A 57,671-nucleotide genomic window follows, 5' to 3' on the forward strand; every position below is an offset into this window, starting at 1 on the left:
GGCAGATCATTCTTTCAGTTTTACAGGATTGCAGAATGCACCACCTGAAGCAGTCGCGCTTCTGTTTCTAGGCTTACTGGTCAAAGCAGGAGTATTCATTTCAGGCTTGTGGCTGCCGATGACACATTCTGAAGCAGAAACGCCTGTATCTGCCTTATTGTCCGGAGTCGTGGTCAAGGCAAGCCTCTTAGCTTTGGTGCGATGTGCGTTGATTTTGGATGATATCGATACGATCGTACGAATTTTTGGAGTCGCAACAACGCTTTTAGGAGTGTTTTATGCGGTCTTTGAGAAAGACACGAAACGGATGTTAGCATTTCACACTGTTTCACAATTGGGATTTATTCTGGCAGCACCGGAGGCAGCAGGCTTTTACACGCTCTCGCACGGCTTAGTGAAATCCTCACTATTCTTGCTTGCCGGGAATTTGCCCAGTCGGAACTTTAAGGAATTGCAGACCAAGACGATTTCGACCCCGGTTTGGATTGCGTTGGTGATTGCCAGTCTTTCGATTTCTGGATCGCCTTTGTGGGCAGGATTTGGAGCCAAGGTTTTTACCCTGAAGAATCTACTGCCTTGGCAAGTGATCGCAATGAATGTTTGTGCCGTCGGCACAGCGACCTCTTTTGCAAAATTTATCTTTTTGCCACATGGCAAGACCGAGGAAAAAGTGCGTCCGGGATTGATTGCCGCGATCGTGCTCCTTCTCGGAGGCTTGTTGTTCGCGAATATTGCCTATATCCAAGCTTATACCGTCGAAAACATTGTGAAAGCCTTCGTCACGATTGGCGGGGGATGGTTGGCATATTGGGTGATCTTTCGACGGGCGACGGTCAAACTGCCGCGAATGCTTGAAGAGTTTGAGCACCTAGTCGGCATGATGGGCTTAACCTTGATTCTGTTGTTCTGGATGGCACTCGCATGATTGGACATGTTCTTGTCAGACTCGTTCTCTGGTTCTTGCTCACTGCCGATTTCAGTGCAGCAAATATTGTGATTGGACTCTGTATTGCCTTTCTCTTACCTCGGAGCTATACGGCTCCAGAGACTTTAAGAGAGTGGCTACGATCGCTGAAAAAAATTCTCATGGTGATTCCGGCAGCGTATCAAGAAGCGTTTGAAATTATGCTGCATCCGCACCGCCATGAAACGATGGTGAAAGAACGAGTTCCCGCTCATCGATCGCCACGGATGATTTTTCTCGATATCTTTCTGATTACCTTCACACCGAAAACGATCGTCACGAAACACGATGATAGAGGTTGGTATGAAGTGCATGAAGTGCGGAGGGATGCTTCATGAATATCCTGCTGATTGCAATGCTGATTGCATTGTTAATTCCGCTCTACGAAGCTTGGAAGAATGAAGATATTTGGCAAACGATGCTTGCATTTGCCAGCGTCTCATCCAAGACCGCCATTATTGCTTTAACGATCGCAGTCTTTCGAGACGATTGGATGATTGGCGTTGTTGCTGTGATCATTTTGAGTGTGGGTAACGCTGGCATGATGCTGCTCGCACATATTCTCAAGAGGATGAATGACGGATGATCAATATTCTCAGTGATATTTTGATTGGAGCGGGCATTGTTCTCTGGTTTTGGGGGACATTAGCCTTACCGACTCAGCGATCGGTACTTTACAAACTTCACAGTTTGTCCGTTGCTGACACGCTCGGTTCGATGACGATTATCTTCGGATTGTTTCTGAGGATTCCGAACCGATGGGCATTGTTACTGCTTGCGCTCTTTTGTCTGATGATTTGGAACACCATGTTGGGCTATGTGCTGGCTCACTGTTCGAGTAGTGAGGAACCGGATTATGACTGAGGTAAATATCATTGCCGTGCTCTTGCCAATTGTGGCAGCTATGTTAGTGTTTCAAACAAATCCCTATCATGCACTGATCATTCGCGGCATTTTAGGGGCTATCGCTGCCTTGTTATATGCCGTGTTAGGAGCGGGAGATGTTGGCTTGACAGAAGCATTGATGGGCAGCTTACTGGCAACGATGCTATACGCAGTAGCAGTACGATCGTCATTCGTCATGCGGCTAGGAATTCTTACAGAAGAGAATTTGGAACCAATGATTGAGAATGTGCGATCGATCATGAACAAGCACTATATGCGAGTGGAATTAGTACCCTTTCGCGATCGCCAAGATTTAGATCAAGCATTGATGACAAAAGAAATTCATGCAACTTGTGTGCGCGATTCGGAGAACTATAACACAGTAGTGCGCATCCCACGCCTCTATGAAATTTTACAAAACGAACTAGCATTTCCTCTCGCTCAACTGACTTACAAAGGAGAGAAATCATGAAATGGCTCTACCTTGCAGCCGGATTAGCGCTGTATGTGAAATTTCTTTTTATGCCGAATCCTGCGCCAGAATTGCCGTTTTCGATCGCAGAGACGGTGGTGAAAGAAAGTGGTGTGATTAATGCAGTCTCGGGAATTATTTTTAGAAATCGGCTTTACGACACGATTTTTGAAGTGATTGTGTTTACAATCTCAATTCTCGGGGCGAAGTATCTCTTATCGAATGAGCCGCCCAGTAAAGTGCACCATTTTACGGATCAAGCTTCCATTGTGTTGGCAAGATTAGGAGCGACCATCTGTGCATTGGTCAGTATTGAATTGGGAATCCGAGGGCATCTGAGTCCTGGGGGCGGATTTGCTGCTGGGGTTGCGGGTGGAACAGCGATCGGGCTGATTGCGATTACTTCTTCGCCAGAATGGTTGGAAGCAGTGTATCACAAGTGGAAAGCTGCGATGTGGGAGAAGATTTCGGTTTTGGTGTTCATTGTGTTGGCAGTGATCACGCTAGCTGGCTATGAGTTGCCGCATGGAGAACCGGGAGCTTTGATCAGTGGTGGAGTTTTGCCATTGCTGAATGTTCTAGTCGCGATTAAAGTTGCGCTAGGGTCTTGGGCAGTGGTTTTGCTCTTCATTCGGTATCGGGGATTGTTGTAAGAGTTTACTTTGACCTTCTGTATGCTAGAGAGTTCACGATTCAGGATTGCTAGGTGCGGATTGTGGCTTAAAGGAGAGTTACTCGCGCGCGAATTTCCGCTTATGTAAAGCGGAATTGAGCGTTAAAACGGTACTGAACACAGCTGGATTTTGATGGACTAACACCGCATATGTTGGAGACTGTAAATTGATCCAGATGACCAGTTCTGAGGTACTGAATGTCAGCACGATCGGAACTTTGGCGACTGACAGTGCCCAAGCGTTCTGATACGCTTGCAATCGATGTGTTAAAGAAAATGTCTTGACAGCACCAAATAGCTCGTTTTGGTAGCGCATCCCGGTTTGAATTCGCCCCTTGTAGAAGAAAGAAAATTGCTGGGTCGAGCCAAGTTTGATGATCGTAGGAAACTCGGTCGGCAGGATAGGCGAGGTTTGAAAGCCCAAAATTTGCAAAATTCGGCGCTTAATTTCAATGAGATTCGCTGAGTGAGCAGGTGCTTTCTCGAATTGCTGATAGAGTTTCAGCAGCAGTTCAAGTTCTACCGTCTCTGAGCCTTCGGAGTTTAGCTGACATGACCAGTTCGACAGGATTTTATCCAGGCTCATTTCGCTGAGACCCGCCGCTCTAGAATTGGGCATGAATAGCTGCGCGAGATTATCGGTACTTTGGCGTAAGAGTTTCCGAATACAATATTGGGCAAGTGGCGATAACGACATGTCAAATCCAAGACACAATAGAGCGATTTCTCTGAAAATAGTTTGAAAATCGTCGTTGAATGCTAACCATCTCTAGATTGCAAGTCAGAGTGAGTTCACTAAAAGGATTCACAAACAAAAAACTAGCGCTCAGTTCGTATAGCACAGACGTGCATCAGTCCTGGTTAAATACCTAAAGCGAGACAGATCGAAGTGAAACAGCTTTTTTATAATCTTTCAAATATCTTTTCAGAGGTTGAACCTAGAATGCCCAATCCAGAAATTGAGACGAATTTTCCCCTTGAAAGGACTTCTCATCAATGATGATGAGTTCTAATCGAGTAAGGAAATATTGATTACTTTCTTAAATCTTTAATTTCGTCTGAGTGATCGAGCGCATAACGGAGTTCAGTAGAGAGGTGGTTTTTCGCAAGGTAAGTATCAATGTGATGTTTAAGCTTTAACTCGCTTCTTGTACAGAGGCTAACTAGAAGTAAATATACTCTGCATCTAAGCAGGATAAGCGCTAAACTTACTGCGATCGCTCTAGCTTTGACGAGAGTTTTGATACGAGTCTCTCTGTGTATGTGTCTAGCTCCAAAAAAATAGAGGGGCTACCTTTATTCTACGGAACTTTAGGTTATCCGGATAGTTAGTTATCCCTTGTAGCCAGTGCATCCGTTCAAGCGCAAAATGCGTGCTTGACTTTACTGATTGAATACGTTTACTTATATAGATGGCTCGGTGTGGCACGGTTGAGATGAAATCATTCAATTAAGATATCGTGTTAAGAAAATGTGAATCTGTGTGAATCTGTACTGCTCGTATTGAAAACGGCAGAAGAGAGAAGTTAGGTAGAGAGACTAGAAAAGCTAGGCACTGAGAATTGAGGACGTTTCGGTTAGGTTTCGAGAAAAAGATTGCCTACGCGGGTAGAAGATTTAAGCGATATTGCTTTTCTAGCACCTGAATGCTTTTAAAAGTTTTTAGCTGATGAGATCAGACTGCATCGAGTCTGCATCAATCATTTGTCTATAGGTGTGTTCCAATGCAAGAACAATTTTCACCTGTGCGATCGACTCGGCACAGCCCATATTCGATTGTGCCTTCATCCGATCAAAAGCCACTCGTTTCATTGATTGCTCCCGCATTTAATGAAGCACTGATTCTGCAAGATAACCTGTCTTTTCTCTGCGACTACATGCGATCGCTAGAGTCGGAGTATGACTGGGAAATTGTGATTGTGAATGATGGCAGTCGCGATGAAACGGGTCGGTTAGCTCAAGAATTTGCCCGCACCCACTCAAATATCCGAGTGCTTCATCATCGCGTCAATCGAGGACTCGGACAAGCATTAAAGACCGGGTTTAGCGGCGCAAAAGGGGACTATGTCGTCGTCGTTGATCTGGATCTGAGCTATTGTCCTGAGCATATCGGCTTGCTGCTGAAAAAGATTCAGGACACTCAAGCTGGGGTTGTCGTTGCTTCACCTTATATGAGTGGAGGACGAGTTTCAAATGTCCCTTGGTTACGGCGTGAGTTAAGTGTGTGGGCAAATCGATTTTTATCGATCGCAGCTAAGCGCAGTTTATCGACGTTGACCGGAATGGTTCGGGTCTATGATGCGGAATTTCTGCGATCGCTGAATCTGCGCTCAAATGGTATGGAAATCAATCCTGAATTGATTCACAAAGCCTTTTTACTTGGAACGAAAGTAGAAGAGATTCCAGCCCATTTGAATTGGAGAATGCAGAAAAGCCAGCCGCAGCAGCCGCAGCGCAAATCGAGCCTGAGTTCTAGCGCAAAGTTGCTTCGGCATACTTGGGAAATCTTTTTCTCGGGCTTTCTACTACGCCCTGTGATATTTTTTATCGTCCCAAGCGTGCTCTTTTTTCTGATGTCGCTCTATGCCAATGCTTGGGTGCTGGTGCATTGCTTCACGCAATATCAGCGCTTAGCACAAGACACTCGGTTTCCAGATGCGACAGAAGCAGTTGCATTAGCATTCGCTCAGGCTCCGCATACCTTCTTTATTGGCGGAACAACTTTGATGCTCGCAATTCAGCTTTTTAGTTTAGGCATCGTATCGGTGCAGAACAAGAGCTATTTTGAAGAGCTGTTCTATCTAGGCACCGCGATTTATAAGCGCAATTCCGAAAAGTAAGTCTTGAAAATATTTGCAGTTCCAAGGCTTGTGTAGAAAGCCTTCTCAGCTTTGTGCTGAGTCCGTGGAATTGCTTGCAGTACAGGAGAAAAACACATGGTACAAGCACCGAAACAACAAACTCGTTTAGTTCTACCCTCTGACCAAGAAGCGAGCGGTCGGACATTAGGCGAAGAAGAAATTGCATTGGTGTCGGAAGCAATTCGCAGCGGAACATTGACAAGCACGAAAGGAACCTTTGTTAAAACGCTAGAAAAGCGGTTTGCAGAGATGCTAGGCGTGAAGTATGCTTATGCCTGCTCTTCCGGTTCAGGCGCAGTCCATACTGCGATCGCAGCAATTGATCCAGAGCCAGGTGATGAGATTATCACGACTTCGATCACGGATATGGGTGCTTTGACCCCCATTCTGTATCAAGGTGCGATTCCGGTCTTTGCAGATGTTGATCCGCAAACTTGGAACGTCACGGCTGAAACGATCGAGAAATGCATCAGCGATCGCACGAAAGCAATTATTGTGACGCACTTGTTCGGGAATCCTTGTGACATGACTGCGATCATGGAATTAGCAGAGTCTCGTGGCATTCCTGTGATCGAAGATTGTGCCCAAGCTTTTCTCGCCACTCATGCTGACAAGCCTGTAGGAACCATTGGTAAGATTGGTTGCTTTAGTTTGCAGCAAGGTAAGCACATCACAACAGGTGAAGGTGGAATTGTCACCACGAACGATGATGCTCTAGCACGTCGAATGTTCTTGTTTATCAATAAAGCATTTGGCTATGGCGATCCGAATCCTGATCACTATTTCATTGCTTTGAATGGGCGGATGTGTGAACTTCAAGGCGCAGTTGCAGTCGCACAGTTGTCGAAGCTTTGGGGCTGTGTGGAACATCGGCGAATTGCAGCGAAGAAGATGACACAAAAGCTGCAAGGCTTGGCAGGAATTGAAACACCCTACTGCGATGAGCGCAATACGCATGTGTTCTGGAAGTACTGCTTGCGGGTCGATAGCAAGGTCGTGCCAGATGGTGCAGTCGGTTTAGCGAAGAAACTCAAAGAGCGTGGAATTTTCTCGGCTCCTCGATACATTCAGAAACCCGCGTTTCAGTGCATGATTTTTGAGCAACAGCGGACGTTTGGGAATTCGAGATTCCCATTTACTTTGGCGCGTCCTGAGGCGGTGGATTATAGCCCTGAGAAGTTTCCGGGAACATTTGCAGGCTTAGAAGCAGTACTGGTACTGCCCTGGAATGAGGCTTATACCGACGAGCATATTGACTACATTGCTAATGCAATTCATGAGTCGTTAGCTTAGGTCATCCGAGAAAAGTACGCGGTAGAGCCATTGGAACCGTGGTGAATCAAATTTGCCACGGATCAATACACATCAGTAGCTGTGAAGAGGAAATGTCATGACTGAGAAGCTGAAGTTTGGATTGATTGGAGCAGGTGGAATTGCACAGGCTTATGCACAGGCGTTTGAAAAATCTACGATCGCGCAATTAGTCGCCGTTGTTGATGTTCGACCCGAGGCAGCACAGGCGCTTGCAGAACGATTGAACTGCCAGAGCTTTGATAGCTATCAGACGATGGCAGAAAGCTTGGAACTTGATGCAGTGATTATCTGTACACCCCCTGTGACGCACCGGGACATTTCCGTCTACTTCTTAGATCGCAAGATTCATGTGCTGTGTGAGAAGCCGCTGAGTGTCGATGTGAACAGTGCGATCGAGATGGTCGATACTGCGGCGCGCAACGGCGTAATTTTGACGATGGCATCGAAGTTCCGCTATGTCGAAGATGTGATCCGGGCAAAGAGCTTAGTCATGTCGGGCGTTTTAGGCGAGATTGTTTTGTTTGAGAATGCGTTTACTTCGCGGGTGGATATGTCCTCGCGTTGGAACTCGAAGCCTGCGATTAGTGGCGGGGGCGTGTTAATTGATAACGGAACCCACTCGATCGATATTATGCGCTACTTCTTGGGCGCTTTAGCTGAAGTCCAGGTGATTGAAGGAAAACGCATTCAGAGCTTGGATGTAGAAGATACCGTGAGAATCTTTGCGAAGAGTGCGAGCGGCGTTGTGGGTAACGTGGATCTGTCCTGGAGTATCAACAAAGAGTTGGATAGCTACATTCGGATCTACGGTTCTCAAGGAACGATTTCGATCGGTTGGAAAGAGTCGAAGTATCGTCAATCTTCTAGTCCTGAGTGGATCAAGTTTGGCAACGGATACGACAAGGTTCAAGCATTTACGAGCCAAATCGAGAACTTCTCGAAAGCGATTTTGGGACAAGAAGCTTTGTTGATCACTCCGCAAGACAGTATTGCGTCTGTAGAAGTGATCGAAGCGGCTTACAAGTCGATGAATCAAACTCAGTGGACAGGTGTATCTTACGACTCGCTGAAGGTGCTAGGCTTCGCGACTGCGCCGACCAATGGCGATAAAGCGTTTGCTAGCGCATCGTAAGGGTTGGGGTTTGGCTGTTCAACCCGCAAAGAGATTGAATTTCAAACCTGCGGGTTGAACAAAGTTTAACCGAGACTATCGAGCCTACTGTGCGTGGATTTAGTTTAAAAATCTAGAACGAGTCTATGAATCTGCAAATCAATTCTAGTAGCCCTTCTGTGCGTATTCATCCAACGGCAATCGTGGAAGCGAATGTTTCGATCGGAGCGCGGAGTTCAGTCTGGGACAATGTTCATATTCGCTTTGACACTGAGATTGGCGAAGAATGCATCATTGGTGAAAAAACCTATATTGCTTATGGTGTGAAGATTGGCGATCGCGTCAAGATCAATGCCTTTGTGTATATCTGCAATGCAGTCACGATCGAAGATGGAGTGATGATTAGTGCAGGAACGGTGTTCACCAATGACCGTTTTCCCAGAGCGACGACCTCTGATCTCAAACACCTGCGTCCCTCTGATCCAGATGAGCATACTTTACCGACCCTTGTGAAAGCAGGAGCCACGATCGGAGCAAATTGCACGATCGGAAATGATTTGTCGATCGGACGGTTCGCAATGGTTGGTATGGGATCGCTAGTCACAAAATCCGTTCCAGATTTCCATTTAGCGATCGGACATCCTGCTCGCTCAGTAGGCGCTGTGTGCCGATGCGGTCAGCTATTGACGCGCTTCCCAGCCGATCTTAAGACGTTTCACGCAGATATTGATTGTCCGACCTGTGGACTTCAGTATGCAATTCGCGAAGGGGTCGTTGAAGAATTGACACCTTAGTTCTCCCCACTCCCCACTCCCCACATTCATTCACCTACCCAAGATACTCATGTCAGTTTCATCACAACGATGGGCGATCGTAGGCGGTGGCATCCTCGGCATGACCCTCGCACTCCGTCTCGCTCAGCAAGGTAAGCAAGTTACTTTATACGAAAGCGCTCATCAATTTGGTGGGCTGGCAAGTGCTTGGCGATTAGGCAACATCCTTTGGGATCGGCACTATCATGTCACATTGCTCTCGGATACTCATGTTCGATCGCTACTGACAGAGCTAGGCTTAGAACAAGACATGCAATGGGTCGAAACCAAAACAGGATTCTTCACCGATGGCAAGCTCTATTCGATGTCGAATACGCTGGAATTTTTGAGCTTTCCAGCATTACGATTCATCGATAAGTTGCGATTAGGCTTCACGATCTGGTATGCCTCAAAGGTCAAAAACTGGAAAAAACTAGAAAAGATTCCCGTCGCAACTTGGTTGAGAAAACTATCGGGCGATCGCACATTTGAAAAAATTTGGTTGCCGCTTCTGCGATCGAAGCTCGGTGAAAATTATCACATTGCTTCTGCTTCATTCATTTGGGCGATCATTGCTCGCATGTATGCCGCGCGACGAACAGGCTTGAAAAAAGAAATGTTCGGCTACTTGCCGGGCGGATATGCACGATTGCTCTCTCGATTCGTTGAAGTGCTTTCAGAACACAATGTTGAGCTGAAAGTTGGACATCGAGTGAGCCAAGTGATTCGCAAACAAGGACAAGTCCAACTTGAATTTACCAACGGACAGACAGAACACTTCGATGAAGTGGTGCTGACGATGGCATCTCCGATCGCGGCTCAAGTCTGCAAAGGGCTTTCTGCGATGGAATACGACTTACTCAGAAACGTTGAGTATCAAGGCATTATCTGTGCGTCCCTGTTGCTGAAAAAGCCCTTAGCATCTTACTACGTCACGAATATTACAGATACCTGGGTTCCGTTTACAGGTGTAATTGAAATGTCCGCTCTCGTTGATCGCTCAGAATTTGATCAGCGATCGCTCGTTTACTTACCGAAGTATGTCTCTAGCAATGATCCCGCATTTGGATTAACCGACGAAGAGATTCAAGAAGAGTTTATTCAAACGCTGGTCTTGATGTATCCAAAGTTCGATCGCAATGATGTGGTAGCTTTCCGAGTCTCGCGTGTGCGGCAGGTCTTTGCGATTTCAACCTTGAACTATTCGGAAAAGTTACCGCCGATGCATACTTCTGTTCCAGGCGTACACATCATTAACTCTGCTCATATTCCGAATGGAACCTTGAATGTGAATGAGACAGTGCTGCTAGCTGAAAAATCTGCCGTGGAATTGCTCACCCGCTCTCGACAGTTCGCAATCGATGCCGTTCGAGCCTAATCCTCACACCGAAAGTTGCAATGAAAACAACGCCTGTGCTTGCAAAGCAATCTCAATCGATGACTCAAATCCATCGCTTGGCGATCGTCGCGATCGCGCTTTTAGTCATGCTGCCGATGCTGTTTTACGGCGTGTACGATGCCCATGACTTACCTGCATTTCATCTGCGTTGGGCAAAACAGTTTTCGGATCAATTCTGGTCTGGAGAACTATATCCCCGTTGGTTGCTCAATTTGAATGGAGGATTAGGCAGTCCAACTTTTTTCTTTTATAGCCCAGTGCCCTACTATTTCACGAGCTTACTGCGTCCATTGGTCTGGATGGCTGATCCGCTAGGGTGGCATCAGTTGAGCTTTGGCGCATTACTGGGACTCGCTGCATCGGGGATCACGGCTTATCTGTGGTTGCAGTGTTTGGTTCCAGCTAGAGCAGCGTTCATTGCAGCAATTTTTTATGTGATTGCACCTTATCATTTAGCAGTCGATCTGTATGTTCGATTTGCTTATGCAGAATTTTGGAGCTTTGTCTGGCTACCGTTGATTCTATATTTCACGCATAAATTGGCTCAGGGTCAGAAAAAAGCAGCGATTGGATTCACGATCGCGCAAGCGCTCTTGATCATGACGCATTTGCCCACTTTTCTGATTTTCTCACCTGTCCCATTTCTTTATCTGCTTTGGTACGGAAAGCAGCGAGTCAAAATTGCGATCGCTTTCAGCATCGCCTTTATCTTGGCAGTCGGATTAGCCGCAATCTACTGGTTTCCAGCGATGACAACCAAAGATTTCATTATCCTTAAGGCTGATCCGACTCAGTACGAGTTTTACGACTACACAACAAACTTCTTATTTGCAGAGAGCATTCGGCAGAATTTCCAGGGCGTGATTTCATTTCTAGGAATCTCAAGTGTTCTGATGCTTGTGCTGGCAGCGACGACATTCTTCATCGCAAATCGGCTGAATTCGACACGGCATTCTAGCTTGTTTTGGATCGCGATCGCGCTGGTTTCATGCTGGATGTGCCTCCCTCAAAGTAACTGGGTCTGGCAATTAATCCCACCGCTACAGATCATCGAAGCCCCTTGGCGATTTAATACAATTTTGACGCTTGCGACAACGGCTTTAGTTGGATTGGCAGCGACCTCTGTTCAGCCTGCTCGACTGAACCTCAAAACAATTTTAAGTGCGGTGCTCCTTCTTGGAATTGGCGCAGGATTAGCATTTCTAAGTTTGCTGCCTGTACGAGAAATGTTCTTCACTTGGACTGCAGCAAACAAAGTACTGCTCATTGTGATTGTGACTTTGTGTACGATCACAACAACATTTGTTCTATACTGGACGCGCCTTGTCAGTTCTAAACTCGCCACAATCAGTCTGTTGTTAACGATCGTATTGCTCTTTTCTAGCAGCGTAGTCATGAAACGATCGCTCTATCCTATTCTCAATCTAAAATCAGAGCTTGAGATTCAGCGAGATGCCGTCTTACATCGCCCAAAATGGGTTCCTGCATCGCTTTATACAACAGATAATCTGCGAAAACTGATTGATGAGAAATTTGGCTCTGCGGTGACGATCGAAGCACAAGATCGAGTCAATGCTTCGATCTGGAAACCCAGATTTCTAACTTTACAAACCAGTTTAGAAACTGAACAATGGTTGACGCTGAGACAGTTCTACTATCCAGCTTGGATCGCTAAAACCAACTCTCTTTCTCTCCCAATACAGCCCTCTCCAGAGGGACTGCTACAAATTAAAGTTCCGCCGGGTCAACATACGATCGCGGTGCAGCTAGAAACCCTGCCTCAAGAACGGATTGGCATTGTTCTGAGCTTTGGCGCTGGAGGTCTATTAATGGCTTGGTTCGCTTTGTTTAATCGACGAATTCAGAAATTGCTCATTGCAAAACGCTCAGGTCTGCATTTCAAATCTTCGGCTTCCTAAGTCGGTCGTTTCACCTCAAGCTTACAGGTCGTCAATTCTCATGAAATTGCGTGCAAGATGATAGCCACGATCGATCATTGAGAAGCCCCGCAAGCGCTCCTTTCTTCAGTTCAATAGCTCTCTTATAGATCATGAAAGATTTATCTGATACCTTTCCTCAACCTTATGGCGCGCCCTGCCGTGCTGATGGAACTGCTCCCCTCGCGATGACACGGGTGAAGTGCTGTATTTGCGATGTCGATGATGCAAGTGCTGTAGCAGTTGGAGAAGATTTCGAGTATCGTACTAGTCCCGATACGTTTCTAGCTGTGCAGTGTCGTGGCTGTGGATTGGTCTATCTCAATCCGCGCCCTGACATCAGCGAACTCGATCGCATTTACCCGCGTGACTATCATGCGTATGAATTCTCGGCTGAGCGATTTGGCTTTGTCTACCGGGTGCGGCAGCGATTAGAAGCAAAGCGATTGCTGTCAGCTTGCAAAGGACTAGGCAAAGATGCTCGAATCATTGATGTCGGCTGTGGGGATGGCTTTCATCTGCGCTTACTGCGTGATTTTGGACAGCCCACCTGGAGACTCGAAGGAATTGAACCGAGCGATCTCGCAGTCAAAGCAGGAATGAATGAAGGACTGGAAATTCATTCAGGCATGGTTCAGGACTTAGACTTGCCCAAAAATAGCTATGATCTAGCCTTCATGATCGCCACGATCGAGCATGTCGATCATCCCGCTGAAGTGCTCGCTGCTGTGCGATCGCTCCTCAAGCCGGGCGGTCGAATTGTCATTGTGACCGACAACACCGATACATTGGATTTCAAACTCTCAAAAGCCCGCCACTGGGGCGGCTATCATTTTCCGCGACACTGGAATTTGTTTAATTCAACCAATTTAAGAATGCTGGCGCAGAAAGTTGATCTCGAAGTCGCTCAGATGACCACGATCGTGTCGCCAGTCAATTGGGTCTATTCGATTCGGAATGCGCTCGTCGATTGGAACGCACCCAAATGGCTCATCAATCAATTCAGCTTGCAATCTACCCTCTCGCTCGGTGTGTTTACGATTTTCGACATGATTCATCAACGGATGGGTCATGGGGCTTTGCTGAGAGCCGTGTTGAGAAAGCCTTGATAAGCTGATTTAATTCCTCCCTGAACCTTATGAACACTGAAATTAAACCTGTCGTGATCGTCGGCGGTGGGCTAGCTGGTTTGACTGCCGCTTGGGCACTTCGACAACACAACATTCCTGTGAAACTCTATGAGGCAGGCAAGCAGATTGCTGGACTAGCAGGCAGTTTTCACGATCCCGATGGTTTTACTTATGACTTTGGCGCACATTTTGTCACCAATCGACTCGCTGCCGCGATCGGCGTAGGTGCGCTGTGCCGAAACGTGCGCTACTATGGCGAAACTGTCTACCTCAAAGGTCGTAACTACACATATCCATTTGGTTTACTGCAAAATCCTCGCTATGTTGCCAGCGGGATCGCCAGCAAATTGAAGCGGCATCAGCCGAAAAATGCAGCCGAATGGTATCGTGCTGAGTATGGTCAAACTTTAGCCAACGAAGTCGCGATTCCATTAACTGAAGCTTGGTCAGGCGCTGCGGCTGAAGATTTAGCAACGTCTGTTGGCGATAAGCTGCAAGCCGGAATTGCTCAGAGCATCGTCCATAAACTGATGGCTCGCTTCACGCAGCGGGCTGTCACCAATGGATACAGCCATGACATGCCTGAAAATCCGCATGTTTGGCACGTTTATCCTAAAGGTGGACTCGGCTTATTGTGTCAAAAGCTAGCGGAAGATCTTCAAGATTGCATTCAGCTTGAGTCTCCAGTAGAAGCAATTCTCGTTGAGAATGAGCAAGCAGTCGGAGTTCGAGTCAAAGGGATAGAGCAGCCTGCTTCTGCTGTGATTAGTACGGCACCTTGTCATATTTTAGCCAAGCTGGTTCAAGGCTCGGATGCGGTCAAGCCTTTATCGAGCTTCAAGTACCGTCCGATGGTTTTTGTGAATTTGCGCTTGCATGGTCGTGGCTTGCTCTCTGATACAGTCGTTTGGACTCCAGAACGCGACTATCTCTTCTTTCGCTTAACCGAGACACCTTTATCCATGCCGTGGCTCGCTCCTGAAGGAAAAACACTGATCACCGCAGATATCGGCTGTGAAATCGGCGATGAGATTTGGCAGATGTCAGACGAAGAATTGGGAGAGCGCTGTATCGAACATTTGCGTGAAATCATTCCAGATGCGCGGCAGCGATATTTTGGCTGTCGGGTGTTGAAAACTCCGATCGCTTATCCAGTTTTCTTGAGCCAGTATGAGGAGCATCGTCAGCGGCTCGCCCACTCCACAGGGATTTCAGGACTCTACAGTATTGGGCGCAATGGAGAATTCGCCCATTTACTCATGGAGGACATCTACTGGCGCACAACCTCGAAAATGCGTCAACTTGCAGCGAACTTGAATTAGTGTGAACCCTATGAAACAGCGTAGAAAACCGATCGCGAGCTTATCGCTTGATCTGGATAATCAATGGTCTTACATGAAAACTCACGGAGATGAGGGCTGGGAGTCTTTTCCATCCTATTTAAATCTTCTGATCCCGCGAGTACTGGAGTTTTTGGATCAGCGGGATCTGAAAATTACGTTCTTCATTGTTGGACAGGATGCTGCGCTAGAAAAAAACACAGCAGCATTAAAAGCGATCGCCGATCACGGTCATGAAGTTGGAAACCATTCGTTTCTGCATGAACCTTGGTTGCATCTGTACACCGAAGAGCAGATTAATACAGAACTCGCGATCGCAGAACGGCACATCGAGCAGGCGACCGGACAGCGTCCTATCTGTTTTCGAGGTCCTGGCTTTAGCTTGTCTCGAACTGTGCTGCAAGTGCTCGCGAGACGAGGATATCTCTGTGATGCTTCAACATTTCCAACCTTCTTAGGACCGTTGGCGCGAGCTTACTATTTTATGACCAGTAAGCTGAGTAAAGAAGAACTCGAAAAGCGCAAGCAACTGTTTGGGAAATTTCAAGATGGATTGCGCCCGCTCAAGCCGTATCGCTTGAGAATGGATGCGGGCAGTTTAGTCGAGCTTCCAGTCACGACAATGCCTGTGTTTAAGGTTCCAATTCATGCTAGCTATATTCTGTATCTGGGCGTGTTTTCTCCGATGCTGGCAATGTTGTATTTCCGATGCGCGATCGCGCTTTGCAAATTGTTTCAAGTCCAGCCTTCTATCTTGCTGCACCCTTTGGATTTTATGGGCTGTGATGATTTGCCGGAACTCGCTTTCTTTCCAGCGATGAATCTACCGAGCTACAAGAAAGTGGCAATGATGAGCAAAATTATTCGGGTCTTGACTGATAATTTTACAGTGCTCACAATCTCACAACATGCTCGGCAAATGGCAAAAGCAGAGGACATTCCGGTGATGCATCCGAGCGCGATCGCGCTGTAATCAGCGCGATCCCTCGGGGTGATAGATGTTGATCTCCCTAGTCGTCTTCAAGCGATAAATCTGATGGGTAGATCACTGCTGATCTGTCCTACTGCTCCTCATTTTTTTTAGCTGTCATACAACTGCGATCGATAGTAGTTCGAGTATCGATCGCAGTTCTATGTGTGTTCAACTTCACGAAACTGACTTGAATGTAAAAAGATCCTATGTAATCGCACATTCACAGCAACAGCTATTGCTCTCAATAGATATACATGATAGAAATTAAGGGTGCTGCGGATTTTCAGTGTTATTCCACTAGACAAATTTGCAAAAACTTGCATTCAACCTGATGTTGCCTTTTCGGCTTCATAAATCAGCAATTCACTCAGCTAAATTACTGAGGATCTGAATTGGAACCCTCAGAAGAATGCCCAAAATACTCTCTTGATTGACTTGTCATCCTATATGCAATTGCAAATCGAACACGTGTGTTCCCGTCCGACTCGGCAGACCTGTGTGATCTGCTCTGACCTTTTTCAACCGATGCTCGCGAGGGTCGTTGTCTACACCGAAGATGAAGCACATGGCGACCTCTGTCCAACCTGCTTATCTCAAGGATCAGGCTTTGTCAGAACCCGTTTAAATCTTGCTTTAAACCCCTCACAAGGCTCATCCTCGCAGCGAACAGCGTAGCTTGTGCTCCTCAGTATGGGCGCAACTGATTGCCATTCCTGCATCACCTGCGAACTACTGCACCATTGAAAAAGGAAAAGCAGAAATGAACTTCCCCGAAGCGTCTGAATTACAGTCTATTCACTTGTCTCCCGACTTAACGCTCCCCCGCTCCATCACGTTTCACCCCTCCACACAATCTGGGCTGAAGCGGAGTATTGATGTCCTGGGAAGCTTAGTTGGGCTACTGATGCTATCCATCTTCTTTGTTCCGATTGCGATCGCGATCAAGCTCGATAGTCCTGGCACAATCTTTTACAAGCAAACGCGTTGTGGATTGGGCGGGCGAACCTTCGAGATCCGCAAGTTTCGATCCATGGTGGACAATGCCGAAGTCCTAAAACACCAGATTAAAAACGAAGGAAGTAATCTCCTCTTCAAAAACGAAAACGATCCCAGAATTACAAAAGTAGGACGTTTTTTGCGCCGAACGAGCTTAGATGAGCTGCCACAGCTTTGGAATGTGCTGATGGGAGAGATGAGCTTAGTTGGAACTCGCCCCCCCACGTTAGATGAAGTCGCTCATTACAACAATCGGCATTGGCGACGCTTAGAAGTCAAACCTGGATTAACTGGAGAGTGGCAGGTGAGCGGTCGCTCTAAGATTAAAGATTTTGAGCAGGTTGTAGACTTGGATTTGAGGTACCAAGAACGGTGGAATGTGGGGTATGACCTGCTGATCATTCTGAAAACGCTGAAAGTTGTGTTGGGTCGAGAAGGAGCTTACTAGCTCACCCGTGCTCGTTTTGTCCTTCTCTGCTCACCCCTTCTATGCAAAAACCAGTTCTCACCATCTTTTATCAATTCAACCCTTGGCGAAGTAGCATCGGCGGTATCCAAACTATCATTCGATCGTTCCTCAAATATGCTCCCGATAGCTTCGAGATCCGCTTTGTCGGAACCACGGACGATCCCACCGAACCTCTATTCACTTGGCGAGAAGCGAACTATGCAGGCAGAACTCTCCAGTTCATGCCCATTCTCACCCTACAAGACAACAATCACCGCAAACGCATTCCGGTCACGGTTCGATATACCGCCGCGCTACTGCGCACCTGTCTCGAATCAGACTTCATGCACTTTCATCGTTTAGAACCGACGATCGCATCTAAACAGTGGCAAGGTGAAAAAACGCTGTTTGTCCATAATGATCTCAAGCAGCAAGCAGCAAAACAAAAAATTCCAGCCCTGAATCACGCCTTAGAACGCTATTTGATTCAGCAGTTTGACCAAGTGCTGTCTTGTCATACCGGATCGCTTGAACTGTATCAGGATCGCTATCCAAATTTGAGCGATCGCATCACCTACATTAACAACTCCTACGATGATGGAGTCTTTCAGCCTGCCCCAGATCGCAGCGCACATCGTCGAGTCCTTGCCCAAACGATGAACTTGCCTGAAGAAACGCAGTTCATTCTCTTTGCCGGGCGACTGCAACCCCAAAAAGACCCCGTTCTGCTGATTCAAGCGATCGCCGCTTTATCCCATCCCAACGCTCATTTACTGCTCGCCGGAGATGGAGAATTAGCGCCGGAAGTTCGGGCTGAAATTACGCGATTAGGCGTTCCAGCAACCATGCTCGGCGCACAAACTCAGACCGAAATGCTCAGACTTTATCAAGCTGCCAGCGTCTTTGTCCTGAGCAGTCGATTTGAAGGACTGCCTGTTTCAGTCCTAGAAGCGTTAGGGTGCGGAACACCGATTGTAACGACTGACTGCGGAGATACTCCCAGACTGCTCAACTCAAAGAGTGGAGTCGTTTGTCAAGATCGAGCAGCAATCACGATCGCGAAGGCTCTCGACCAAGTTTTATTCAATCCCGACCATTTTCCTGTAGAAGCATGTGTCAGTGCGGCTCAACCTTATGCAGCACAAGCCATTGTCAGCCGAGTTTATGAAGATATGCTGTGGAGATGGAAAGCGCGATCGCGGGAGCGAGTTCCAGTTGCGCGATCGTACACGTAAATTTCAGTAGACTGGCACAGATAGAAATGCAACTCATCCCTTAAACAATCCCGATTTTGGTCAAAAATCGAGTAAAAAAAGCAACACTAATATTAATTGTTGCAGGACACTTTAAGTATGTGAGTTTTTCAAATTATGAACTGAGTTGATGTAGAGTAAAGTTGCATCAAGTATCAGAAAAAGATCAATACTGCAAAGATGATTCTAGAATCATGCAGAAAATGATCGAGCTAACAGGGTTGTAGATACCACTAGGACTATTTCTAGAATGGTTTCAAGTTGTTCAAACTAATTCGATCCAAACAATGAGAGCGAAGAACAATGCCGACTCTGGCACGGTGTCTCTAGACAACCTAGAGAAGCTTGATTTTCAGAATTATTGGTTAATTGCAAAACGACGTTGGAAGCCTACTGCTGCGATTATTACGCTGAGTTTGATCGTGGCTGGATTTGCATCCTCGTCGCAGAAGCCAACGTATGTCGCAACTGGGAAAATCGTCCTCAAACCCAACAAAATCCCTGCTTTAACTGGGCTTGGAGGCGAAGCGGCGGGACGAGTGTCAAACTTGACCATGCAAAGCAATCCCGTCAGGACAGAAGCACAGAACGTCGTTTCTCGCCCAGTGATGCAGCAAACGATCGAAGCCCTCAAATTGACGGATGCCTCCGGTAAGCCCCTGCATCCAGATGCTCTAGCAAAAGCAATTAAAGTCAAAGATGTTGCTGGTGCGGACGTTCTGCAGATTAGCTACGAGGATCAAGAAGCCGACAAAGCTGCTGCGGTTCTCAATCAAGTCATGACTCAATACCTCAATGCCAATGTTTTAGAGAATCGCTCTGAAGCCGCTGCTGCGAGAGAATTCATTGCTGAGCAACTTCCCAAAACAGAAGCAACTGTACGACAAACCGAAACTGCGCTCAGACAATTCAAAGAGCAAAGTGGAATTGCAGATGCGAAAGCTGAAGAAGCTCGAGTCAACGAGGCAATTAGCACGCTAGAAAAACAAATTGCAGATGCCAGCACTGATCTTGCTGAAACAACGACTCGGCACGACAAACTTGCAAGCACGCTCAACATGACAGCCGATCGCGCTTTGGAAGTTAGTTTCCTCAGCCAAGATGACAACATCAAACAAATTGCCGCTCAGCTTCAGCAAGTGCAAACTCAGCTAGAGCTAGAGCGCACACGCTACACAGGCAAACATCCCGCGATCGTCAATTTACAAGACCGAGAAGCTGCCTTAAAAAACTTGCTCGAAGAGCGAATCTCTCAAACGGTCGATGCTGCCTCCGTTACGCCACGCGATCTCGTTCCTGACGAATTGCGTCGCGACTTGATGAAAGATTTTGTCAATGCTGAAGTTCAAAAATTAGGAGCTTCGACGCGGTTAGCTTCCTTGACAGAGACTCGGGATCTCTATCGCGATCGCATGATGCAAGTTCCTCGTCTAGAACAGACTCAGCGCGAACTCCAACGCCAGCTCGACGCAGCACAATCAACCTATGAGACCCTACTGAAACGACTGCAAGAGGTTCAATTAACCGAGAAGCAAAACGTCGGGACTGCGCGAATTGTTGAGCGAGCTGCGATTCCTGATAGCGCATCTGGTTCCAAGACCAGTATGTTCCTTTTGCTTGGAGCAGCAGCCGGAACCTTGCTGTCGCTAGCAGTCATTACCTTGCTTGAACTTCGAGACAAATCGATCAAGACGCTCAAAGAGGCACGCGACTTGTTCGGCTATACCTGGCTGGGAACGATTCCTTACTTTGGTAGACCGCTCATGGCGCGATCGAAGAAACAGGAATGGTCAATTCCTGAACTCCCTGTACGAGATGCTCCGCGATCGGCGGTGAGCGGCTCGTATCGAATGCTGCAGGCAAATCTGAAGTTTTTGAGCCTAGATGAAAAGCTCAAAAGCGTTGTGATCACAAGTTCTGTCCCGCGTGAAGGCAAATCTACGATCGCAGCGAACTTAGCAGCAACAATGGCAACCTTAGGACGACGCACACTGTTGATCGACGCAGATTTACATCATCCGTCTCAGCACCACATTTGGAATTTGACGAATGTCGGTGGATTGAGCCATGTGATTGTAGAGCAGACGAATGCCCGAGATGCAATCATACCTGTGATGCAAAATCTTGACGTTCTAACCTGTGGTGTGATTCCACCGAATCCTCTAGCTTTGCTCGATTCTAAGCGGATGGCATCTTTGATTGAAACCTTTGAGCAGCAGTATGACTTTGTGATTGTTGATGCTCCTCCTCTGATTGTTGCGGCGGAAGCTTTGACCCTCGGCAGAATTGTCGATGGGCTGATTTTAGTCGCAAGACCAGGCGTGGTTGATCATGCGAATGCCACAACCGCGAAGGAACTCCTAAACCAATCTTCGCAAAATGTTCTGGGTATGGTGATCAACGGCGCGGTGCTTGAAAATGATGCTCATGATTCTTACTACGATCATGATGATTACATTCATACACCAATGGAACAGGTCTATTAATTTCGATATCTCGATCGGGATGTGGTTTAGAAACGCTCAAATCGTCTCTAAACCACATCACATTTTTGGTGCTGCAATTAGACTTGGTTTGTACTACAACATCGGTAGCGTTGAAGCAGAAGATCTAGAACTCGTGAAAGCGTTATATCATACTGACCCGCAAGGGATTTAAATCCCTTGCGGGTCAGCAATGCAGCGTAACGGATTGTATGAGCTATTGGCTCACCAGTTTTTTCAGGTTTTTAGCAATGCCTAGATCCCGTGCGATCGCGACTGCCGATCCCAGCACAGGTAGACGATCGAGCCAACGTGGATTAATATCACTTGATGCCCCGCGCTGTACGCCCAAAGCTGGAATCGTAATCAATCGAGCAATGTCCAAGTTTTGCCAGTGGAATACATTTATCGCACCATCGTAGGGAATCGGACCACAGAGGATATGTCCATGGGGTCGCTCTAACATAGCTTCTAAAAAGTTGATTAAGCGATCGAAGATGTGATGATTAACCGCGTACATGTGCATCTCAAATACTTCTCGTGGACAGGATTGAAACGACGGGAGAACTTCTGGAACAACGATCGGAGTCGGACAGCCATAGCCAAAGTAAACAATGTCCCAGTGCGTCTGCTGAAGCTGATTGACCACTTGTGCTTCATAATTCACAAAGGTTTCGAGCAGTTTTAGATCGTCTTCTAGAATCAAAACATTCTGCAATTGCAGTTCTCTTGCTTGCTTTAAAATGGCTAAATGACTCAAGAAGCATCCCTTATAGCCAATTGAAGTAAATGGCTCAGGATTGTCCGGCTTTATTGCAGCAAAGACCTCGACCTTACCAGCCTCAAATGGCATTCCAGCCTGCGCTAACTCCTGCTCCATTTTCCGCAGCCGATCGACGCGATGGGGAAGATTCACCACATAGATACGATCGAAAAACTCTACAAATTTCATCCCGCTCTCCTACAAAAATTTCTTCAGGAACTTTGGAGTCTACTTCTCTCTTCGAGAACGACTCGCAACTATCCGGAGCGTGTATTGAATCAGTGAAAAGCACCAATTGCTTTAGAACTTCGAGACTGGTTAGCATAGTCATGCGGCACTTCTGGCAAATTAATCCCTGTCCCTTTTGCAGGTGAATCCTCTCGAATCTGATAGTTCTCAGCGATATGTCCTCGACCAACCGTAAATTTAGGCGTGCCAATGACAAAATCTCTGACTTCCACCTTACTCCCATGCACTACGATCGCGCTAGGATGTGGAATCAGGTTATGGCTGGCTACAATGCCCGCTCCTAAACCATTTCCAACCTCAATCGTGCCAGAGTCAGTAATGTTATTTATGACTTTGACATCATCTCCTCGCACAATGTAGATAGAATCCATAGCCAGATCGACTGCGTGAATCGTATTATGAGCAATCACCGAATTTGCTAAATAACTTGGTCCATTGTTGTAGTTCAAGAAGCGAATCCCGCCTCCTGTATTGAGAATCACGTTGTTAATCACCGACACACGACGCACGGAAGCACTTTCCCCATCAGTTCCGATATCGATCGGTTCATTTGAAATTCGCACACCGTCAGGACGATCACGCTCAGACTGATTGTATTTACCTGTGTTGTAGATTAGGTTGCCATCTACGGTGAGATTTTCTCCATCGCTATCGAGATAGACATTGACTGACCAGTTGTCAAAGATTTCATTCCCCCGAATGCTCCAGTCATTACAGCCTTGAGTCGGGCCAACCCCTTCTCCGTGATTGTCGTGAATTTTATTATGGTTGATTGTGATTTGATCCGCTTTCGAGCCAACAATCGCATGGGGCCAGTTCACTCCACTGTTACGAGGAGCCTGTACGATCGCATTGTTGTGAATATTGTTGTGAGAAAGTCGTGCTAGATTCCAATTGTCAAACCGAATCGCACTATCCCATGAAGCAGTAATTTCAGAGTTCTGCACCACGAGATCTTCCCCGATTCCATCTCCCCAATGGGCAGCCCAGATGCCCGTTAATGCCCCTCGATCGACAATTCCATCAATCACAACGTGATTCACTTGATCGAAGAGTTGAATTCCTGTTTTAAATTGATCATGCCAGTTGATTAAGACAGTATTCTCCTGAGTTGGCTTTGCTCCATTCATCGCCCAGAGCGAAATCTTACCGCTGGATGTATCGACCCAATAGGTGCCTTCTTTTAGCGCGTTTTGACGATCTACCCGAACTAAGGCTTGATGTTCAACAACGATTCGCTTCGTAAAATCAACATTGTCGTTTCCAGCATCTGAGATAACTGCCTCTGCTTGATAGATTGATCCACCAACATTTTGCCACTCACTCGTCTGTAATCCATGATCAATAATCACCTGTGCCCCAGGCGCACTTCTCATCGTGATGGGCTTGTCTTTTTCGCCGCTTTTGTGAAAACTAAGCTGACGTTCATAGTAGATTCCGTTCTGAATCAGAACTGTATCTCCAGGATGTGCAGCATCAATTGCGTGTTGAATCGTCCGAAACGGGCTATTTTGCGCACCAGAATTACTATCTGCACCATTCACCGATACGTAAATTGTGCTATCAGAACTCAAAGCAGCCAAGCGAGGCTCAGTAACCGTAGCGCTTAAAGGGGAATGATTCCAACTCTCAGGTTCAGACTGAACCTGAGAGTTGGAATCATTCCATAGCGCATTCGATTGCATCAGGTATCCCATGAGGAGGATTCCAAGAATCCATTGAATCAGTGTCCTCATACGGTAAGAGAATCGCTGGATACCCCTCCTGAAGAAAAAGCAATATCCACAACTTTTGATGCTTTTAATTTTGTCCTGACAGTTCTTCATCTAATCTCAGTACATTGCCGCTTTGAGGGTGGAAGATTCAAAACTTGAGCATAGCGATCGAGCGATTGCTCTAGCGAGTAGTAAGCCGCTCTCTCTTGTAAGACCGCCGAGGAAATCGGACGCGCTAACGTATGCTCGATCGCCCCAACTAACTGCTCCAGGTTGCCAACTTCGATTAGCGCTCCATATTTCCCACCTGCGAGAATTTCATCGGGTCCGCTGGGGCAGTTCGTTGCAACAACAGGAGTTCCAACTGCCATGGCTTCGATCAGAACCGTTGGCAGCCCTTCAAACCAAGACGACAGCACAAACAAATCTGCTTGGCGTAAGTAAGCATAGGGATTCGAGACAAATCCGGGAAGTAAAACATCCGCTCCGATGCCGAGCCGTTCAATCTGAGCCTCTAGCGCGGCTCGCTCTTCTCCTTCTCCTAAAATCATTAAGCGCAAGGGGCGCGACTGGCGCACCTTCGCGAATGCTTCAAGCAGTAAGGGATAGTTTTTCTGGGGTGCTAATCGTCCCACACTAATGAGCACGGGAATCTCAGATTCAAACCAAGGGTGCTCGATAGCACTTTGGGCGCGTTCGAGTAAATCTGGAGTCACGACTGGATTGTGAATCACTTGAATCAACTCATCTCTCACCCCGATCGCTCTCAGGTCTGCTCCAACTCCTTCAGAGACTGGCACAGCCGCATCGGCCCAATCGAAAAACCACCGCGTGAAGAGGGGCATGAATTGCGTTTTCAACGAAGTCGATCGCTGAGCCTCCTGCGAAATTGTATTTTGCACATTTACGACAAGCCGTGTTTTCACCCCAGTCAATTTTCTCATCCAGATTGCGGCTAAATTCGTATCATCTAGCGTCGATAACATGACTGGAGGGCGATTTTTGCGCAGATAATTTGCGAGAGCAGGAAGGCATTGCCAGAGCTTACCGCCGCCTAGATCGATAATATTCACCTCCGAGGGCAGCAGATCTAAGTAAGCCCCTTCTTTTCGCAATAGCACGAGGTCAACCGACAACCCTTGTTGAGAAAATCCGCGTACGAGATTGAGCATCGCCCGCTCAGCACCACCTCCGAACAGCGAATGCACAAAAATTGCTAAATCAGGCATATTTCGACTCCTCTAAGCTCTGTTGCAAAGTTCTCGATCGCTTTGTCACAGGTAATTGAATTTGAACCACTGCTGCGATCGTGGCGTAAAGTAACCAAAAAATAGAATTCGGATCAAGGATCAAAGAACTCTCAGTCACGTTTGACAACATCAAATACGTGAAAAACAGCAAAGGATAAATCCCAATTATAGGATTTGCTTGCAGCCGCAACCAGACTAAGCAGCGTGAGACTGTCAGAAGGCAACTCAACCCAAATATGCCCAGTCCCACAAATCCTAAATCTAGAACTAAATCTAAAAAGCCATTGTGTCCATTTGGAGACATAAAGAGCGTGACGTACCAAACATCAGCCGATTCTCCATCCATATCGAGCCAAAAACCTTTATACCCATATCCTAACCAGGGGCGCTCTGAAATCTTGCTGGCTAATATTTCCCAAATTCCTGTCCGCCCAGTTAGACTCAAATCCCGCCCTAAAGCAGTCACAATCAGTTCGGCATAGCTGATGATAACTAGCCCAGCACAACTTGCACTCAGCAATCCAATTAGTGCCAGTAATGTAACACGCGGCACAGATCCAGCCCGTAATGATCGATACAGAGGAATACAAGCCATCAACGTGCACAATAGCAATAATCCTGTCTTAGAGGTTGAGAGCAAAATCAATCCCGTAGCCAGAAAAAGCCCACTCCACCACAGCCATTTTGGACGATCGCGGTTTATCACGGAGCAAGCATACGACAGAGTCGCCAGCAGCATCGCTCGTGCAAGCGCATTTTTCTGAGCAAACATTCCTTGCCATGCTCCTGCATGTTCACCACTATCAATTCCAAAAGCTGGAAACGCTAAGGTCAAAACAACAGTTCCGATCGCACTCAGTCCAAACCCCCATCCAACAAATCGAATCAACACTGAAAGCGGGTATCGAATCGACCAGTAGACAGCAACCATCGTTGCCCCAACTAACAACAATCCCCGTCGTCCGCTCAAATCAGGCACAACTGACCAATGGCTAGAAAAAAATGCCAAGAGGGGAAGCGCCCAACAGAGCGGAACCTTGAGAGCTGCAGGGATAAACTTCCGCCACCTCAAAGCACTCAAAACAAAATAGGCTGCTAAGATCCCCAACTGTATCAGCAAAAGTATTGGATTGCTGTCAGATGATGAGGCACTGCCTGCACTCGAACTCACTCCGTCTGCAATGATTCGATACAGCGCGGAACTGTAATATAAAACGGTGAAGACTGCGAGTACTGCTTCAAATCGATCGAGAACAATCATGAGTATCTTGAATTAGGGTTTCAAAGCATGGTAAATTGCGCGAACCCAAATCATGGGATATTCACGCAGCGACAACATAGATTGATAATCTTGAATAGCTTGTTTTAATCCTTCATTGTCTTCTTTGATCCGCCAAGATAGCCCTAATCCGGAAGCAAACAAACAATTTGAAAATGGATAAACAAATGGAAAGTTTATACGAAGCCAGTATGCAGTGAGGACATGGATTTTAGCTTTTACCTTTGACTGATTCGCGCTCTGGGTATAAGCATTGTTGCCATGAATTCGTTGAGTTTCAAGCCTTGCAGATAAAGCAACGCCTGGCCCTATTGCACAACTGACAAATTGCACGTAGGAATCATTTAAAGCAATCCCCTCTGACTCTGGCATGGGTAAGATTTTCTCTAAATGCGATCGTCGAAAGGTCAATCCCACAATTCCAGGTAAAGGCAATGGTAATTGTTTCAGTGACCCTTGTTGCATTCGCGATCGCATATCGAATTCATAAATCTGCGGAGTAGATGAATCCGTTAAAATCAACTTTCCATGCTCATCCATTAAACCCAATTGATGGTAGCTCCAAGTCGCTTGGGAATGCTGAGCGAGCAAATTCACAGCAGTCTCAACTCGCTCAGGCAACATCACATCATCTGCATCTAAAAAGCAAATCAAGTCGCCTGAGCTTGCTGCAAAGCCTGCATTAAAAGCAGAAGCTTGTCCCCCGTTTTCCTTGAGAACTGCAATAATTTTGCCATCATACTGAGCAATAACCTCTTGAGAATGATCAGTTGAACCGTCATCAACAACAATAATTTCTGTGTTGGAATAAGTTTGGCTCAAGGCACTCTCGATCGCCTGGCCTAAAAATCGCCCATAGTTATAGTTATCAATGATAATGCTAACTTTCGGTTGATCGCTCTTGATCATTTTGCCCCCCGCACTTGCTGAATGTATTGCCCTACCGTCTGTCGTGTTTCTGACCATAATCCAACAACCAACAGGGGAAAGATCGCCCACCATCCGATCTGATAGCAGAACAATGACAAGCCAAATGCACTACACCAGAGAAATGCAATACGATAGTCAGGATTTCCAATCGCTTGGACAACATAGAAATGGATCAACCCATACCCTAGTAACGTTGCCACTTCTGCCCAACCATAACCTAACAATCCAAACCGAGGGACAAGCAAACACGCTCCTCCAGCAAATAAAATGATGTGGAGAATATGAAAGAGTGCAACTTGCCAATTCCGCTGCAACACATACAAGGTCGAAGAATGGAGGTTAAACAGCGAACTCCATAATGCACTAAAAGCAATCAACGGAAATACTGACATGACCGGAATCCATTTTGCGCCAAACAAATAGGGAATTAAGATTGGGCCAAACCAACTTGCCATTGCGAGCAATGGACCTAAAGCTAAAACCTGTAAATTCATTCCGTCTGACAGCGCTTTCCGCAATCGTGGAATCTGGCTCTGCATCTGAGCGAGTGCTGAAATCGAAATCCGATAGGTCGAAGTTCTAACAAAGCTCAACACATCGACCATGCGCACCGCTAGCGCTACATAAGCCACAGCTTCCGCCCCCGCAAATCGCCCAATTAAGAGCGGATTGACCAACGATCGCAACTGAAATGCCCAATTTGCAGCGGAAAAGCCTAAGCTATACTGCACAATCTCTTGTACTAATTGCGGCTGCCACGCGAATTGAGGTCGATATCGAGACTGCGTAAACAAGAGAATCGAATCTTGCACCTGCTGTCCCAACCAGCCAATCACCATTGCCCAAACGCCAAAGCCTGAGAATGCAAGCGGCAATGCAATCAGATTGTAGGTAAATTGATTCGCTAGCTCGATCATAGCGATTGTGCGATAGTCCAACTGTCGTTCTAGCTTTGCGAGAGGAACTTGATTGATCAAGGTGAGTGGCAGAGCAGACAGCATAACCTTTGCGACTTCTCCAAATCTAGGCAGATTTATCCATTGCTCCAGCCAGAAAAAGCCCCCTAACCAGAGTCCACTCATCAGCACAAGTCCGATTACCAACAGTAACGTAAAAGCTTGATGATAGATCTGTCGCCGTTCCTCTTCCATCCGTACTAAATAGACCAGAACACCGAACTGTCCTAAGTTGTATAGATAAGTAAAGATGCCAAACACGGCAGCATAAAGCCCATACTGCTGAGGCCCAATCATCCGCGTCAGGAGAACAATACTGACCAGACTGAGAATGATGCCGCAGCCTTCGCGCAGTGCTAGAAAAATTCCGCCCTGTAAAACTTTCTGCCGTAAACTCATACCTTGTACTCAGTAAAAATCCTAAACTCGACTCATTTGGCGTTCCTGCTCTTCCTGCGACGAACTCAGCATCAAAGCGCGATCGTAAACCGCTAGAGTCTGCTGCACAATCTCATCCCAGTTGTAAACCGTCTGCACATACTGTTGAGCTGCTTCTGCCATCAGAGCAAGCGATGTTGAATGCTCGATCGCCCATTGCAATCGTTGCTGACAGGCTACAACCTGACCTGCCTCAAATAACAATCCTCGCCCATTGGCTAAAAGCTTCTGATGCACCTCAATATTACTCGCGAGCACAGGCACATTCTCATTCATCGCTTCTAGTAAAACTAACGGCATACCTTCGACATCCGATGGTAGCACGAGCAATCCTGCCCCTCGGACGACTTCAGCCAGTTTGGCTCCGACGAGTTCTCCGGTAAAGACAATCTCATTTGAGGCATACTGTTGTTTCAGCATTTCAGCATAGCCTTGGCTATCACTGTCTCCGCCGACGATCGCCAACTTCCAATCAGTCTGCTTCAAGGTAGCAAAAGCTTCGAGCAATAAATCAGGACGCTTTTCAGGAACTAATCGACCCAAGAACACAAAGTACTTTTGTGGCTGTAATCCCAACGACTGAACAAATTGAAAGGCGGGATCAGAAGCTGCATAACTGGCAGGCGCATTGGGAATATAGTGTGTGTCTCTGCCGTAAGTCGTCTGAAAGTAGTCTTGTAGATCTTCCGATACCGCAATCATGTCATCTGCAAATTTCAAGGCATTCCGCTCGCCTTGGCGCAAAATCCAACGCGAGGTTCTGCCCCACTTTGCTCGTGCCCAATCGAGTCCATGACAGGTCACAATCACACGCGATTTTGTATTCAACCGAGGTAATCCACTAAATAAAGAAGGACCCAGTGCATGAAAATGAATGATGTCGTAAGGCTGTTCTTGAAAGCCTGCGATCGTCGAAAGTGTGCCGAGAAATGAGCAACTCAGGGCATCCAATCCGCGTAAATTAAGACTGGGGATCGAAATCACCCGGACTCCATTCACCGTGTCGCGAAACAGCGATCCGGTATAAGACGATCGCGCATACAAATCCACCTGATGCCCTTGCTTAACAATGCGAGGGTATAGCTCTTGGCAATGGTGTTCGATACCGCCCTGCTGGGCAGGAAGCCCTTTCGCTCCAATGACTGCAATTCTCATAAATTTTGGAGGTAAATGAACGACAGTGAGTAAAACCGCGCCGCCCTACAAAGGCGATTCAGCAGAACTGGCGATTTGACAAACCGCTTACCAATTAAAGAAGCGTGATAATTTGAGCACAAATTCGAGCGCAAATTTGGTCAAAAATTTGATTACAAACTTGATCACAAATTGAAATCTAATTGACAATGCCAAGATAATACAGTGGCGGCTTTTTGAAACACGAGCTGAAATACTAAATTCAGCAAAAAACAAGATACTCTAATGACTCAGAAAAAATTACCGAAACCGCAATATTTTCATAATATTGCTACTTTATTTATGAGCATATCATACAACGCTAAATAGCAAATCAATATGTCCCATTTTAAGTGCTATCCTGATTGCTGCCAGAACTGCATCCAGCCGCGTCGCGTCGGGGGTCTAACCCAGCTCACCTGCTCGATTGCGTCTTTATTAAGGTAGCGAAAATCACGCGCGTTTTTCTGGCGATCGCGGTGTTTAGAAACCTTGACAGATTCGAGTGCGGTATTTGCCCAGGCATTAGCATACCCAACATGTTTTTTGGCGTAATACAATGCGGTTCGGTAAGCTAACTGAGCGCGACGATAATCGTGATCTCGATGCCAAAAAAAATTCAGCGTCGTAATCACGCGATCTCGAAGTCGAATGCGCGGGTAAACCTCTGGCACTTCTAACGCAGTAGTTTCAAGAATTTGTGTAATTTTCTCGAGGGTATTTTCTTTGAGAACTTTCAAAAGCTGAACTCGAACAAATTCTTTTCTCACACCCCAATAGTGATTGATCACGTCATCACCGACTGAAAGCTGTGTTTTTTGATCTAAAACTGCTCCGATTGCAAATTGTTCCACATTAAAGATTGGAGCAACCTGGTACAGATAATCGAGTATCTCAATGGCTGAATTAATCAGCGATTGATCAGCAGGATCAATCCCAATCACACCCGAATTGAGCATCAGCGATCGCGCAGAAATTTGGATACCAGCAATATTCATCCCCGAGCCTATCTGTTTCACAATCGGCTGCCAAAGTTCGCTTCCTCCAATCGCTGCTTCGCGAACATGCATCACAGAACATCCTGGAGCAATTCGCTCAAAAAGCTTCCGGGGATGATCAATAAAGTAAGTATCAGTATCAATCAAAGCAACAGGAGTTTGATAGTGCTCCAGCACCTTCTTCAACGCGAAAGGTTTAGCTCGATAGATATAAGCTCCATTGTTTGTCCAATCTGCGAATTCTTGCGCTGAGAACGTTAAGTGCTCAATCGGAAGTTCAATCCCAACTTCACCATGCTGGAGCAACCTTTCCGCAGAATCAGAAACAACACAGAACTTGATCTCTTCCGATTGATCCTTGAGAAATCGGAGGGCAGATAGAACGCTAAAGACAAGTTCGACCTCATACAGGCGATCGTCTCCGAACAAAAAGTATGCAATAACTTTCATAGTGCTAGGAGCAGAAAGGAACGATCGTGCCTTGCGCCCTCAAACAATCTCGTTTGCATAGGGAACACATCATAAAACAGGACGGGTTACCGATCCGGAGTAAAAAATACGAGCGAAAAAGCCGCTTAGTGCCTCTTGACTATGATTGAGGCAATGCTGAGAACGAACCGAGAAACCAAACCCTACTCACTCTATTGAATGCCGAACTCGTCGATTCGACATTCCTCCTTCTATCCTTACTAGCAGGTTGAACAAAGTCCGCAAGATTTGATTAAATTTATATTTTTTTAATGCGGCGATGCGGCAAAGCTTCAATAGTACTGTGATCAAGATCACAGCATAAGTGCGGATAAGATCGCAAGGCGTTGAAGAGACACCCGGTAAGCTAGAGAGGATAGTTTCTGCGCTATCGCCTTTTGCTTTCTATTTTCTGTGCATATGATCTCGCCTCCTCTCAGAATTGTTCAGGTGACCGATCTGCATTTATTTGCCGAATCAGATCGGTGTCTTCTAGGAATGCCAACGTTGCGATCGCTGAACGCCCTGATCACTCAACTGCGTCAATTGCGCCCGCGACCTGATCTGTTACTGCTGACGGGCGATTTATCTCAAGATGGCTCGGCAGATTCATATGCACATGTGCAGCACTTATTTGCTCCCCTTGAGATTCCCACCTATTGGCTGCCTGGCAATCATGACGACATTGAGGTGATGCAGCGATCTCTGACTCAGTTCCATGCAGAGAAATCGTTTCGCTGTAGCAATTGGCAATTCATTCTGCTCAATTCTCAAGATCCAGGTTGTGTTCACGGTCGGCTCTCGAAGGAAAGTTTGCAATGGCTTGATCACCAACTCGCCGAAAATCTCGATGCTCCGACGCTAGTCTCGCTCCATCACCCGCCCTTTACAGTGAACTCGACTTGGTTAGATACGAGTACGTTGCAGAACTCAGCAGAGTTATTGAAAGTGCTCGATCGATATCCTCAAGTCAAGCTGGTGGTGTTTGGACATATTCATCAAGAATTTCAGCACCAACGCAAAGCTGTCACTTATCTCGGAACGCCTTCAACTTGTATTCAATTTGCACGCGAAAGTGACGAGTTTGCTTTGGGAAAAGAAGATCCAGGATTTCGACTCATTGAACTTTACCCAGATGGAACCTGGCAATCGCAAGTTAAGCGAGTAGAATTTAGCTATCAGCGGGATCTAGCCGCAACGGGCTACTGAGATTGTTCAAGCTGAGGGCATTGTTGTACAAGAGAGAGCAGCCTGCCATTTTATATCTCTAAAATTATTTCTCTAAAATCAACGTGACAGGCCCATCATTCTCGATCGAAACTTGCATCATCGCTCCAAATTTCCCAGTTTCGACCTTCAATCCGCTTTCACGCAACTTCTCAACGAACCTCTCATACATCTGCTCGGCTCGATTGGGAGCAGCGGCTTGATCAAACGATGGTCGTCGTCCTTTTCGGCAATCTCCATACAGTGTGAACTGACTCACGACCAAAATTTCGCCGTTAATTTCCTGAATTGAACGATCGAATCGTCCCTGCTCTCCATCAGGAAAGACTCTGAGATCCAAACATTTACGCGCCATCCAATCAAGCTCTGCTTCTGTATCGGTTTCAGCGATTCCGACGAGAAGATTGAAACCTCGATCGATTTTTCCGATCACTTCTCCAGCGACTAATACTTGGGAGGAAGTAACTCGTTGGAGAATGACGCGCATAGGGTGGGGAGATAGAACTACGGAGTGGAATAAGACGGGTGAAACCGGGGATGCAGTAAGCGATCGACAGGATGATCCTCCTGTAAATGAGAGTGAACGATCGTCTCCACATCTTGCGGCTTCACTCGACAATACCAAATTTCATCAGGCAGGATTCGCACTGTTGGACCTAGATTACATTGTCCTTGGCAACCTGATGCAACGATCTCTACTTCAGCATCAGAACTTTCTAAGAAAGCTGCCAGTACCTCGGCTGACCCTTGAGCAAGACAGCTTTGATACTGGCAGACGAATACCTGTTTAGAAGACATGGGCAATTTCAGGAACAAAGGAGCGACAATTTTTACTTTGTCCGTTATGCCCTAGATTGCCCTTAACGACCGAAACCTTTGCCGCGATTTTCTGAAGATACGCCTAGACAAGCTTCGACTTGCGATCGCAGCGCTTCGTGATCTAGGTTTTGACCAATCAGCACTAACTGATTTTTCGGCTTGCCTTTCCACTCATCATCATCGAGTGAAAACCGCTTGCCGCTGAGGTGAAAGATGTGCCGTTTCGGACTTTCATCAAACCAGAGAATGCCTTTCGCCCGGAAGACATTGGTCGGCAGTTGGTTATCTAAGAAATGCTGGAATTTCTTGATACTAAACGGCTTATCGCTCTCAAATGAAACTGAGGTAAACCCATCGTTCTCTAAGTGATGAGAGTGGTGGTGATGGTCATGATCGTGGTCATGGTTGCAATGTCCATGATCGTGATCGCAGTTGGAATGATCATGCGCATGATCATCATGATCGTGATGGTCGTGCCCTTCATGCTGATGTTCTGCATGAGGATCAAAAAATTGATCGGATTCAAACAAGCCGACGCTGAGCAAAGCACCCAACGGAATCTCTCCCTTCACCGTTCGGAGAATCCGTGCGCCTTCTTTGATATCTCGAATCCGAACTTCTAGCGCATCGACGGTCGCTTCATCGACGAGATCCGTTTTGTTCAACAAAATAATATCGCCGTAAGCAATCTGGCTATACGCCGCTTCGCTATTGAACAGATCTAAGCTGAAGTTTTCAGAATCGACAACGGTAATGATCGAATCTAATCGAGTCAGATCCCGCAGTTCTGTGCCAAGAAATGTTAATGCGACAGGCAACGGATCAGCGAGTCCTGTTGTTTCGACTACTAAATAATCAATTTGATCCTGACGTTCTAGAACTTTGTAGACAGCATCCACCAGATCATTATTGATGGTGCAGCAAATACATCCATTGCTGAGTTCCACCATATTCTTGTCTTCGTCAGTCTGGATGATGAGTTCGTTATCAATTCCAATTTCACCGAATTCATTCACCAAGACTGCTGTTTTCAGACCTTGTTGATTGGTCAGAATATGATTCAGCAGAGTGGTTTTACCACTTCCCAAGAAGCCTGTGATAATCGTAACCGGAAGCCCAGTTTTGGGCGCGTCCATTTTAGGTTCGGACTGAGTGCTGACTGATTGCATAGCACGATCGCATCAAATATCTTTTCCCTCATTATTGCTGATAAGAATCGATTAGGATGGGATATCGTTCGTTATTCACTTGAAAAATTTCATGGCTTTAGTCGTTTACAACACTCTAACCCGCCGCAAGGAACCGTTTGAGCCAATCGAATCGGGTCACGTGAAGATGTATTGCTGCGGAGTGACAGTGTACGATTTTTGCCATTTAGGACATGCTCGATCGTATATTGCGTGGGACACGGTTCGGCGATATTTGACCTGGCGCGGCTACAAGGTGCGCTATGTGCAAAATTTTACCGATATTGATGACAAAATCCTCAATCGCGCCCGCGAAGAAGGCTCCACGATGGAAGCGGTTGCAGAACGCAATATTCAACTCTATTTCGAGGATATGCGGCGGTTGAATATTCTGGATGCTGATGCTTATCCGCGGGCAACGAATACGATCGACGGCATCAAACGCTTAATTTACGAATTAGAGCAAAAAGAATTTGCTTACGCTGCCGGGGGCGATGTCTATTACGCAGTTCAGCACGATCGAGAGTATGGCAAGCTCTCAGGACGTAAATTAGAAGACATGCAAGCCGGTGCAAGTGGGCGGGTCGATGATGAGGAACCGAAGAAGCGCTATCCATTTGATTTCGCTTTATGGAAAGGCGCGAAGCCCGGTGAACCTGCATGGGATTCGCCTTGGGGGAAAGGTCGCCCTGGGTGGCATATTGAATGCTCGGCAATGGTGCGGGAGTTTTTAGGGGAAACAATCGATATTCATGTCGGGGGTGCGGATCTAGTATTTCCGCATCACGAGAATGAGATTGCCCAATCAGAGGCGGCAACGGGTAAATCGCTCGCGAACTATTGGCTCCATAATGGCATGGTGAATGTCGATGGTGAGAAAATGTCCAAGTCGCTCGGCAATTTCACAACCATTCGCGATTTGCTCGATAAGAAAGGCATCGATCCGATGGTGATCCGGTTCTTTGTGCTACAAGCGAGCTACCGAAAACCGATCGATTTCACAAACGAAGCTTTGTCAGCGGCTCAGAATGGTTGGGAGACATTAAAAGATGGCTTGCTGTTTGGGTTTAAGCTGAATTCGGCTTTGGAGGGGGAAATCGATCGAACTTCTCAAACCGTGCAAGAATTCCAAGCCGCGATGGATGACGATTTCAACACATCCGGGGCGTTAGCGGCGCTATTCCCAGTTGCAAAAGAACTCCAGCGGCAAGGCAATATTCTAGTGCATGAAGGCAAAACTGACACTGCGCCCGATATTTTGCAAGTTCAATGGAAAACCTTGGTCGAACTGGCGAAAGTTTTAGGTTTAGAGGCAGAGCCAGAAGCAGAAAGTTCGGGCGGGTTATCAGACAGTGAGATTGAAACCCTGATCCAGCAACGGAAAGATGCGAAAAAAGCAAAAGATTTTGCCGAAGCCGATCGCATTCGCAACGATCTGCAAGTTCAAGGCATTACTTTGATCGATAAACCAGGGGGCGAAGTAATTTGGCATCGCTAGACTAGAAATCGTGTCTATAATGAGTGACTAATCTTCGTCCCGCGAAAATCCTTCAATCCTGAATTCATCCACGTTCCATGATTTCTCAACTCACACAATTCCTGAATGCGCTGGAGATTCCTGCCGATTGGATAGGACTCCGAGCCACCAAGGAATCATCTACCACTCGTTCGGTGCGCGATCGCGTTCCTGAAACCAATGGCTCGTCTCTCACGCAAGGCGTGATGGTCGAAGTCCTAGTCAAAGGGCAGATCGGCTACGCTGCTACAAATTTACTGACCTTCGAGGGAATTCAAGCCGCAGCAGCACAGGCTTATCGCCAAGCGCTTGCAGCTTCAGCATGGAATATTTATTCAACGTCGATCGAAGCGCGCCCCAAAGTTGTCGGTCAATATGTTTCGCCCTTACTAAAGCCCTTCGATGCATTGAGTCCCGGCGAAATTAACCAAATCCTGACCAAAATTACTGAAGAACTCAAGATTTCCGATCAGATTGTTCAAACTAGCGCCACGGCGTTAACGACTGAAACAGAAACCTGGTTTGTCAGCACGAATGGCTCAGAAGTCTATCAACATTTCTTCCGCATCGGCACAGACTACGCAGCAACCGCACAAGAAGGCTCTGTGGTACAACGTCGCACCAATAACGGTTGGCTCGCAGCTTGCTATCAAGGCGGATTAGAATACTTCATCACACCAGAACTTTGGCAGCGCGTACAGCAAGTGGGAGAGCAAGCGATCGAACTGCTCAACGCTGAAGACTGTCCCAGTGAGACAACCACTTTAGTGCTTGCACCCGATCAAATGCTGCTGCAAATTCATGAAAGTGTGGGGCATCCGTTAGAACTCGATCGCATTTTGGGCGATGAGCGTAACTATGCAGGCGGTAGCTTTGTCAAACTGCAAGATTTTGGCAATCTCGTCTACGGTTCACCGTTGATGAATATCACCTTTGATCCAACGGTTTCTGGCGAATTTGCCAGTTACAGCTTTGACGACACTGGCGCACCCGCCACGCGCGAATATTTGATCAAAGATGGCATTTTACAGCGCGGAGTCGGCAGCCTCGAAAGTCAAGCGAGAACAGGTGTCAAAGGAGTTGCGTGTGCCCGTGCTTCTTCTTGGAATCGTCCCCCAATCGATCGTATGGCAAACCTCAATCTCGAACCCGGAACTAAGAGTTTCGAGGAAATCATTGCAGGCATCGATCGCGGAATTTACATGGAATCCAATCGCTCTTGGTCGATCGACGATCAGCGCCACAAATTCCAATTTAGTTGTGAATATGCCAAACGCATTGAGCAAGGCAAACTCACAACCACGTTGCGGAATCCGAACTATCGAAGTATCACACCCCAATTTTGGGGAGGTTTAGTCGAAGTCGGCGATCGCTCAACCTGGCAAATGTACGGCACACCCATGTGCGGAAAAGGCGAGCCGAACCAGGCAATCACGGTCGGGCATGGCTCTCCTGTGGCGGTCTTTGCGAATATCGAAGTCTTTGGAGGGGGCGCATAGCCGATGTTAGAAGCTAGCTTTAATCAACTGGTTGACGAAATTCGTAGTCAACTCCAACCCGATGAGCAATTTACCCTCACTCTGAACTGTGAGCAAAGCCAGTTCATTCGATTCAATCACGCCAAGGTTCGGCAAACGGGAACTGTCAATGATGGCAGTCTTCAGTTGGTCTTGATGCACAACCATCGGAGTAGCTACCGGGAATTTCCGTTTACTGGCAATCTTGAGTGCGATCGTCAAACGGCTCAAACTGCGATCGCACTCCTGCGCGAAGAAGTCCCCCAACTGCCTGAAAATCCTTATCTCGTCCTGCCTTCAGGCAATCACATCAGCCGAGAATCTCATGCTGGCAAGCTCATTGCTGCTGATCAAGTTGTTTCAACCCTGCTTCCAATGGTGTCGGATCTCGATTTCACGGGAATCTATGCCGCAGGTTCTGTGATTCGAGCGTATGCGGATTCAGTCGGTCAACAACACTGGTTTGACACCGATTCTTATTCGCTAGATTACTCACTGTTTACCGCCGATGGACAAGCCGTAAAAGGCACATTAGCCGGATCGACTTGGGATGAGGCAGCCTATCAATCTCGGATTGAAGAATCGCGCGCGCAATTATCGTTAATGTCCAACGCACCAAAGCCGATTCAGCGTGGACAGTATCGCACTTATCTTGCACCGGCTGCGATCGCGGAATTGATGACAATGCTTTCTTGGGGAGGAATTAGTGAATCGTCTCACCAACAAGGCGGCAGTTGCTTTAGTGCGATGCGTCGAGGTGAGAAGAAACTTTCGCCTAAGTTCACACTGAAAGAGAATTTCACATCCGGCTTAGTTCCCAGATTTAACGAACTCGGCGAGATCGCACCCTTAGAACTTGCTTTGATCGAATCAGGCGAACTAGTCAACATGCTAACCTCGTCTGCAACCGCAAAAGAATATGGGTTGGAAGCAAATGGCGCAACCCAAGGAGAAGAACTGCGATCGCCCGAAATTCTCCCAGGTGACCTAGACCACGATGCGATTCTCAAAACCCTCGATACTGGACTATATCTATCGAATTTGCACTATTTGAATTGGAGCGATCGCCCCACAGGTCGCATCACTGGAATGACGCGCTATGCGTGTTTCTGGGTTGAGAAGGGCGAGATTATTGCGCCGATCGAAAATCTCAGATTCGATGATAGTCTCTATCAATTTTGGGGAGATAATTTGGTCGCTCTGACGAATTTTCAAGAATTTATTCCCGACATTGGAACGTATGAGCATCGCAATTTAGGCGGCGTTCTTGCTCCTGGAATGATTGTGGAAGATTTTACGTACACGCTTTAATTTCAGTCTGCAGAATCGAACCTACTGGAGTGAGTGAGTCAGGAGAACAGCCGGATGCTGCCCATGTTTGATCTCAAATCGACTGCTCTGTTAATTATTGACTTTCAAGCAGATTACTTTCACGGTGGCGCAATCCACGTCACTGGCGCTGCGGAAGTCCAACCCAAAGCTCAGCAAGTTTTAGCCACCGCTAGAACAGCAGGATTGCCCATTATCCATACCAAAGAAGTGCATCGTAAAGAAATGGTGGATTTTGGGCGAGAGCTAGATGGTGCTGAACCTGTTCACTGTCTCGAAACTTGGGCAGGAACCGATTTTCATCCTGATTTCTCTCCTCGGGATGGAGAGTTTGCGATCGCCAAACGACGCTACAGTGCTTTCTTTGCCACTGATTTAGATCTACTGCTGCGGGGTCTCGGCATCAAAACATTAGTCATCATGGGCACATTGACCAACGTGTGTGTACACTACACGGCTGTTGACGCTCACCAGCACGATTATCACTTTTATGTCATCGAAGATTGCTGCATGGGTTCAGATTGGGATGCCCATTGGGCTGCTCTCAAATCAATGGCATACTTACAGCAAAAATCCCGCTTGACTCATCACGAATTTATTGAAGCAATGTCTCGCTTAACTCAAGGTGTTGCAAATTAAGCAGTTGAATCGAGTTCAACTGCTAATTGAATTGTCTGTGCCACATTGCATCAATCAGCTATCCTTCAGATGTAAAGGCAGCCTTTAGATATCGAGAAATTGTGAATAGACATGAAAATCTATCCTGAAAGACTCGAAATTACCTGCAAAATCTAGTAGGCTAGCTTCCAATTTGTAAAATATTTTGCCAAACTTACAGTTCATGACTGTGTTTTTCAACACCCCCTATCTCCTGCTGGCACTTAGTACAGCACTCACTGCGATTCATCTGAAACTTATTTGGAGAAGTGGACATCATGGACAATTTCTAGAAGCTGCCCTGATCTGTTGGGCTGCCACTTGGTTTCTCGTCTGGCGCAACCATCAAAACTTGAAATTTGAGAGCAATCCTGTACCGAGCGCGATCGGATCATGCTGTATTGCTTGGGTCTTGCTCAGAAGTCTAGGCATTTCAGAATATGACTCTTTCTTGAGATTTGCACCGATCGTATCTGGAATTGGAGTCGCTTTACTCGCATCAGGCTTTGCTCTGAAACAGTACTGGCGCGCACTTCTCGTATTGGCATGGATGGTGATCCCGACGACGACTCTCTTAACCCAATTCGACATTTCGCCCCTTACTGCAGATGTCAGCGGTAGCCTACTCTGGTACTCCGGATTTCGGGTGATTCAAGACGGGGTTTTACTTCATATGCCGACTGGAAGTGTCGAAGTCTATCCAGGATGTTCAGGGATTCAGCTGATTTGGCAGCATTTGTTACTGGGTTGCTTGTTTGTGATTCTATTCCCAATCGGACTTATACGATCGCTGATCGTACCCCTCGCTGGAATGCTCATCGCCTTCCTCACAAACGCGATTCGGGTGGCACTGATGGCAATTCTGGTCGCTCAAAATCAGCGAGAAGCCTTTGATTATTGGCATTTAGGTACAGGTTCGCTAATTTTCTCGATGATCTCCGTCGCGTTGTTCGGTTTCCTGTGTTACTTCTTGCTCGAACAAGCCGATCGGGCTGCTGAAAACGATGAGGTGCAAGCATGAAAACCTGGGAGACCATTCGCAATTATTGGTTAGCTGCTGCGCTTGCAAGTAGTAGTTTAGTGCTGCTCAAACTCACAGTTACACCCCCTCAGAAGCTACCCCAACTTAGCTATTCTTTTCCAGCAGCCATTCCCCTGTCCCGCTGGGAATTTGTCAAAGCCACCTCAATTGGCACTCAAAAACGCTATACCCCTTCGCTTGCGACAAGCGTCGATGATTTAACGATCGCTGGACAGCAGTATCGCTATCTTCGCCAGGGTCGCTCTCTGGACATTGAGATGCGCTACTTTAATGACACCTACACCAAAGTCTCGGACATTCTTGAAGAATCTACGATTAACAACACCAAAATTGATTTCGAGACCAAGCGCTCAACGACCGGCAGCTATGCGGTCTATCAGCGATCAAATCGACTTTACTTTTCCGCCTGCATTCCAGTCACTCGGGATACGACCGTGACCGATGGCGAACTCAGAGGCGCGCAGACTCGACCCGATATTCTGATGCAGCGTGTCTTCCCCTGGTTCATCGGGAGAAGTCAACTGCGCGATTTACGCTGTCTCTGGACTAACGCCTCACTCCCAATCGATCCAAAGGCTCCAACGACAACTCGGCAAGACTTAGAGCAAGCTTGGACAGAATGGATAGAGTGGTGGCAGCAGAATTATCCGTCGATCAAAAACGAGTAGAGACGCTCCAGTAGGAACGCCTTTACAGCGTTAAGGGATTATGGCTTCCGTCTTCTGCGACGCTGAATCAAAGCTCCAAATGCGATCGCAGTCCCAGACCCCAGAATTGTCATTGGTTCTGGGACAGGAGTATTCGGGCAGTTTGGTTTATTGGGACAGATAGGATTACCTGGATTACCTGGATTACCTGGATTACCTGGATTACCTGGATTGCCTGGATTACCTGGATTACTCGAACTAACCAGTCCTCCTGGACCACCTGGAGGATTTGAACTGCTATCCTTCCCTCCACCCAAAAACGGAAGTGCACCGAGCAGCAGCAATGGTTCCCAGGGAAATCTTCTCCCACCGACCGTCGTAGGTAAGACTCCTACCGGAGGCGGGGAGGGAAGTTGCGAAACGGCTTCAGGAGGTTCACCCCCGCCCATCGCACAAGTGGTTCCTTTCAACTGCACGATAAAGTCATCAAAATCACGATCTTGTTGTCCTCGGTTCCGCACAAGTTTAGAACCTGTATCGTCCCAATTCACCATCACCCCACTCGAGCACAGATCGCTCGCACCGCCTGTGAATTTAACTTGTTGCTCTTGATTGGGATTCAGAACGTTCTCTGAGTAAAGAATTCCAGTCGGGCGACCATTAAAGCTAGATTCTAAATACAAAACGTATCGCTTGTTTCCTTTAAACGTAAATCGTGCAGTTGGATTTGCAACTGCATTGCTTGGGGTTCCTCGAAAGTCAGTATTGGTTCCAGTATGATTCCGAAACGAGGAAGGCTTAAAAATAGATTCTGCATCATCCGCAGCTTTCGTTTCTACAATCAACGGAGTTTTCTTTTTCGTATCGACTTCCATGACTCCGAAAGTCGATTGATACGCACCATGAGATTCTATGAAGTTAGAATCAAGCGTTGTATCTTGCTCAAATTGTAGCCCCGAGTTATTGATCATCGTAGCAGCACGGACTGGAACCCAGAAGTTACTGAGAAGCCATCCCCCTGTAATACTGAGGGTTAGCAGTGTCCACGATCGACGAGAGCCACGATTTGAACAACCCGCCAGTTTAAAAGTACTGACTGGATAAAAGTTTGACTTAGGGCATGTCAAACCGAAGAAACTTTTTGCCATACATTACAGACCTTACAGGAAGACGGAGAGTGTTTTGGTTGATGCCCCTGTAATCTGCACTTGGACTAAGAACGTAATTAGACGTTCTGAGGAAAAATTGCCAAAATATCAGCTATGAGACTAGGTATTTTTAGCAGGATTTTCAAATTATTGCCATAGAGTCCTGAGTTATTTTACACAAGCTTAAATAATCATCCTGAATAATTACGCAGAACCCTCTTCTTCTTTTAATGTACAAGATAAACCTCGGAAATCGTATTCCTACGGATCAAATTGGCAGGCGATCGATATCTCGATTTGCGCCGATGACAACAATCGCAATCCCTTTAGAGAGCCGTGTATTCGGATCAGGATTGATGATAAATTTTCCCTGATGACTAAAGGCAAGCAAGTTTAAGCCGTAGTGCGATCGCAGTCTCAGTTCCGCGATTGTCTTGCCATGGAAGTTTTCGGGTGCGATGAGTTCAACAATACTATTTTCAGGATCAAGCTCAAATCGTTCTAAAATTCCAGGTTTGGTCAGCGATCGCGCTAAGTCGCAACCCATTTCATGTTCTGGAAAGACAACGTGATCGGCTCCAACTTTTTTCAGCAATTTCTCGTGGATTTCTGAGGAAGCTTTGGCAACCACATGACGCACCCCGCCTTCTTTGACGTTCATCGTCGTAATGATGCTTTCCTGAACGTAATTCCCGATCGCAATAATCACAGTATCTTGCTCAAAAATTCCGGCTTCTCGGAGTGCCACTGGTTGAGTCGAGTCGATTTGGCGAGCATGGGTGACAATCCGATCGTTTAACGCTTGATCAACTCTACCCTTATCGAAGTCAGCCGCTAGAACTTCATAGCCAGAGTTATGCATCGTGGCACAAACTGCACGACCAAAGCGCCCCAATCCAATGACAGCGAACTGTCGATTTCGGTTATCCGATTTCAAACTATGGAAGAACCCTAACGACGATAAGTTCACGTCCCTGTCCTCAATATGACTCTTGATTGTTCATGATAATTTGAAAATGTTACCCAACTAGTAAATTTTCTTCAGGATAGTTAACAAAACTCGGCTTGGGATCACCCAGAATCGCACTCATTAAGAGTAAGACTCCGACCCGCCCGACGTACATGACAGCAATGATCACCAGTTGTCCAGGAATCGATAGATTTGCCGTTCCAAAGGCAGTTAAGCCAACCGTGGCAAAGGCTGAGACAACTTCAAACAGAATGTGAATGAAATCAAGTTTGGCATCGGTCAGAGCAATTAGGATGGTTGCCCCAATAACAGTGCCGATCGAGCCAACAAGCACAGCGACCGCTTTCAGAATCAGAGCGGAAGGAATCTGCCGCTGTGAGCCTAAAACAACTTCTTTGCCCTGTAGAACAGCCTTGGTGCAGTCTAATAAAACTCTGACCGTTGTAGTTTTGATACCGCCGCCCGTTCCGCCTGGACTTGCACCCATAAACATGAGCGCGATCGTGATGAACAAGCCCGCAGTCGTCATTTTGGTAATGTCGATCGTATTAAATCCGGCAGTGCGGGGTGTGACAGATTGGAACCAAGCTGCCATCAGTTGATGCGGCAGACTTAAAGCTCCAAGCGTATTGGGATTACGGAATTCGGTCGCGTAGAATGCGATCGTACCGAGAATTAGAAGCGAGATCGTGGTGCTAGTTGCAACTCTAAAATTGAGAGAAAAATTTGAGCGGCAAGGATTGCGCATGATGCGATTGCGAATCCATTGATATAGCTCCATAATGACTCCGTAGCCGATCCCGCCAAAAATAATTAATCCAGTGATCGTAAAGTTCATGACTGGATTGGTTACGTATTGCACCAAGTTGTCTGAGAACAAGCCGAATCCCGCATTATTAAAGGCGTTGACGCTGTGAAAGATTGATTGCCACAGTGCCCACAAGGGTTGATCCTGATATTGTGGGACAAAAACGGTCATCAACAGAATCACACCCGTCAGTTCAAAAACTAGAGTCGTTGCGATAATCGATTGCAGAAGCCCTGCGAGTCCTGAAAGTCCTTGGACATCCAGTGATTGTTGAACTGCGATTTTCTCTCTCAGTCCTAATCGTTTCCCAAGCAGGAGTAATAAAACTGTGGTAGCAGTCATGTAGCCAAGTCCTCCGACTTGGACTAAGAGCACCAGAAAAAACTGCCCCCAGAATGAATAAAACTTGCCGACATCGACAACTGATAGCCCTGTTACACAGACGGCTGAAGTTGCGGTGAAAAGGGCTGCAACAGGGCTGTTCCATTCTCCGGAAGCGGTTGAGAAGGGAAGCATTAAGAGCAGAGCGCCGACTAGAATTACTGCGAGAAAGCCTAGACAAATAGTACGTGCGACAGTCATGAATACGTTGCGGGAGTACGACCAAGCAGAAAGATTGTAGGCTAAATATGCAGAAGAGATTTAGCTTAGCCTGCTGATGGATCAGATTAGATTTCAGTTTCTCACGGTTCGATCGTGCTGAATCAAAATCTCGATCGTTAGCTTCATAATCCTAGCTAAATGCTCTCGATTCTGCTGGATATTCAAACGATTGAGGAATTTGAAGGTTGAGGAATTTGAAGTCAGTCATTTGAAATTCGCGCAGCAGGGAGTTTTCACAATTGTCCAAAGTAGAGAAATTGCTCAGGCCTGAATATGGTTAGCTGCTCATTCAAGAATGATATTCCTGGTCTTTATTGCTACTTTTCATCACTCAACGGTTTGTTTATGCTGAAGCGTAAAACCAATGAGATTAAACTGTATGCAAGATTCAAATAGCCTGCTGTTTATTTAGCCAAAAAGATGCCTAAGGTGATCAAGGCAATCATTCAGCCCGAAACTGGGTTAGATTCAGAGATAAGTGATTTAGCCTGCTGACATCTCGAACAGCTAACCCTCTGAACTTTTAACCTTCAGCGATGAACAGGCGATCGTATCCGTCAAAACCGCACTCGCTATTGCACCTGTATGAATCTCAAGATGGGCGTTGTCAGGCGCTTCAAACAGTAAGCGTTGTCCCGGAAATACCACCCGCTCAAAATACCAATTCTCAATATTCGCAATTCGGGCAATCTGAACTTGGGGCGTTGAATTGACGTAGCAGCACAAACCAAACGTCAGCGCTGATCTCACGCTCGTTGAAAGAGAATTCATTTTTTCTAATCAAAAATATTTTCCCGTCGATCGTACTCGGACTTCTTCGATTTGACGCTCTATCTTTCTGTAGAAATTCCGCCAAATCGACTCAATTTCTCTAAACAGCTGCTGAAATCCTTGTAAATATACACATTGGTCTCTTCTTAACCGGATTCTTCATATAAAGCTTTGATGAAATGACACATTCAAACTTTAAGGATTGTGTTTGAATCTTTCCCTCAAACTTGTCTATCTGTGCAAGCGAGGGCAATCTGGAATGAGTTCAGAAAAATAGCGTATTCAAACGGTTGACTTTTCAAAGTTTTTTCTCTATGGAAAAATGGAAAAGTCAGAACTGCAAATCCAAATACTTCTACCAAGATTTTGATTTACAGTTCTAACATGCATCTCACACAATCAGGCGATATCACTGGGAATATTGGCATCAGACACCGCATCTGCCTGGGATTGCCAATATTCATGAATCAAACTTTCTAGCTCCGATCGCTGAACCTCAGTTCCGATCGTCGCATTTCCGGGTGTTTCAAAAAAAATAGTGCTGTAATCCTTATCCATTGCCAGCATTTGAAACAGGATATGCGTCACAGGGACAGGTAAAGCAATTAAATTCGGATCACTCAGATCATAAGGACTAGAAGCCACGTCTTTGAGACTGGGAAACGCATAAACCACGTTTTTCTCTGTCTCGCCTTGGGTACGATGATTCAGGGTTAACATCACCCAATCTTGATTGAGCGTCTGCACTACATAATATTGAAGATGTCGTAACCGTTGCGCGATCGCGCTTAAAACCGGAGCGATAGACTCAATAAGCTGAGGAGTAGAGCCGTCTTTGGGTGCGTCATTAATCAGCGCTTGAAGTTGTTGATCTAGAGTCATACGTACCGTCCGCAAATAATCAGGGATTTCTACCACTATTGTGATCTAGGCATCACAAAAAAGTTCCATCAAACCAATGAGAGAAAGCCATTGATTTGCACGACACTAGAAACCGTGGGGGAAATCTGCCAGAGCGTGGATGCGATTCTTCAGCTATTACTAGGCGAACTGAAACAAGCAACCCATGCCTCTGAGCGCAATTGTCAAGAAGTCGCCGATCGACTCACCCAAGAAGTCGTCCGAATTTGCTCCGAGAGCAAACGGATTCAAGCTTCCGGCGAAATTCAAACCTGGGCAACGACTCTTGCCAAGCATCGCCTTCAACAATGTCTGTCCTATTACAAATTAGGGTCGCGTCGTGGTCGCGCTGAGCTTCACAGCAATTTGAGTGCTGTGATTTACCGCTACATCACGCCACCCCAAACTCAATCGAGCTACCAAGCCCGACTCGTTTTGATCGAAGACTTCTTACAAGGCTTTTACATGGAAGCGCTGAACGCCTTCCGGAGAGAGTCGCAGTTGGGAGCCGAATACACGCCCAAAACCACGCTAGAGCTTGCGGAATACATGGCGTTCACCGAGCGTTATGGCAAGCGTCGTATTCCCCTACCCGGACACCGGAACCAACAGCTGATCATTTTGCGCGCACAGACCTTTTCTCAGCAGCAGCCCATCGAAACTCTCGTGGATTTGGAGCAAGCCGCAGAAGGGTCGATGTCAGAATCTGAGAATCCTTGGAATATGGCCTCAATTCAGCAAGTCCGCGAGCAAATGGTCGCTCAAGAACCCGAATTAGCTGAAGATACGTTGCGGCAATCGGTTGTCAAAGAATTGATTGCTTATCTCGAAGAACGGAAGCAGCATGACTGTATCGACTACTTTACGTTAAGACTTCAAGATTTACCGGCCAATGAAATTGAAGCAATTTTGGGCTTAACCCCGCGTCAACGGGATTACTTACAGCAGCGATTCAAATATCATTTGATTCGATTTTCGTTCTCTCACCATTGGGAGCTGGTGCATCAATGGCTAGAAGCCGATTTAGAGCGTAATCTGGGACTCTCCAATCGACAGTGGAAACTGTTACATCAACGGGCAACGAAGTCTCAAGCTGAACTGCTTCATCTCAAGCAACAAAAATTACCCGAGAGCACGATCGCTCAACGGTTAGGTTGCACGGTGAATCAAGTTCAGAAACAATGGTTTAAACTCCTTGAGCAAGCTTGGGAAATTCGTAATGACCAAGATTCCGGAGGAACGCTCTCGGCTGATGAATAGGGTGTTATCACAATGGATCACGACTTAGAAAGCAGAACTAGAGTTCTATTAAAACTGTTACAAAACCTAGGATTGGTCAATCCATCCGATCCGAGGGTCACTTTTGAACAGTTCGATCAACATCGTGATGCTATCCGTGAGGATCGTTCCACCTCACACTCGTCCTCGTCTGAGGACTTATCACACCAACCGGGAGAGATACCTGCTGTGCAAGATCGTTTTCATGCGCTGCTAAAACGTCGTCTTCTGATGGAGGCTGAGCAAAAGCCGCCCGTTTTTCCTTGGGAAAAAGAAGCGGTTCATTATGATGCTGAGTCAACGATCGAAGCGCAACCTGTTTTAGCCGCAGCATCTGTTTGGTTAAGTCAAATTCGTCATATGAATTTGCCGATCCCTTTGCCTGAAGCGGTGATGACCGAACTTCTGGCACGGTGTCAATCGGCGTTATTTTCTTCGCTGCGAGAAGGAGCAAAACTGGTTCAGGCAGTGGACACCCTGTTTCCGGGGCAGTCTCAACTGCTCAACAATGTTGCAGGGTATGTGATGGTTTCTCCAGCTCGGTCTTCTGTTGCCAAGCTGCAAGACCTCGCGACTGAGCTTGGAGAGGAGTTGCCGAAGTCTTTTGAGGGTGCGATCGACACGCAGCAAATGGCGTTATCGCTACTAGCAGCCCGCGAGATTCTGAGTACATTGACGTTGAAGATTTCGACACAGCAACCTCGGATTGAGCGGGAATGGCTGACTGAGCTTGGAGCATTTACCCTACGGATGGAGTATAAGACAGATTGCTTACGAATTGAGGCAGAGCTTCCTTGTGGCGGCAGTCTTCAGTTCCAAGGCGAGGAGTCTCGGTCTTTAGTCGATCGCGACGGAGCGGGTCGGCTGAATCTGGAGATTCGGGAGTTCGCTGTCGATCGCGTCTATCCGTTAGAAGTTCGTTTAGGCGAACAAGATGTGTTGACGTTTGCTGTGAACGTTCAACGTTAAAGCCAATTGGAATTTGAGTAAAAGTGAAGGGTGGGATAGAAGATGCTATCTGCCCTTCGTTTTTTTGTTGGGAGATAGGGAGTGGGGATAGGAAGATAGGGAGCAATCTAAGTTTGGGTTCTCCCCATCTCCCAACTTCCGAAAAATAACTGCGGTTCACAACGACCTCCACACTTTCCCTCTCCCAAGCCCTACGAAAAATTAGGCTCTTCCTTCCGTGCTGCAAAATCTGCTGCGCGTGCAATCCGAATACTTCCTTGAGGCGAAACATAGGCGACTTCAGGGAAATATTGTGCAAGGGGCGTTTCTGGGGCGCGAGCAACATAATCCGCGATCCGAATCTGAGTTGGCTCCATTTGCAGCGCCATGATGAGACATTTTGCATTGCCTTTACATCCTGCGTGCGCTACGCCTCGCAAGCGACCCCACACTAAAATATCGCCTTCTGCAATGATCGAACTTCCAGGATTGAGATCTCCAACAACTACGACTGTTCCGTTATGACGAATTTCTGCACCCGATCGTAATGTCATTTGGATATAGAGCGGATCCTCCATCGCTGTTGCAGGCTCAGAATTCGGAAGTAATGGGGAAGCAGCCGTAATTTGTTCAACCGAGTAGCCTGCAGTTGCAGCAACAACAGCCGTTTGACGACGACGGGTATGCACCCATTTCAATTGCAATTGCACTTCAGCCAAAGCTTCTGCGATCGCGCTAATTTGCCGTGTATCGAGCAAGCGATCGTCACTGACCAAATGCACAGGGGTATTCGGCTGCCAAAATCGTTCCTGACCCATTAAAAGCTGTTTGAATTGCTGCCACAGTTCTACCCAAGCCAGGGCAATCTTTGAATTCTCGGATTCGGGCGGCAAAATCAGATGCAGTTCCCCCTCTTTTGTTTTGAGGCGGACTTGGAGATCTGCGATCGCGACTGTCTGAGGAGATAGCTCGCTCGATGTAGAAAGACTGCTATCCGTGATCTCGCTGGATGCATGAGCGTCACTAGATGCAGTGACATCAGTTTTAGGGTTCTCAGCAGTTGGAGTGTCTGAGGAAGGTGTAGGGGCTTCTAGAGGCTTCTCCAGAGTTGGATCTGAAGTCACTGAGAGTGGGTCAATGGGGGTGGGCGAAACAGAAGTGTCAGGAGTCATGCCTTAATGGTGGGGCTGCAACGGATAGATCATATTGAGTCATTGAGCGGATTGCAAGTTGTTTCGATTGACAGACGAAAAAGATCGGAATTTGAGTTAGCGTTTTGTCGTGAATTTAAAGAATGGATCGAGATGTAGGGTTATTTCAAATTATGTAAAGTATCTTCCCCAAATGAGAATTATTTTGGGAAAACCGGAGATGGAAGTACTGAAATCGAGAGTGAGGAAAGATGTCAGAGTTAATTCAAGCTGTTCTCAAGAGTGAGGAACGATCGAATTTTCGTCAATTTGCGAGCTTATTAAGATCGGCTGATAAAAAGTATTTACTTAGAAATGAAATTCTTCAACTCTTTAATGAAAAGTCAGAGCAATTTTCCGATTCACCAAATCTACAAAAATTAATCCGATATGTTCAAGAAATCATTTTAGAAAACGACTTTTTTTGTCTAATCATCCGTCCGAGAATTGCAAAGCAGGAGGCGTACCGAATCCTTGAGGATTTGACAGTAGAACCGATGAGTGTTCAAGAATTGCTCGATTTACGCGATCGCTTTGTCAACCACTATCATCCCCAAGAAGGGGATGTATACGAAATTGATTTTGCGCCCTTCTATGACTATTCGCCTGTATTGCGTGATCCAAAAAACATTGGAAAAGGTGTTGAATATCTCAACCGTTTTCTATCTAGCCAATTATTTCAAGATGAGAAAAAGGGGCAAGTTTCGTTATATCAATTTCTACAGTTACATCGATATAACGGGCTTCAATTGTTGATTAATGAGCGGATTCGCTCCACCGAAGAATTAAGCGATCGCGTGAAGCAAGCCTTAGGAATTGTCAGCGATCGTGATCCAAATGATCCTTATCAAACCTTTCGATTTGAATTACAAGATTTAGGATTTGAACCAGGTTGGGGTAACACAGCGGCAAGGGTTCGAGAAACGTTAGAAATTTTAGATCAATTAATTGATTCACCTGATCACCAAACTTTAGATGCTTTTATCTCGCGAATTCCAATGATCTTTAGAGTGGCATTAATTTCGCCGCATGGATGGTTTGGACAAGAAGGCGTTTTAGGCAGACCTGATACGGGCGGGCAAGTCGTCTACATTCTAGATCAGGTTAAAAGCTTGGAAAAACAGTTGCAAGAGGATCTTGAACTTGCAGGTTTAGCTATCTTGGGTGTGCAGCCGAAAGTCATCGTTTTAACGCGATTGATTCCAAATAGTGATGGAACACTTTGTAATCAGAGACTTGAAAAGATTTATGGCACAACAGATGCTTGGATTTTAAGAGTCCCATTTCGAGAATTTAATCCACATTTGACACAAAATTGGATTTCTCGATTCGAGATTTGGCCGTATTTGGAGACCTTTGCAATCGATGCAGAACGTGAGCTTCGAGCGGAGTTTCAAGGCAGACCGGATTTAATTATCGGTAACTATTCTGACGGAAACCTCGTTGCTTTTTTACTAGCAAGACGGCTCAAAGTAACACATTGTATTATTGCTCATGCGCTTGAGAAATCGAAATATCTTTTTAGCAATCTTTACTGGCAAGATCTAGAAGATAAATATCATTTCTCGCTGCAATTTACGGCAGATTTGATTGCAATGAATGCAGCAAACTTTATCATTAGCAGCACCTATCAAGAGATCGTTGGCACACCTGAAAGCGTTGGTCAGTACGAATCTTACAAATCTTTTACTATGCCAGATTTGTACCATGTTGTTGATGGGATTGAGTTATTTAGTCCTAAATTCAACGTTGTTCCTCCAGGTGTGAATGAAGCCGTATTCTTTCCCTTTACTCGCACAGAAGATCGACTATTAAACGATCGAGAACGGCTAGAGAATCTTCTGTTTTACGATGACGATCCTGAACAAATCTACGGCAAATTGGATAATCCAGATAAACGTCCGTTGTTCTCGATGGCGAGACTTGATCGCATTAAAAATCTCACAGGACTGGCTGAGACTTATGGACAAAGTGAATCTCTGCAAGAGCGATGTAATTTGATCCTAATTGCGGGGAAACTTCGCACCGATGATTCAACCGATCACGAAGAAATTAGCGAAATCGAAAAGCTGTATGAAATTATCGATCGCTATCAGCTCAAGGGCAAAATTCGCTGGCTTGGTGTGCGTCTGCCCAAAATTGACACGGGAGAGGTGTATCGAGTTATTGCTGATCGAGAAGGAATTTTTGTGCAGCCTGCTTTATTTGAGGCATTTGGCTTGACGATTCTTGAAGCGATGGTGACTGGGCTGCCAATGTTTGCAACTCGATTTGGAGGTCCACTTGAAATTATTCAGAACAAAGTGAATGGATTTTATATCAATCCAACCAATTACGAAGAAACAGCAGAAGTAATTTTAGAGTTTCTAGACCAGTGCGATCGCGATCCGCACTATTGGAGCCAGATTTCGCAGCGGGGAATCGAGCGAGTCTACAGTACTTACACTTGGAAAATTCATACAACGCGGCTGCTCTCACTTGCCAAAATTTATGGCTTCTGGAATTACACTTCACAAGATCATCGCGAAGATATGATGCGATACATTGAATCGCTGTTCTATCTGCTCTATCGCCCTAGAGCGCAAGGATTGTTAGCTGAACAACTCCAGCGATCGTAAAAAACAAGAAAAAAGAGAGTGCAAAACTTCACTCTCTTTTTTGATGATTGTCGTGTTTTCTAACGGATTTAGATTTCCGCTTCGGTATCGCGTTGTTTGCGGTAACGCACTGCGATCGCGCTCACTAACGCTAATGCTGCGATCGTGCCAGGTTCAGGTACTTTCGTAGGTTTAGGTGTGGGCGGTTTCGGAGGAGTTGGAGGTGCCGGAGGAGTAACCGGTGGGGTCGGATCGTTGGGTTTTGTTCCATCGATCGGCGTGTCGAATATTGGAGGAGTAACTGGAGGAGTCACCGGAGGAGTAACTGGGGGAGTGGTTGGTGGGGTAGTCGGGGGAGTGGTTGGTGGGGTAGTCGGGGGAGTGGTCGGTGGGGTGGTTGGTGGAGTGGTCGGTGGAGTGGTCGGTGGGGTGGTTGGTGGAGTGGTCGGTGGGGTGGTTGGTGGAGTAGTCGGTGGGGTGGTTGGTGGAGTAGTCGGTGGGGTGGTTGGTGGAGTAGTCGGAGGATTAGTCACAGTGACGGAAGTCGCACGACCCGTACCGCTTGAGCCTAATGATGTACCCGCAATGCTCTGGTAACGAACTCCAAGATTATTGAGTGTGAGGCTATTGACTGCACCCGCCAGTGTGAGTGAGAAGTCAAACGTTCCAGTACCCCCAGCCGTGGCGATACCGCCATTTCCGCCCCCTTGGCAAGTGTTTCCAGCGTTGAAGCAAACATTTACATTGCCAAACTGATTTGGAAATGCACCATTCAAATGTGCCTTATCAAACAAACCGCTCACGCTTGAACTCAGAAGCGTCGAGCTTGTGTTGAAGCCTAATCCCGTTACACGAGAGGTAATGCCACCGCTAGAAGTGTCGTCCAACACCGCTTGAAACTTCGCGATCGTGTTTCCAGCAACAGTCTCAAATCCTTTGAAAGTGAAGTCAACAAATGAAGACAACCCTGCAACAGCTTGAGTGCCAACGTTCCCATCAAAGTTAACGCGGAAGATCTTACCTAAATCTGCCAGTCCAACTGTAAAAGAACTGGTTGCTGGAGTTGCCGTTTGGGTAGGACCTACAACAGTCGTGGTCGTCGTGGTAGTAGATTGCGATCTGCCATTATTCGCAAATGCTGGGTTCGCAATAGAGAGTAAGCTTAAACTCAGAATCCCTGAGTAGATTAGCAGCTTATTAGGTGACAAGGGTTTTGACATCTGAGTAATATTTGAAAGTCTATGTACAACTTATTACATTGATCGATGAGTCGTTCCTGATAATTTTGCTGACTTTAGAATCACTTCACAAAAGTTACATTATTCAGTGGTCATACGGTCACATTCATCTTGTAGCGTTGAACGTTTCCTATCAAAGTTCCAATCAATTCAGTCTGAACCGTCTGTGTATCATATTTAGAAATTGATTAATTTATACAATTCATATCAGTGGTATGACGGATTCAAAAAGTTTCTAGCAGATAGAGAAAGAGCTTGATGTGAAATTTGAAATTCTGAGTTTTTACCGAGGTTGTTTTCATGGCATCCACACGTCAGACTTTGTTTGAGTCATTTGTGGCGCTTTCCCGTGATTTCAGCAGTGCCGAAATTTTAGATTCCGACATAATGGTTCCTGTTTTGACAGTGCACTGAGTCGATAACATGCTGGCGATCGCACAATTTTTCGCGTTGATGAAACGAGTTTGGCTAATTTGGTTCTGCGCGAGTTTGCTTTATCTGAGTTTGACGTTGCCTGCCTTTGCTCAAGAAGTCGATCAACTCAAACAGAAGCAGCAGCAAGTTGATCAACAGCGAGAACTCGTACAGAAAGAGCGAGAAAAAGTGCAACGCCAAGAACGATTAGCACAAAAAGATCTCACCGGAATTCGACGTAATATCCAGGTAACGACTAGCCAGATCAAGACAACTGAAGCAAACTTGATGAATGCTAATCAAGTCTTGAAGAATTTGGAGAAAGATTTAGCCGCAACCGAGAGAACTTATCAGCAACGGCAATCTTCCACCGTTTCTCGTCTGAGATTTTTGCAACGTCAGCAGGGCAGTAATGGCTGGGCAGTTTTATTACAAAGCCAAGACTTGAATGATTTTCTCGATCGACGGTTCCGGCTCAAACAGATCTATAAAAACGATCGTAAAACGCTAACAGACTTAAAAATAGAAGCGGCGAAAGTCGATCGCCAACGGCAGCAAGTTGAACAGCAAAAGAATAATATTGCCCTGATTGCTCAACAGTTAATGGCACAGAAGGCGCAATTTGAGCAGCAGGCAGAGTATCAGAAAGAAATTGTCGAGCGTCTCAGAACCAATCGTCGGGCATTAGAAGCCGCAGAAGCACAATTAGAGAAAGATTCCAAAAGCATTGGCGAATTGATTCAAAAGCGGATTGCAGAAGAACGTGCTCGCAACGGAATTGTGATTTTGGGAACGGGTCAATTCAACTTACCGAGTGCAGGCCCGATCACCAGTGGATTCGGATATCGAATGCACCCAATTTTGGGATATCAGCGATTCCATGCTGGAATCGATTTTGGGGCAGATTACGGTAGCCCGATTATGGCAGCCGATCGAGGCGTTGTCATTTTTGCCGGATGGTATGGCGGATATGGAAATTCGGTCATTCTGGATCATGGGAATGGAATCACAACGATGTATGCTCACGCACAGGAATTGTATGTGAGTGAAGGGCAAACGGTGGAGCGAGGAAAAGCGATCGCGGCGACAGGTTCGACCGGATTATCCACAGGACCACATTTACACTTTGAAGTCAGGAAAGACGGTGAGCCTGTTGATCCTGCTGGATATTTGTAGGGTCTCATGCTCAATCGACCGATTCCTTTTTGGGAACGCTAACAAGAACGTATTTCAGGTTAGGAAGCGGGTAATGATCGGGGAAGATCAGTTTGAAGCAACATCAGATGCGACAGGATATCTTTGGCGAGTTCTCGATCAAGTTGCAACGCCAATTTTTGTTCAGAATCATCATCAGCAAATCGTTTTTGCCAATCAAGCTTTATGCACGCTCGCACACTATAGCGCGGCTGAATTTCTTCGCAATGTCGATCGTATTCTCTCACCTGACCTCACAACAGGACTGACAGCCGGAACTCAAACGGGATATCTGTATGATGCCAATGGCGGGACTCAAGAGATTTCGGTTGTAAAATCCGCTGTTCAAGGAATGCCCCTGATCGTTGCAACGATCAAAGAGACAGAATCCGCAAATTCAGATCAACTGGATCAAGCGATTCAAGAACGGAAAGCCGCAGAAGTTGCATTAATGCGATCGCAGCAGCGGCTGACCTTACTCATTCAACAATCCCCATTTGTTTTTGTCGAATGGGGAGCAGACTATAAAATCCAAACCTGGAACTTTGCTGCACAACGAACATTTGGCTACTCCCGAAAAGAAGCTGTCGGGCAGTCGCTTGAGAAAATTTTGCCAGAGTTTCTCAAAGCAGACTTTTTAACCGTCATTGCCCCATTACTGACCCAATCAGGAACAACACAACAGATCCAGAAACATTTGACTTTGAGCGGTGAAACGATTATTTGTGAATGGTTTCACTATCCGTTACTCGCTCCGAATGGTAGTGTGATGAGCATTGTTTCAATGGGAATTAACATTACCGATCGTGTGAATAGCGAAGCAGAACGTAGACAAGCAGAACTTGCGCGATCTCAGTCTGAGCAGCGATTAGCGCTTTTAGTTCAACATGCACCCCTCGCGATTATTGAATGGACACCCCAACTCACGGTCAAAGAGTGGAATCCAGCCGCAGAGTTTATGTTTGGCACATCGAGAGATGAAGCGCTTGGAAAACCTTGCGATTACTGGATTCCCAGTAACGTGCAGCCTGAGGTCAGCAAAGTAATCACGCGATTGATAGAACAGACAGGAGGAAAGCGCAACATTAATGAGAACATCCGCGACAATGGAGAAATTATTACTTGCGAATGGCATAACAATACTGTCTTAGACGCAGATGGAAATATTGTAAGTATTGTTTCGACAGTACTTGATATTACAGAGCGTATCCGATTAGAAACAGAGCGCGAACAAACTGCGATCGCGTTGCAAAATTCAGAACAGCAGCTTCGTCAAAAAGCACAGGAACTTGAACAAGCATTTCGGCAATTGCAAAAAACACAAACGCAATTGATTCAGACTGAGAAAATGTCGAGTTTAGGGCAATTAGTGGCAGGAATTGCTCATGAAATCAATAATCCTGTGAGCTTTATCTATGGCAATTTAGAACCCGCAAAGCAGTATGTTGAAGATTTGCTGAGCGTAATCTGGCTTTATCATGAGGCGTATCCCGTTCCGCCTCAGAAGATTGCCGAAGAACTAGAAGCCCTCGATCTAGAGTTTATGCAGCATGATGTATTCAAACTTCTAGATTCAATGGGAACCGGAGCCGAACGCATTCGGGATATTGTGCGATCGCTGCGAAATTTCTCACGCCATGATGAAGCTGAACTGAAGGCAGTGGATTTACGTGAAGGACTCGAAAGTACTTTAATGCTGTTGCAGCATTTGTTGAAAGCCAACCGAGCTTCGGGAACTTCAATGATGCGCCCTGCCATTCAGGTCACACAGAACTCTGATCGTTTGCCGAAAGTTCAATGCTTTGCAGGATTGCTCAATCAGGTATTTATGAATTTGATCTCGAATGCGATCGAGGCAATTGATGAGCGGTGGCTGCTAGAAGAAATTGATTTTATCCCGGAGATCACGATTGAAGCGGTGCTCTTTACTGAAGAGGTAGACGGACAACCGACGCAATGGGTACGAATTCAGATCACAGATAACGGAATTGGCATGTCAGTTGCGACGCATCAGCGGTTGTTTGACCCATTTTTTACGACTAAACCGATTGGTCACGGTTCAGGATTAGGATTGTCGATTAGTTATCAGATTGTCACCGAGCAGCATGGGGGACGGTTGTGGTGTGACCATCAGGCAGAGCGGGGAGCCACGTTTGTGATTGAGATTCCAGTGCGGCAGTTGCAGTGGAGTTAGGGAAGTTTGGCGATAGCTTACCAATCGTCATAGCTGGACTCACCTTCTGCGGCGCGTGGCACCACATTTGGAGGAGTTGTATAAGAGACCAGTTCTAACTGGCGTGAAGCCGATCGCGGTTTTTTCTTCTGATTCGGATTCCGTCGTCGGGAAACGCCTTCTTCGTTAGTATCTTCTGCCACGACTTCATACAGAATGGCTAATTTT

Annotated in this window: 50 protein-coding genes (2 of these 50 only partly in view); 30 read left to right on the forward strand and 20 right to left on the reverse strand. The window is 46.5% G+C overall.

Translation table 11 applies throughout. The features are described 5' to 3' along the window. The 6 genes in view from OU814_RS23905 to OU814_RS23930 are tightly spaced (each overlapping or abutting the next) and all read left to right on the forward strand, a layout consistent with a single transcriptional unit that may run on beyond the window. Nucleotides 1-925, forward strand: the 3' portion of a protein-coding gene (locus OU814_RS23905; RefSeq protein ID WP_190652022.1) for a cation:proton antiporter. The gene continues 503 nt to the left of window position 1, outside the view; 925 of the gene's 1,428 nt are visible here — the last part of the coding sequence; its start codon lies beyond the left edge, outside the window; its stop codon occupies nucleotides 923-925. Further along, the gene (locus OU814_RS23910) at nucleotides 922-1,302 is read left to right on the forward strand and encodes a Na+/H+ antiporter subunit E (protein WP_268242307.1); all 381 of its coding nucleotides are present in this window, start codon (nucleotides 922-924) and stop codon (nucleotides 1,300-1,302) included. Before OU814_RS23905 ends, OU814_RS23910 begins: the two co-directional genes overlap by 4 nt. Beyond that, nucleotides 1,299-1,550 (forward strand): hypothetical protein, encoded by a 252-nt coding sequence (locus OU814_RS23915; RefSeq protein ID WP_017288820.1) that lies wholly within the window; start codon nucleotides 1,299-1,301, stop codon nucleotides 1,548-1,550. The genes OU814_RS23910 and OU814_RS23915 overlap by 4 nt, the downstream gene beginning before the upstream one ends. After that, nucleotides 1,547-1,828 (forward strand): monovalent cation/H(+) antiporter subunit G, encoded by a 282-nt coding sequence (locus tag OU814_RS23920; RefSeq protein ID WP_017288819.1) that lies wholly within the window; start codon nucleotides 1,547-1,549, stop codon nucleotides 1,826-1,828. The genes OU814_RS23915 and OU814_RS23920 overlap by 4 nt, the downstream gene beginning before the upstream one ends. Continuing rightward, nucleotides 1,821-2,321, forward strand: coding sequence for a DUF4040 domain-containing protein (locus OU814_RS23925; RefSeq protein WP_017288818.1), 501 nt, complete (start codon nucleotides 1,821-1,823; stop codon nucleotides 2,319-2,321). The genes OU814_RS23920 and OU814_RS23925 overlap by 8 nt, the downstream gene beginning before the upstream one ends. Next, nucleotides 2,318-2,974: a Na(+)/H(+) antiporter subunit B gene (locus tag OU814_RS23930; protein WP_190652021.1), complete on the forward strand. Its 657-nt coding sequence runs from the start codon at nucleotides 2,318-2,320 to the stop codon at nucleotides 2,972-2,974. The genes OU814_RS23925 and OU814_RS23930 overlap by 4 nt, the downstream gene beginning before the upstream one ends. Before the next feature lie 78 nt (nucleotides 2,975-3,052). Here OU814_RS23930 and OU814_RS23935 read toward each other — a convergent pair whose 3' ends face one another. Continuing rightward, on the reverse strand, nucleotides 3,053-3,691 hold the full coding sequence (locus OU814_RS23935; protein ID WP_017288816.1) for a hypothetical protein: 639 nt from the start codon (nucleotides 3,689-3,691) through the stop codon (nucleotides 3,053-3,055). A gap of 1,027 nt (nucleotides 3,692-4,718) precedes the next feature. Here OU814_RS23935 and OU814_RS23940 point away from each other — a divergent pair. The 12 genes from OU814_RS23940 (at nucleotide 4,719) to OU814_RS23995 (ending at nucleotide 21,054) form a co-directional block, all read left to right on the forward strand. After that, nucleotides 4,719-5,834, forward strand: a complete 1,116-nt coding sequence (locus OU814_RS23940; RefSeq protein ID WP_268242308.1) for a glycosyltransferase family 2 protein — start codon at nucleotides 4,719-4,721, stop codon at nucleotides 5,832-5,834. A gap of 96 nt (nucleotides 5,835-5,930) precedes the next feature. Then, nucleotides 5,931-7,148 (forward strand): DegT/DnrJ/EryC1/StrS family aminotransferase, encoded by a 1,218-nt coding sequence (locus OU814_RS23945; RefSeq protein ID WP_017288813.1) that lies wholly within the window; start codon nucleotides 5,931-5,933, stop codon nucleotides 7,146-7,148. Nucleotides 7,149-7,245: 97 nt separating this feature from the next. Then, nucleotides 7,246-8,301 carry a Gfo/Idh/MocA family protein gene (locus tag OU814_RS23950; RefSeq protein WP_017288812.1) on the forward strand — a complete coding sequence of 352 codons (1,056 nt, stop codon included), beginning with the start codon at nucleotides 7,246-7,248 and terminating at the stop codon, nucleotides 8,299-8,301. 125 nt (nucleotides 8,302-8,426) lie between these two features. After that, complete coding sequence (locus tag OU814_RS23955; protein ID WP_190652020.1) at nucleotides 8,427-9,074, forward strand: acyltransferase; 648 nt, start codon at nucleotides 8,427-8,429, stop codon at nucleotides 9,072-9,074. 49 nt (nucleotides 9,075-9,123) lie between these two features. Next, a complete protein-coding gene (locus OU814_RS23960; protein ID WP_190652019.1) occupies nucleotides 9,124-10,470 on the forward strand; it encodes an NAD(P)/FAD-dependent oxidoreductase in 1,347 nt (448 codons plus the stop codon). Nucleotides 10,471-10,490: 20 nt separating this feature from the next. Next, entirely contained in the window at nucleotides 10,491-12,410 is a 1,920-nt protein-coding gene (locus OU814_RS23965; RefSeq protein ID WP_268242309.1) for a hypothetical protein, read from the forward strand. Between the two features lie 131 nt (nucleotides 12,411-12,541). After that, entirely contained in the window at nucleotides 12,542-13,537 is a 996-nt protein-coding gene (locus tag OU814_RS23970; RefSeq protein ID WP_017288808.1) for a class I SAM-dependent methyltransferase, read from the forward strand. Nucleotides 13,538-13,566: 29 nt separating this feature from the next. Continuing rightward, nucleotides 13,567-14,880, forward strand: a complete 1,314-nt coding sequence (locus OU814_RS23975) for a protoporphyrinogen/coproporphyrinogen oxidase (RefSeq protein ID WP_268242310.1) — start codon at nucleotides 13,567-13,569, stop codon at nucleotides 14,878-14,880. Between the two features lie 10 nt (nucleotides 14,881-14,890). Continuing rightward, nucleotides 14,891-15,871 carry a polysaccharide deacetylase family protein gene (locus tag OU814_RS23980; RefSeq protein WP_017288806.1) on the forward strand — a complete coding sequence of 327 codons (981 nt, stop codon included), beginning with the start codon at nucleotides 14,891-14,893 and terminating at the stop codon, nucleotides 15,869-15,871. A 676-nt stretch (nucleotides 15,872-16,547) separates the two neighbouring features. Beyond that, nucleotides 16,548-17,315 (forward strand): sugar transferase, encoded by a 768-nt coding sequence (locus OU814_RS23985; protein ID WP_268242311.1) that lies wholly within the window; start codon nucleotides 16,548-16,550, stop codon nucleotides 17,313-17,315. 41 nt (nucleotides 17,316-17,356) lie between these two features. Beyond that, nucleotides 17,357-18,550 (forward strand): glycosyltransferase family 4 protein, encoded by a 1,194-nt coding sequence (locus OU814_RS23990; RefSeq protein WP_017288804.1) that lies wholly within the window; start codon nucleotides 17,357-17,359, stop codon nucleotides 18,548-18,550. 305 nt (nucleotides 18,551-18,855) lie between these two features. Continuing rightward, nucleotides 18,856-21,054, forward strand: coding sequence for a GumC family protein (locus tag OU814_RS23995; protein ID WP_268242312.1), 2,199 nt, complete (start codon nucleotides 18,856-18,858; stop codon nucleotides 21,052-21,054). Between the two features lie 214 nt (nucleotides 21,055-21,268). Here OU814_RS23995 and OU814_RS24000 read toward each other — a convergent pair whose 3' ends face one another. From OU814_RS24000 to OU814_RS24035, 8 genes are all read right to left on the reverse strand, one after another. After that, nucleotides 21,269-22,003 (reverse strand): glycosyltransferase family 25 protein, encoded by a 735-nt coding sequence (locus OU814_RS24000; protein WP_268242313.1) that lies wholly within the window; start codon nucleotides 22,001-22,003, stop codon nucleotides 21,269-21,271. A gap of 89 nt (nucleotides 22,004-22,092) precedes the next feature. After that, nucleotides 22,093-23,760, reverse strand: coding sequence for a right-handed parallel beta-helix repeat-containing protein (locus OU814_RS24005; protein ID WP_268242314.1), 1,668 nt, complete (start codon nucleotides 23,758-23,760; stop codon nucleotides 22,093-22,095). A 125-nt stretch (nucleotides 23,761-23,885) separates the two neighbouring features. Continuing rightward, nucleotides 23,886-25,007, reverse strand: coding sequence for a glycosyltransferase (locus tag OU814_RS24010; protein ID WP_268242315.1), 1,122 nt, complete (start codon nucleotides 25,005-25,007; stop codon nucleotides 23,886-23,888). Next, nucleotides 25,000-26,289, reverse strand: a complete 1,290-nt coding sequence (locus tag OU814_RS24015) for an O-antigen ligase family protein (protein ID WP_268242316.1) — start codon at nucleotides 26,287-26,289, stop codon at nucleotides 25,000-25,002. Before OU814_RS24015 ends, OU814_RS24010 begins: the two co-directional genes overlap by 8 nt. 12 nt (nucleotides 26,290-26,301) lie before the next feature. Further along, a complete protein-coding gene (locus tag OU814_RS24020; protein WP_268242317.1) occupies nucleotides 26,302-27,216 on the reverse strand; it encodes a glycosyltransferase family 2 protein in 915 nt (304 codons plus the stop codon). Beyond that, nucleotides 27,213-28,592: an oligosaccharide flippase family protein gene (locus OU814_RS24025; RefSeq protein ID WP_268242318.1), complete on the reverse strand. Its 1,380-nt coding sequence runs from the start codon at nucleotides 28,590-28,592 to the stop codon at nucleotides 27,213-27,215. Before OU814_RS24025 ends, OU814_RS24020 begins: the two co-directional genes overlap by 4 nt. Nucleotides 28,593-28,613: 21 nt before the next feature. Then, nucleotides 28,614-29,786: a glycosyltransferase family 4 protein gene (locus OU814_RS24030; protein WP_268242319.1), complete on the reverse strand. Its 1,173-nt coding sequence runs from the start codon at nucleotides 29,784-29,786 to the stop codon at nucleotides 28,614-28,616. Nucleotides 29,787-30,160: 374 nt separating this feature from the next. Beyond that, nucleotides 30,161-31,252, reverse strand: a complete 1,092-nt coding sequence (locus OU814_RS24035; protein ID WP_268242320.1) for a hypothetical protein — start codon at nucleotides 31,250-31,252, stop codon at nucleotides 30,161-30,163. 438 nt (nucleotides 31,253-31,690) lie between these two features. Between OU814_RS24035 and cpdA the strand changes: the two genes are divergently transcribed. After that, on the forward strand, nucleotides 31,691-32,479 hold the full coding sequence (gene cpdA / locus OU814_RS24040) for a 3',5'-cyclic-AMP phosphodiesterase (protein ID WP_268242321.1): 789 nt from the start codon (nucleotides 31,691-31,693) through the stop codon (nucleotides 32,477-32,479). 64 nt (nucleotides 32,480-32,543) lie between these two features. On the opposite strand, the gene dtd is transcribed toward cpdA, so the two are convergent. From dtd to OU814_RS24055, 3 genes are all read right to left on the reverse strand, one after another. Continuing rightward, complete coding sequence (dtd, locus tag OU814_RS24045) at nucleotides 32,544-32,984, reverse strand: D-aminoacyl-tRNA deacylase (RefSeq protein ID WP_268242322.1); 441 nt, start codon at nucleotides 32,982-32,984, stop codon at nucleotides 32,544-32,546. Nucleotides 32,985-33,001: 17 nt separating this feature from the next. Further along, the gene (locus OU814_RS24050; RefSeq protein WP_326498325.1) at nucleotides 33,002-33,295 is read right to left on the reverse strand and encodes a (2Fe-2S) ferredoxin domain-containing protein; all 294 of its coding nucleotides are present in this window, start codon (nucleotides 33,293-33,295) and stop codon (nucleotides 33,002-33,004) included. Between the two features lie 62 nt (nucleotides 33,296-33,357). Next, on the reverse strand, nucleotides 33,358-34,485 hold the full coding sequence (locus OU814_RS24055; RefSeq protein WP_017288791.1) for a CobW family GTP-binding protein: 1,128 nt from the start codon (nucleotides 34,483-34,485) through the stop codon (nucleotides 33,358-33,360). Nucleotides 34,486-34,576: 91 nt separating this feature from the next. Here OU814_RS24055 and cysS point away from each other — a divergent pair, with 91 nt between their 5' ends. The 6 genes from cysS (at nucleotide 34,577) to OU814_RS24085 (ending at nucleotide 41,232) form a co-directional block, all read left to right on the forward strand. Further along, nucleotides 34,577-36,001, forward strand: a complete 1,425-nt coding sequence (gene cysS / locus OU814_RS24060; RefSeq protein ID WP_017288790.1) for a cysteine--tRNA ligase — start codon at nucleotides 34,577-34,579, stop codon at nucleotides 35,999-36,001. A gap of 77 nt (nucleotides 36,002-36,078) precedes the next feature. Beyond that, nucleotides 36,079-37,518, forward strand: a complete 1,440-nt coding sequence (locus tag OU814_RS24065) for a TldD/PmbA family protein (RefSeq protein ID WP_268242323.1) — start codon at nucleotides 36,079-36,081, stop codon at nucleotides 37,516-37,518. 3 nt (nucleotides 37,519-37,521) lie between these two features. Then, nucleotides 37,522-38,847 (forward strand): TldD/PmbA family protein, encoded by a 1,326-nt coding sequence (locus OU814_RS24070; protein ID WP_268242324.1) that lies wholly within the window; start codon nucleotides 37,522-37,524, stop codon nucleotides 38,845-38,847. Nucleotides 38,848-38,901: 54 nt separating this feature from the next. After that, on the forward strand, nucleotides 38,902-39,504 hold the full coding sequence (locus OU814_RS24075) for a cysteine hydrolase family protein (RefSeq protein ID WP_268242325.1): 603 nt from the start codon (nucleotides 38,902-38,904) through the stop codon (nucleotides 39,502-39,504). Between the two features lie 202 nt (nucleotides 39,505-39,706). After that, nucleotides 39,707-40,543, forward strand: a complete 837-nt coding sequence (gene crtA / locus OU814_RS24080) for a cyanoexosortase A (protein ID WP_017288785.1) — start codon at nucleotides 39,707-39,709, stop codon at nucleotides 40,541-40,543. Further along, nucleotides 40,540-41,232: a cyanoexosortase A system-associated protein gene (locus tag OU814_RS24085; RefSeq protein ID WP_017288784.1), complete on the forward strand. Its 693-nt coding sequence runs from the start codon at nucleotides 40,540-40,542 to the stop codon at nucleotides 41,230-41,232. Before crtA ends, OU814_RS24085 begins: the two co-directional genes overlap by 4 nt. 38 nt (nucleotides 41,233-41,270) lie before the next feature. Here the strand turns inward: OU814_RS24085 and OU814_RS24090 are convergent, their stop codons facing one another. The 5 genes from OU814_RS24090 to OU814_RS24110 form a co-directional block, all read right to left on the reverse strand. Beyond that, nucleotides 41,271-42,359, reverse strand: a complete 1,089-nt coding sequence (locus tag OU814_RS24090) for a PEP-CTERM sorting domain-containing protein (RefSeq protein ID WP_199329564.1) — start codon at nucleotides 42,357-42,359, stop codon at nucleotides 41,271-41,273. A 268-nt stretch (nucleotides 42,360-42,627) separates the two neighbouring features. After that, complete coding sequence (locus OU814_RS24095; RefSeq protein WP_017288782.1) at nucleotides 42,628-43,329, reverse strand: potassium channel family protein; 702 nt, start codon at nucleotides 43,327-43,329, stop codon at nucleotides 42,628-42,630. Between the two features lie 49 nt (nucleotides 43,330-43,378). Then, a complete protein-coding gene (locus tag OU814_RS24100) occupies nucleotides 43,379-44,719 on the reverse strand; it encodes a TrkH family potassium uptake protein (protein WP_017288781.1) in 1,341 nt (446 codons plus the stop codon). 528 nt (nucleotides 44,720-45,247) lie between these two features. Next, entirely contained in the window at nucleotides 45,248-45,511 is a 264-nt protein-coding gene (locus OU814_RS24105; RefSeq protein WP_017288779.1) for a DUF1830 domain-containing protein, read from the reverse strand. A gap of 399 nt (nucleotides 45,512-45,910) precedes the next feature. Further along, entirely contained in the window at nucleotides 45,911-46,393 is a 483-nt protein-coding gene (locus tag OU814_RS24110; protein ID WP_017288778.1) for a hypothetical protein, read from the reverse strand. A gap of 135 nt (nucleotides 46,394-46,528) precedes the next feature. Between OU814_RS24110 and hetZ the strand changes: the two genes are divergently transcribed. Together hetZ and OU814_RS24120 are read left to right on the forward strand one after the other, a co-directional pair. Beyond that, nucleotides 46,529-47,671: a heterocyst differentiation protein HetZ gene (hetZ, locus tag OU814_RS24115; protein ID WP_268242326.1), complete on the forward strand. Its 1,143-nt coding sequence runs from the start codon at nucleotides 46,529-46,531 to the stop codon at nucleotides 47,669-47,671. Nucleotides 47,672-47,878: 207 nt separating this feature from the next. After that, nucleotides 47,879-48,658 (forward strand): hypothetical protein, encoded by a 780-nt coding sequence (locus tag OU814_RS24120; protein ID WP_051077802.1) that lies wholly within the window; start codon nucleotides 47,879-47,881, stop codon nucleotides 48,656-48,658. Nucleotides 48,659-48,849: 191 nt separating this feature from the next. Here OU814_RS24120 and minC read toward each other — a convergent pair whose 3' ends face one another. Further along, nucleotides 48,850-49,809, reverse strand: coding sequence for a septum site-determining protein MinC (minC, locus tag OU814_RS24125; RefSeq protein ID WP_268242327.1), 960 nt, complete (start codon nucleotides 49,807-49,809; stop codon nucleotides 48,850-48,852). A gap of 230 nt (nucleotides 49,810-50,039) precedes the next feature. On the opposite strand from minC, the gene OU814_RS24130 reads away from it, so the two are divergent. After that, a complete protein-coding gene (locus tag OU814_RS24130) occupies nucleotides 50,040-52,445 on the forward strand; it encodes a sucrose synthase (protein WP_017288774.1) in 2,406 nt (801 codons plus the stop codon). 68 nt (nucleotides 52,446-52,513) lie between these two features. Here OU814_RS24130 and OU814_RS24135 read toward each other — a convergent pair whose 3' ends face one another. Beyond that, nucleotides 52,514-53,644 carry a cistern family PEP-CTERM protein gene (locus OU814_RS24135; protein WP_268242328.1) on the reverse strand — a complete coding sequence of 377 codons (1,131 nt, stop codon included), beginning with the start codon at nucleotides 53,642-53,644 and terminating at the stop codon, nucleotides 52,514-52,516. Between the two features lie 441 nt (nucleotides 53,645-54,085). On the opposite strand from OU814_RS24135, the gene OU814_RS24140 reads away from it, so the two are divergent. Together OU814_RS24140 and OU814_RS24145 are read left to right on the forward strand one after the other, a co-directional pair. Then, nucleotides 54,086-55,252 carry a murein hydrolase activator EnvC family protein gene (locus OU814_RS24140; protein ID WP_190651994.1) on the forward strand — a complete coding sequence of 389 codons (1,167 nt, stop codon included), beginning with the start codon at nucleotides 54,086-54,088 and terminating at the stop codon, nucleotides 55,250-55,252. Between the two features lie 73 nt (nucleotides 55,253-55,325). Further along, the gene (locus OU814_RS24145; protein ID WP_268242329.1) at nucleotides 55,326-57,464 is read left to right on the forward strand and encodes a PAS domain-containing sensor histidine kinase; all 2,139 of its coding nucleotides are present in this window, start codon (nucleotides 55,326-55,328) and stop codon (nucleotides 57,462-57,464) included. A 17-nt stretch (nucleotides 57,465-57,481) separates the two neighbouring features. On the opposite strand, the gene OU814_RS24150 is transcribed toward OU814_RS24145, so the two are convergent. Continuing rightward, nucleotides 57,482-57,671: the 3' end of a DEAD/DEAH box helicase family protein gene (locus OU814_RS24150; RefSeq protein WP_190651992.1), read on the reverse strand. It continues 1,289 nt past the right edge of the window; only the last 190 of its 1,479 coding nucleotides appear in the window; the start codon falls outside the window, past its right edge; the stop codon is at nucleotides 57,482-57,484.

The organism is Leptolyngbya sp. GGD, from assembly GCF_026735145.1.
Lineage (GTDB): Bacteria > Cyanobacteriota > Cyanobacteriia > Leptolyngbyales > Leptolyngbyaceae > Leptolyngbya > Leptolyngbya boryana.

Coding starts and splice junctions, on each gene's coding strand:
- OU814_RS24055 (WP_017288791.1), bottom strand. CDS start 34,485: ATGCAATCAGTCAGCACTCAGTCCGAACCTAAAATGGACGCGCCCAAA.
- OU814_RS24025 (WP_268242318.1), bottom strand. CDS start 28,592: ATGAGTTTACGGCAGAAAGTTTTACAGGGCGGAATTTTTCTAGCACTG.
- OU814_RS23990 (WP_017288804.1), top strand. CDS start 17,357: ATGCAAAAACCAGTTCTCACCATCTTTTATCAATTCAACCCTTGGCGA.
- crtA (WP_017288785.1), top strand. CDS start 39,707: ATGACTGTGTTTTTCAACACCCCCTATCTCCTGCTGGCACTTAGTACA.
- OU814_RS23925 (WP_017288818.1), top strand. CDS start 1,821: ATGACTGAGGTAAATATCATTGCCGTGCTCTTGCCAATTGTGGCAGCT.
- OU814_RS24005 (WP_268242314.1), bottom strand. CDS start 23,760: ATGGGATACCTGATGCAATCGAATGCGCTATGGAATGATTCCAACTCT.
- OU814_RS24000 (WP_268242313.1), bottom strand. CDS start 22,003: ATGAAATTTGTAGAGTTTTTCGATCGTATCTATGTGGTGAATCTTCCC.
- OU814_RS24105 (WP_017288779.1), bottom strand. CDS start 45,511: ATGAATTCTCTTTCAACGAGCGTGAGATCAGCGCTGACGTTTGGTTTG.
- OU814_RS24075 (WP_268242325.1), top strand. CDS start 38,902: ATGCTGCCCATGTTTGATCTCAAATCGACTGCTCTGTTAATTATTGAC.
- OU814_RS24070 (WP_268242324.1), top strand. CDS start 37,522: ATGTTAGAAGCTAGCTTTAATCAACTGGTTGACGAAATTCGTAGTCAA.
- OU814_RS24100 (WP_017288781.1), bottom strand. CDS start 44,719: ATGACTGTCGCACGTACTATTTGTCTAGGCTTTCTCGCAGTAATTCTA.
- OU814_RS23910 (WP_268242307.1), top strand. CDS start 922: ATGATTGGACATGTTCTTGTCAGACTCGTTCTCTGGTTCTTGCTCACT.
- OU814_RS24085 (WP_017288784.1), top strand. CDS start 40,540: ATGAAAACCTGGGAGACCATTCGCAATTATTGGTTAGCTGCTGCGCTT.
- OU814_RS23950 (WP_017288812.1), top strand. CDS start 7,246: ATGACTGAGAAGCTGAAGTTTGGATTGATTGGAGCAGGTGGAATTGCA.
- OU814_RS23945 (WP_017288813.1), top strand. CDS start 5,931: ATGGTACAAGCACCGAAACAACAAACTCGTTTAGTTCTACCCTCTGAC.
- OU814_RS23915 (WP_017288820.1), top strand. CDS start 1,299: ATGAATATCCTGCTGATTGCAATGCTGATTGCATTGTTAATTCCGCTC.
- OU814_RS24030 (WP_268242319.1), bottom strand. CDS start 29,786: ATGAGAATTGCAGTCATTGGAGCGAAAGGGCTTCCTGCCCAGCAGGGC.
- OU814_RS23965 (WP_268242309.1), top strand. CDS start 10,491: ATGAAAACAACGCCTGTGCTTGCAAAGCAATCTCAATCGATGACTCAA.
- OU814_RS23970 (WP_017288808.1), top strand. CDS start 12,542: ATGAAAGATTTATCTGATACCTTTCCTCAACCTTATGGCGCGCCCTGC.
- OU814_RS24035 (WP_268242320.1), bottom strand. CDS start 31,252: ATGAAAGTTATTGCATACTTTTTGTTCGGAGACGATCGCCTGTATGAG.
- OU814_RS24015 (WP_268242316.1), bottom strand. CDS start 26,289: ATGATTGTTCTCGATCGATTTGAAGCAGTACTCGCAGTCTTCACCGTT.
- OU814_RS23980 (WP_017288806.1), top strand. CDS start 14,891: ATGAAACAGCGTAGAAAACCGATCGCGAGCTTATCGCTTGATCTGGAT.
- dtd (WP_268242322.1), bottom strand. CDS start 32,984: ATGCGCGTCATTCTCCAACGAGTTACTTCCTCCCAAGTATTAGTCGCT.
- OU814_RS24130 (WP_017288774.1), top strand. CDS start 50,040: ATGTCAGAGTTAATTCAAGCTGTTCTCAAGAGTGAGGAACGATCGAAT.
- OU814_RS24020 (WP_268242317.1), bottom strand. CDS start 27,216: ATGATCAAGAGCGATCAACCGAAAGTTAGCATTATCATTGATAACTAT.
- OU814_RS24110 (WP_017288778.1), bottom strand. CDS start 46,393: ATGACTCTAGATCAACAACTTCAAGCGCTGATTAATGACGCACCCAAA.
- OU814_RS24090 (WP_199329564.1), bottom strand. CDS start 42,359: ATGGCAAAAAGTTTCTTCGGTTTGACATGCCCTAAGTCAAACTTTTAT.
- cysS (WP_017288790.1), top strand. CDS start 34,577: ATGGCTTTAGTCGTTTACAACACTCTAACCCGCCGCAAGGAACCGTTT.
- OU814_RS23940 (WP_268242308.1), top strand. CDS start 4,719: ATGCAAGAACAATTTTCACCTGTGCGATCGACTCGGCACAGCCCATAT.
- OU814_RS23975 (WP_268242310.1), top strand. CDS start 13,567: ATGAACACTGAAATTAAACCTGTCGTGATCGTCGGCGGTGGGCTAGCT.
- OU814_RS24140 (WP_190651994.1), top strand. CDS start 54,086: ATGCTGGCGATCGCACAATTTTTCGCGTTGATGAAACGAGTTTGGCTA.
- OU814_RS23995 (WP_268242312.1), top strand. CDS start 18,856: ATGAGAGCGAAGAACAATGCCGACTCTGGCACGGTGTCTCTAGACAAC.
- OU814_RS24065 (WP_268242323.1), top strand. CDS start 36,079: ATGATTTCTCAACTCACACAATTCCTGAATGCGCTGGAGATTCCTGCC.
- OU814_RS23935 (WP_017288816.1), bottom strand. CDS start 3,691: ATGTCGTTATCGCCACTTGCCCAATATTGTATTCGGAAACTCTTACGC.
- OU814_RS24010 (WP_268242315.1), bottom strand. CDS start 25,007: ATGCCTGATTTAGCAATTTTTGTGCATTCGCTGTTCGGAGGTGGTGCT.
- OU814_RS23960 (WP_190652019.1), top strand. CDS start 9,124: ATGTCAGTTTCATCACAACGATGGGCGATCGTAGGCGGTGGCATCCTC.
- OU814_RS23930 (WP_190652021.1), top strand. CDS start 2,318: ATGAAATGGCTCTACCTTGCAGCCGGATTAGCGCTGTATGTGAAATTT.
- OU814_RS23920 (WP_017288819.1), top strand. CDS start 1,547: ATGATCAATATTCTCAGTGATATTTTGATTGGAGCGGGCATTGTTCTC.
- OU814_RS24135 (WP_268242328.1), bottom strand. CDS start 53,644: ATGTCAAAACCCTTGTCACCTAATAAGCTGCTAATCTACTCAGGGATT.
- cpdA (WP_268242321.1), top strand. CDS start 31,691: ATGATCTCGCCTCCTCTCAGAATTGTTCAGGTGACCGATCTGCATTTA.
- OU814_RS24050 (WP_326498325.1), bottom strand. CDS start 33,295: ATGTCTTCTAAACAGGTATTCGTCTGCCAGTATCAAAGCTGTCTTGCT.
- OU814_RS24145 (WP_268242329.1), top strand. CDS start 55,326: ATGATCGGGGAAGATCAGTTTGAAGCAACATCAGATGCGACAGGATAT.
- OU814_RS23955 (WP_190652020.1), top strand. CDS start 8,427: ATGAATCTGCAAATCAATTCTAGTAGCCCTTCTGTGCGTATTCATCCA.
- minC (WP_268242327.1), bottom strand. CDS start 49,809: ATGACTCCTGACACTTCTGTTTCGCCCACCCCCATTGACCCACTCTCA.